The sequence below is a fragment of the Agrobacterium sp. ICMP 6402 genome (assembly GCF_009498615.1).
Taxonomy (GTDB): domain Bacteria; phylum Pseudomonadota; class Alphaproteobacteria; order Rhizobiales; family Rhizobiaceae; genus Agrobacterium; species Agrobacterium burrii.
Window position 1 is genome coordinate 1 of record NZ_QSNV01000002.1, and the last position, 57,671, is coordinate 57,671.

47 protein-coding genes (1 of these 47 running past the window's edge) are annotated in these 57,671 nt (G+C 58.8%); 33 read left to right on the forward strand and 14 right to left on the reverse strand.

What is annotated here, in order from left to right; translation table 11 throughout:
• Positions 1-186 precede the first annotated feature (186 nt).
• Positions 187-912, reverse strand: a complete 726-nt coding sequence (gene hutC / locus DXT96_RS08165) for a histidine utilization repressor (RefSeq protein WP_336510798.1) — start codon at positions 910-912, stop codon at positions 187-189.
• 51 nt (positions 913-963) lie between these two features.
• Positions 964-2,310, reverse strand: a complete 1,347-nt coding sequence (locus DXT96_RS08170; protein WP_153514245.1) for a formimidoylglutamate deiminase — start codon at positions 2,308-2,310, stop codon at positions 964-966.
• Between the two features lie 117 nt (positions 2,311-2,427).
• Here DXT96_RS08170 and hutI point away from each other — a divergent pair, with 117 nt between their 5' ends.
• From hutI to DXT96_RS08200, 6 genes are all read left to right on the forward strand, one after another.
• Positions 2,428-3,687 carry an imidazolonepropionase gene (hutI, locus tag DXT96_RS08175; RefSeq protein WP_153514246.1) on the forward strand — a complete coding sequence of 420 codons (1,260 nt, stop codon included), beginning with the start codon at positions 2,428-2,430 and terminating at the stop codon, positions 3,685-3,687.
• Between the two features lie 2 nt (positions 3,688-3,689).
• The gene (gene hutH / locus DXT96_RS08180) at positions 3,690-5,231 is read left to right on the forward strand and encodes a histidine ammonia-lyase (RefSeq protein WP_371418837.1); all 1,542 of its coding nucleotides are present in this window, start codon (positions 3,690-3,692) and stop codon (positions 5,229-5,231) included.
• A 222-nt stretch (positions 5,232-5,453) separates the two neighbouring features.
• Positions 5,454-6,257, forward strand: a complete 804-nt coding sequence (gene hutG, locus DXT96_RS08185) for an N-formylglutamate deformylase (protein WP_153514248.1) — start codon at positions 5,454-5,456, stop codon at positions 6,255-6,257.
• A gap of 12 nt (positions 6,258-6,269) precedes the next feature.
• Complete coding sequence (gene hutU, locus DXT96_RS08190; protein ID WP_149899697.1) at positions 6,270-7,943, forward strand: urocanate hydratase; 1,674 nt, start codon at positions 6,270-6,272, stop codon at positions 7,941-7,943.
• Between the two features lie 220 nt (positions 7,944-8,163).
• Positions 8,164-9,186, forward strand: a complete 1,023-nt coding sequence (locus DXT96_RS08195) for an alpha/beta fold hydrolase (RefSeq protein WP_371418813.1) — start codon at positions 8,164-8,166, stop codon at positions 9,184-9,186.
• Between the two features lie 47 nt (positions 9,187-9,233).
• Positions 9,234-9,797, forward strand: coding sequence for a HutD family protein (locus tag DXT96_RS08200; protein WP_194287603.1), 564 nt, complete (start codon positions 9,234-9,236; stop codon positions 9,795-9,797).
• A gap of 13 nt (positions 9,798-9,810) precedes the next feature.
• On the opposite strand, the gene DXT96_RS08205 is transcribed toward DXT96_RS08200, so the two are convergent.
• The 4 genes from DXT96_RS08205 to DXT96_RS08220 all read right to left on the reverse strand — a co-directional run bounded on the left by DXT96_RS08205 (position 9,811) and on the right by DXT96_RS08220 (position 14,676).
• On the reverse strand, positions 9,811-11,289 hold the full coding sequence (locus DXT96_RS08205; RefSeq protein ID WP_153514249.1) for a M81 family metallopeptidase: 1,479 nt from the start codon (positions 11,287-11,289) through the stop codon (positions 9,811-9,813).
• Positions 11,290-11,360: 71 nt separating this feature from the next.
• Complete coding sequence (locus DXT96_RS08210; protein WP_153514773.1) at positions 11,361-12,449, reverse strand: D-TA family PLP-dependent enzyme; 1,089 nt, start codon at positions 12,447-12,449, stop codon at positions 11,361-11,363.
• 32 nt (positions 12,450-12,481) lie between these two features.
• Positions 12,482-12,877, reverse strand: a complete 396-nt coding sequence (locus DXT96_RS08215; RefSeq protein WP_046799081.1) for a RidA family protein — start codon at positions 12,875-12,877, stop codon at positions 12,482-12,484.
• A 413-nt stretch (positions 12,878-13,290) separates the two neighbouring features.
• Positions 13,291-14,676 (reverse strand): FAD/NAD(P)-binding protein, encoded by a 1,386-nt coding sequence (locus DXT96_RS08220; protein ID WP_153514250.1) that lies wholly within the window; start codon positions 14,674-14,676, stop codon positions 13,291-13,293.
• Positions 14,677-15,108: 432 nt separating this feature from the next.
• On the opposite strand from DXT96_RS08220, the gene repA reads away from it, so the two are divergent.
• The 6 genes from repA to DXT96_RS08250 all read left to right on the forward strand — a co-directional run bounded on the left by repA (position 15,109) and on the right by DXT96_RS08250 (position 21,079).
• Complete coding sequence (gene repA / locus DXT96_RS08225; protein WP_142841745.1) at positions 15,109-16,323, forward strand: plasmid partitioning protein RepA; 1,215 nt, start codon at positions 15,109-15,111, stop codon at positions 16,321-16,323.
• Positions 16,320-17,333, forward strand: a complete 1,014-nt coding sequence (gene repB, locus DXT96_RS08230) for a plasmid partitioning protein RepB (RefSeq protein ID WP_153514251.1) — start codon at positions 16,320-16,322, stop codon at positions 17,331-17,333. Before repA ends, repB begins: the two co-directional genes overlap by 4 nt.
• 185 nt (positions 17,334-17,518) lie before the next feature.
• Positions 17,519-18,796, forward strand: coding sequence for a plasmid replication protein RepC (gene repC / locus DXT96_RS08235; protein ID WP_153514774.1), 1,278 nt, complete (start codon positions 17,519-17,521; stop codon positions 18,794-18,796).
• 478 nt (positions 18,797-19,274) lie between these two features.
• Positions 19,275-19,487 (forward strand): hypothetical protein, encoded by a 213-nt coding sequence (locus DXT96_RS08240; protein WP_153514252.1) that lies wholly within the window; start codon positions 19,275-19,277, stop codon positions 19,485-19,487.
• Between the two features lie 66 nt (positions 19,488-19,553).
• Positions 19,554-19,838 (forward strand): hypothetical protein, encoded by a 285-nt coding sequence (locus DXT96_RS08245; protein ID WP_153514253.1) that lies wholly within the window; start codon positions 19,554-19,556, stop codon positions 19,836-19,838.
• 41 nt (positions 19,839-19,879) lie between these two features.
• Positions 19,880-21,079 carry a low temperature requirement protein A gene (locus DXT96_RS08250; protein ID WP_153514254.1) on the forward strand — a complete coding sequence of 400 codons (1,200 nt, stop codon included), beginning with the start codon at positions 19,880-19,882 and terminating at the stop codon, positions 21,077-21,079.
• A 19-nt stretch (positions 21,080-21,098) separates the two neighbouring features.
• Here DXT96_RS08250 and DXT96_RS08255 read toward each other — a convergent pair whose 3' ends face one another.
• The gene (locus DXT96_RS08255) at positions 21,099-22,568 is read right to left on the reverse strand and encodes a glycosyl transferase family protein (protein WP_153514255.1); all 1,470 of its coding nucleotides are present in this window, start codon (positions 22,566-22,568) and stop codon (positions 21,099-21,101) included.
• Positions 22,569-22,715: 147 nt separating this feature from the next.
• Here DXT96_RS08255 and DXT96_RS08260 point away from each other — a divergent pair, with 147 nt between their 5' ends.
• A complete protein-coding gene (locus DXT96_RS08260; RefSeq protein WP_153514256.1) occupies positions 22,716-24,824 on the forward strand; it encodes a TonB-dependent siderophore receptor in 2,109 nt (702 codons plus the stop codon).
• 160 nt (positions 24,825-24,984) lie between these two features.
• Positions 24,985-25,440: a redox-sensitive transcriptional activator SoxR gene (gene soxR, locus DXT96_RS08265; protein ID WP_149899686.1), complete on the forward strand. Its 456-nt coding sequence runs from the start codon at positions 24,985-24,987 to the stop codon at positions 25,438-25,440.
• A gap of 24 nt (positions 25,441-25,464) precedes the next feature.
• Here the strand turns inward: soxR and amyA are convergent, their stop codons facing one another.
• From amyA to DXT96_RS08295, 6 genes are all read right to left on the reverse strand, one after another.
• Positions 25,465-26,952 (reverse strand): alpha-amylase, encoded by a 1,488-nt coding sequence (gene amyA, locus DXT96_RS08270; RefSeq protein WP_153514257.1) that lies wholly within the window; start codon positions 26,950-26,952, stop codon positions 25,465-25,467.
• Between the two features lie 111 nt (positions 26,953-27,063).
• Positions 27,064-28,794 carry a biotin carboxylase N-terminal domain-containing protein gene (locus DXT96_RS08275; RefSeq protein WP_153514258.1) on the reverse strand — a complete coding sequence of 577 codons (1,731 nt, stop codon included), beginning with the start codon at positions 28,792-28,794 and terminating at the stop codon, positions 27,064-27,066.
• Between the two features lie 17 nt (positions 28,795-28,811).
• Positions 28,812-30,407 (reverse strand): 5-oxoprolinase/urea amidolyase family protein, encoded by a 1,596-nt coding sequence (locus DXT96_RS08280; RefSeq protein ID WP_153514776.1) that lies wholly within the window; start codon positions 30,405-30,407, stop codon positions 28,812-28,814.
• A gap of 7 nt (positions 30,408-30,414) precedes the next feature.
• Positions 30,415-31,224 carry a putative hydro-lyase gene (locus DXT96_RS08285; protein WP_153514259.1) on the reverse strand — a complete coding sequence of 270 codons (810 nt, stop codon included), beginning with the start codon at positions 31,222-31,224 and terminating at the stop codon, positions 30,415-30,417.
• A gap of 12 nt (positions 31,225-31,236) precedes the next feature.
• Positions 31,237-32,004, reverse strand: a complete 768-nt coding sequence (locus DXT96_RS08290; RefSeq protein WP_153514260.1) for a LamB/YcsF family protein — start codon at positions 32,002-32,004, stop codon at positions 31,237-31,239.
• Positions 32,005-32,023: 19 nt separating this feature from the next.
• Complete coding sequence (locus tag DXT96_RS08295; RefSeq protein ID WP_149899681.1) at positions 32,024-33,265, reverse strand: NRAMP family divalent metal transporter; 1,242 nt, start codon at positions 33,263-33,265, stop codon at positions 32,024-32,026.
• A gap of 265 nt (positions 33,266-33,530) precedes the next feature.
• Here DXT96_RS08295 and DXT96_RS08300 point away from each other — a divergent pair, with 265 nt between their 5' ends.
• The 19 genes from DXT96_RS08300 to glpK all read left to right on the forward strand — a co-directional run bounded on the left by DXT96_RS08300 (position 33,531) and on the right by glpK (position 56,972).
• Positions 33,531-34,196, forward strand: a complete 666-nt coding sequence (locus tag DXT96_RS08300; protein WP_149899680.1) for a GntR family transcriptional regulator — start codon at positions 33,531-33,533, stop codon at positions 34,194-34,196.
• A gap of 100 nt (positions 34,197-34,296) precedes the next feature.
• Positions 34,297-34,884 carry an ANTAR domain-containing response regulator gene (locus tag DXT96_RS08305; protein ID WP_149899679.1) on the forward strand — a complete coding sequence of 196 codons (588 nt, stop codon included), beginning with the start codon at positions 34,297-34,299 and terminating at the stop codon, positions 34,882-34,884.
• 33 nt (positions 34,885-34,917) lie between these two features.
• Positions 34,918-36,204 carry a CmpA/NrtA family ABC transporter substrate-binding protein gene (locus DXT96_RS08310; RefSeq protein ID WP_153514261.1) on the forward strand — a complete coding sequence of 429 codons (1,287 nt, stop codon included), beginning with the start codon at positions 34,918-34,920 and terminating at the stop codon, positions 36,202-36,204.
• A 376-nt stretch (positions 36,205-36,580) separates the two neighbouring features.
• The gene (locus DXT96_RS08315) at positions 36,581-37,873 is read left to right on the forward strand and encodes a CmpA/NrtA family ABC transporter substrate-binding protein (protein ID WP_153514262.1); all 1,293 of its coding nucleotides are present in this window, start codon (positions 36,581-36,583) and stop codon (positions 37,871-37,873) included.
• Between the two features lie 114 nt (positions 37,874-37,987).
• Entirely contained in the window at positions 37,988-38,881 is an 894-nt protein-coding gene (gene ntrB / locus DXT96_RS08320; RefSeq protein ID WP_153514263.1) for a nitrate ABC transporter permease, read from the forward strand.
• Between the two features lie 13 nt (positions 38,882-38,894).
• Entirely contained in the window at positions 38,895-39,692 is a 798-nt protein-coding gene (locus DXT96_RS08325) for an ABC transporter ATP-binding protein (RefSeq protein ID WP_153514264.1), read from the forward strand.
• Positions 39,693-39,697: 5 nt separating this feature from the next.
• Positions 39,698-42,145, forward strand: a complete 2,448-nt coding sequence (gene nirB / locus DXT96_RS08330; RefSeq protein WP_153514265.1) for a nitrite reductase large subunit NirB — start codon at positions 39,698-39,700, stop codon at positions 42,143-42,145.
• 5 nt (positions 42,146-42,150) lie between these two features.
• Positions 42,151-42,486: a nitrite reductase small subunit NirD gene (gene nirD, locus DXT96_RS08335; RefSeq protein WP_003505867.1), complete on the forward strand. Its 336-nt coding sequence runs from the start codon at positions 42,151-42,153 to the stop codon at positions 42,484-42,486.
• Positions 42,487-42,700: 214 nt separating this feature from the next.
• Positions 42,701-45,349 carry a nitrate reductase gene (locus DXT96_RS08340; protein WP_153514266.1) on the forward strand — a complete coding sequence of 883 codons (2,649 nt, stop codon included), beginning with the start codon at positions 42,701-42,703 and terminating at the stop codon, positions 45,347-45,349.
• Positions 45,321-46,790, forward strand: coding sequence for a siroheme synthase CysG (gene cysG, locus DXT96_RS08345; RefSeq protein WP_194287604.1), 1,470 nt, complete (start codon positions 45,321-45,323; stop codon positions 46,788-46,790). The genes DXT96_RS08340 and cysG overlap by 29 nt, the downstream gene beginning before the upstream one ends.
• Before the next feature lie 140 nt (positions 46,791-46,930).
• Positions 46,931-47,704 carry a DeoR/GlpR family DNA-binding transcription regulator gene (locus DXT96_RS08350; protein WP_153514267.1) on the forward strand — a complete coding sequence of 258 codons (774 nt, stop codon included), beginning with the start codon at positions 46,931-46,933 and terminating at the stop codon, positions 47,702-47,704.
• A gap of 107 nt (positions 47,705-47,811) precedes the next feature.
• On the forward strand, positions 47,812-49,335 hold the full coding sequence (gene glpD / locus DXT96_RS08355) for a glycerol-3-phosphate dehydrogenase (protein ID WP_153514268.1): 1,524 nt from the start codon (positions 47,812-47,814) through the stop codon (positions 49,333-49,335).
• A 37-nt stretch (positions 49,336-49,372) separates the two neighbouring features.
• Positions 49,373-50,443 carry an ABC transporter ATP-binding protein gene (locus tag DXT96_RS08360; RefSeq protein WP_153514269.1) on the forward strand — a complete coding sequence of 357 codons (1,071 nt, stop codon included), beginning with the start codon at positions 49,373-49,375 and terminating at the stop codon, positions 50,441-50,443.
• Between the two features lie 12 nt (positions 50,444-50,455).
• Positions 50,456-51,526: an ABC transporter ATP-binding protein gene (locus tag DXT96_RS08365; protein ID WP_153514270.1), complete on the forward strand. Its 1,071-nt coding sequence runs from the start codon at positions 50,456-50,458 to the stop codon at positions 51,524-51,526.
• A gap of 2 nt (positions 51,527-51,528) precedes the next feature.
• On the forward strand, positions 51,529-52,395 hold the full coding sequence (locus DXT96_RS08370) for a carbohydrate ABC transporter permease (protein ID WP_149899667.1): 867 nt from the start codon (positions 51,529-51,531) through the stop codon (positions 52,393-52,395).
• Positions 52,396-52,398: 3 nt separating this feature from the next.
• On the forward strand, positions 52,399-53,310 hold the full coding sequence (locus tag DXT96_RS08375) for a carbohydrate ABC transporter permease (protein ID WP_153514271.1): 912 nt from the start codon (positions 52,399-52,401) through the stop codon (positions 53,308-53,310).
• Positions 53,311-53,312: 2 nt separating this feature from the next.
• Positions 53,313-53,606, forward strand: a complete 294-nt coding sequence (locus DXT96_RS08380; RefSeq protein WP_153514272.1) for a DUF2160 domain-containing protein — start codon at positions 53,313-53,315, stop codon at positions 53,604-53,606.
• A gap of 75 nt (positions 53,607-53,681) precedes the next feature.
• On the forward strand, positions 53,682-55,403 hold the full coding sequence (locus DXT96_RS08385; RefSeq protein WP_153514273.1) for an ABC transporter substrate-binding protein: 1,722 nt from the start codon (positions 53,682-53,684) through the stop codon (positions 55,401-55,403).
• Between the two features lie 69 nt (positions 55,404-55,472).
• Positions 55,473-56,972, forward strand: coding sequence for a glycerol kinase GlpK (gene glpK, locus DXT96_RS08390; RefSeq protein WP_153514274.1), 1,500 nt, complete (start codon positions 55,473-55,475; stop codon positions 56,970-56,972).
• 55 nt (positions 56,973-57,027) lie between these two features.
• Here the strand turns inward: glpK and DXT96_RS08395 are convergent, their stop codons facing one another.
• Positions 57,028-57,671, reverse strand: the 3' portion of a protein-coding gene (locus DXT96_RS08395; protein ID WP_153514275.1) for a LysR family transcriptional regulator. It continues 217 nt past the right edge of the window; only the last 644 of its 861 coding nucleotides appear in the window; its start codon lies beyond the right edge, outside the window; it ends in the stop codon at positions 57,028-57,030.

A 57,671-nucleotide genomic window follows, 5' to 3' on the forward strand; every position in this document is an offset into this window, starting at 1 on the left:
TAAGAGATCACCCGCAAACAAGTCAACACACCAAATCACAAAAAATAAGAAAATCAGGCAAACTATTGAATTTAAAAGATAGTTTGCAAATAATCGCTGAAACTGATGGATTTCCGTGCTTTTCCCATCTAGCGCCCGATGCAGCCGCGCTCTTTCGCTTATAAACGGATCTCGCCTTTGCTGATCTCAGTCGGAGGAAGGGCTGAAACGGGCGACCAAGGCATGCGCGTTACCGGGATAGGAGAAGCGCACATACGTGACGGCGCCGGAGTTGCTCCAGGTTCGCCGCTCCACGACAAGGCAGGCCTGCCTGTCAGAGATACCCAGCAGACGTGCGATCTCCTTCGACGCTATTTCGGCACTGATGCGGTGTTCGGCGTTGCTCCACGGAACATGGCCAAGCAGCCAGGGGCCGGGCGCGATCTCGGTAAAGTCGGCGTCCGCGGCTTCCGACACGGCGGCCAGATTGATGAGACGCTGCTCGACGCAGAATTCCCGTATGCCAGCAAAATGGATGCAGATGATATCGAGCAAGCGTGCGCCGACGGAAATATCGAGACTTGCGCGATCTTCGCTCTTTGCCGCACGCTGCGCGCATTTCAAGATTTTGAAACCGTAATCCAGACCAAGGGATTCGACTTCGGCCCTGATATCGTGAATTTCGAGAATGGCGGACTGGATCTGCGGCTGGCGAACGAAACTGCCGGATTTCTTGCGGCGTTCGATCAAACCCGCCTTGGCAAGCTGGCCCATGACCTTGTTGACGGTCATACGCGAGCAATCATAATGGGTGGCGAGGTCGACCTCGAAAGGCAACCGGTAACCCGGCGGCCATTCCCCCGAAACGATCCGGCCCTCGATCTCGCCGAGGATAAGCTGATGCAGGGTTTGCCCGGCCGATGCTTTCGTCACGTCCGCAATGCCTTTCCGCACCGGCTCGATCTCGTTTCAGTGAAGCCCATATCAGCTATCGAGAAGTTCAGCCATGACCTTGTTGAAGCGGTCCGATATTGCACGGCGGCGGATATGCTGGCCCGCCTGCACCTGTTTTTCACCGCGCACCCACACGGAATCGACGCGGACGCCGCCTGCGAACATCCATTGGTCGAGAATTTGGCGTGCGGGAAGATAGGAAACGGCCGAGATATCCAGTGCGACAAGATCAGCGCTTTTTCCCTTTTCTATCGCATTTTGTGACGCCAGCGCCCTGCCGCCACCTTCCAGCGCTTGCCGAAACAGTTTTTCGCCGGTGGAGCCTCCGGCATCGGCGATGACATTGCGCGCGCGCCGCGACAGGCGCTGCGAATATTCGAGCGTCCGCAATTCCTCCGGCAGGGAGATGAGAATGTTGGAATCGGAGCCGACGCCATAATGCCCACCTTCCGCGATAAAATCCGGAGCGGGGAAGATGCCGTCGCCGAGATTGGCCTCAGTGATCGGGCAAAGGCCGGCAACGGCGCCGCTTTTGGCCATGCGTCGCGTTTCGGCCTGCGTCATATGCGTGGCATGGATAAGGCACCAGCGATCATCGACCGGCGCATTTTCCAGAAGCCACTCCACAGGCCGCGCGCCTGAAAAAGCAAGCGAATCTTCAACTTCCTTTGTCTGTTCCGCCACATGAATGTGGATCGGCCCACCCTTTGCCAGCGGCTCGATGGCCGCCAATTCTTCGCCGGTCACGGCGCGTAGACTGTGCGGTGCTATGCCGAGCACGGCTCCCGGCAGGGATTTGACCACCGCCCGTGCGCCCTGCATCAGCCTTTCGTAACTGTCGAGCGAATGGATGAAACGCTTCTGCCCGTCGATCGGCGGCTGGCCGCCAAAACCGGAATGCGCGTAAAAGACCGGCAGCAATGTCAGGCCAATACCAGTCTGTGCGGCGGCCGCGCCGATGCGTTCAGCCATTTCGGCGATATTGCCGTAATGCGAACCATCCCTGTCATTGTGCAGATAATGAAATTCCCCGACCCGCCCGAAACCGGCCTCGAGCATTTCCATGTAAAGCTGGGCGGCAACCGCCTCGACATGGTCAGGCGTCATGGAGAGCGCGAATTTATACATGACGGTTCGCCAGCTCCAGAAACTGTCATCGGCCGGCCCGCGAATTTCGGCAAGCCCGGCCATGGCCCGCTGAAAGGCGTGGCTATGGAGATTGGGCACGGCCGGAACGATGACGGCGTGGCGCTCATCCTGCGGCTGAGGGGAAACGCCGGTTTCGAGCGATGAAACAGCACCGTCATCGCAGATGATGCGAACGTCCCGTGCCCATCCATCTACCAGAAGTGCTGCGCCCGCGTGAATTGCCGTCATGCCACCCTCTCCTCTTGTTACGACGTCAGGCAAGGCCATTTCAAACGCGAAATTGCGGCTTGCCAAGCTGATTATTATGTATATACATTTAAGCCATAAAGGAAAGGCGAAAAGCAAATGCCAGGGAACAAATCCGTAAAGGGAACGGCAGCGGGAGACGCAACGACATTGTGGCGCAATGCCCGTCTGGCGACCTTCGACCCGTCCATGGAAGGCATCGGTGCTGTCGAAAACGCCGCCATTGCCGTGCGGGGCGGCCGCATCGCCTTTGCCGGTCCGGAAAATGATCTGCCTGCCGATCTGGCAGCAGCCGATGAGATTACCGATTGCGGTGGTCGTTGGATCACCCCTTCCCTGATCGACTGCCATACTCATCTCGTCTTCGGTGGCAATCGGGCCATGGAGTTCGAGATGCGCCTGAATGGCGCGACCTATGAAGAGATCGCCAGGGCGGGCGGCGGCATCGTTTCTTCGGTGCGCGATACGCGCGCAGTCTCCGAAGACACTCTGGTTGCCCAGGCGCTGCCCCGCCTCGACACGCTTCTGGCCGAGGGCATTTCCACCATCGAAATCAAATCCGGTTACGGTCTCGATATAGATACCGAACTGAAAATGCTGCGTGTTGCCCGCAGGCTTGAAACGCTGCGGCCGGTTCGGATCGTCACCAGCTATCTGGCAGCCCATGCAACGCCCGCTGAGTATAAGGGCCGCAATGCCGATTACATTACGGATGTCGTTCTGCCGGGGCTGGAAAAAGCCCATGCCGAAGGGCTGGTGGATGCGGTAGATGGCTTTTGCGAAGGCATCGCCTTCTCCGTCGAGGAAATCACCCGCGTTTTCAAAAAAGCGCGACAGCTCGGCCTTCCCGTCAAACTGCATGCCGAACAGCTTTCCGATCTTGGTGGGGCAAAGCTCGCGGCATCCTATGGCGCGCTTTCCGCTGACCATCTGGAATATCTGGATGAGGCGGGCGCTAACGCTCTGGCAAAAGCGGGAACCGTGGCCGTGCTCTTGCCCGGCGCTTTTTATGCGCTGCGGGAAAAACACGCTCCACCGGTTCAGGCCCTGCGCGAGGCGGGCGCGACAATCGCGCTGGCGACCGATTGCAATCCCGGCACCTCACCGCTCACCTCGCTGCTTTTGACCATGAATATGGGCGCGACGCTTTTCCGCATGACCGTGGAAGAGTGCCTGACGGCAACGACGCGCAATGCCGCCAAGGCGCTCGGGTTGCTTGCGGAAACCGGTACGCTCGAAGCCGGGAAATCCGCCGACTTCACAATTTGGGATATCGAGCGCCCGGCCGAACTTGTCTACCGCATTGGCTTCAACCCGCTCAACGCTCGCATTTTCAAGGGACAGAAGGTTTCCGCATGACCATGATGAAGACCATCACGCTTCACCCCGGCAATGTAGCCCTTGCCGATCTTGCCGCTATTTACTGGAACAACGGCTCAGCAAGGCTCGACCGTTCTTTCGACGCCGGCATTGAAAAGGCGGCGGCCCGTATCGCCGAGATCGCAGCAGGCAATGCCCCGGTCTATGGCATCAATACCGGCTTCGGCAAACTTGCTTCCATCAAGATCGATGCTGCCGATGTAACGACGCTGCAGCGTAACCTCATTCTGTCGCATTGCTGCGGCGTCGGTCAGGCGCTGCCGGAAAATGTCGTGCGGCTGATCATGGCGTTGAAGCTGATTTCGCTCGGCCGTGGTGCATCCGGCGTGCGGCTGGAATTGGTGCGGCTGATCGAGGAGATGCTGGAAAAGGGCGTCATTCCCGTTATTCCCGAAAAGGGCTCGGTCGGTGCCTCCGGCGATCTCGCGCCGCTTGCCCATATGGCCGCCGTGATGATGGGTGAAGGCGAGGCTTTTTATCACGGCGCGCTTTTGCCCGCCGGTGAAGCGCTTGCGAAGGCCGGCCTGACCCCGGTCGTTCTCGCCGCCAAGGAAGGGCTGGCGCTGATCAACGGCACGCAGACCTCGACGGCGCTTGCGCTGGCCGGTCTTTTCCGCGCCCATCGCGCCGCGCAGGCCGCATTGATTACCGGCGCGCTTTCCACCGATGCCGCCATGGGTTCGTCGGCTCCCTTTCACCCCGATATTCACACCCTCCGCGGCCACAAGGGCCAGATCGATGCCGGTGCGGCGTTGCGCAATCTGCTGGAAGGCTCGGAAATCCGCATCAGCCATATAGAGGGCGATGAGCGGGTGCAGGACCCCTATTGTATTCGTTGCCAGCCGCAGGTCGACGGCGCCTGCCTCGATCTTCTGCGGCAGGTGGCCCGCACGCTTGAAATCGAAGCCAATGCGGTGACCGACAATCCATTGGTGTTATCAGATAATTCCGTCGTATCCGGCGGTAATTTCCACGCAGAACCGGTGGCTTTCGCCGCCGACCAGACGGCGCTCGCCATCTGCGAAATCGGCGCGATCGCCCAGCGCCGCGTGGCGTTGCTGGTCGATCCCGCACTTTCCTACGGCCTGCCCGCTTTTCTATCTAAAAAACCGGGTCTGAATTCCGGCCTGATGATCGCCGAAGTGACGTCCGCCGCCCTGATGAGCGAGAACAAGCAGATGGCGCATCCGGCCTCGGTGGATTCCACACCAACTTCAGCCAATCAGGAAGACCACGTGTCCATGGCCTGCCATGGTGCGCGACGCCTGCTGCCGATGACAGAAAATCTCTTCGCCATCCTTGGCATAGAGGCGCTTTCCGCCATTCAGGGCGTGGAACTGCGCGGGCCGCTGAAAACCAGCCCGGAACTGCAAAAGGCTATTGCCGTGCTTCGTGCGTCAATCCCTTCGCTGGAGGAGGATCGTTATATGGCGCCGGATCTGAAGGCGGCGGCGGAGCTGATTGCTACCGGCGCTCTGGTCTCCGTGATTTCGGATGGCATTCTGCCGAAGCTGGAGGTTTGAGATGATGGTGGTAGCACCCCCCTCCATCCTGCGATTAAAGGTCGGCGTACCGGGGTTACCCCCCTCTGCCCTGCCGGGCATCTCCCCCACAAGGAGGGAGATTACACGCCGCAGCCGCTCGTTCCATGGGCAGAGTGCCAGCCGCTTGCCAATCTTCCCCCTTGTGGGGGAGATGCCCGGCAGGGCAGAGGGGGGCAACCCCAGAGTACAGGCGGATGATCGATGAACACGCCTTTCTCTCTCCACCAAGGCACCTCACCAATCATTCTCGGCCTGCCTCACACCGGTACGGATGTGCCGGCGGAGATTTGGGATCGCCTCAACGATAACGGCAAGATTCTTGCCGATACCGACTGGCATATCCACGACCTCTATGCCGGGCTTCTGGAGAACGTGACCACGGTTCGCGCCACCTTCCACCGCTACGTGATCGACGCCAACCGCGATCCCGCGGGGTTAAGCCTTTATCCGGGCCAGAACACGACGGGACTCGTTCCGGAAACCGATTTCGACGGCAAGCCGATCTGGAACGAGGGGCAGGAGCCCGCTGCCGCTGATATCGCCTACCGGCTGGAAACCTTCCACGCGCCCTATCATGCAGCCCTTGCGGCGGAAATCGAGCGGGTGAAGGCCATTCACGGCATCGCAATTCTCTATGATTGCCATTCGATCCGCTCGCATATCCCCTTCCTGTTCGAGGGGAAGCTGCCAGATTTCAACATCGGCACGGATATGGGCAAGACCTGCGATCCGGCCATCGAACGGATTGCCGTGGAAGTGACCGCAGCAGCAGAGGGTTACGACAGCATTCTGAACGGCCGTTTCAAAGGCGGCTGGACGACGCGTCATTACGGAAAACCGGAAGCCGGCGTGCACGCCATCCAGATGGAGCTGGCGCAATCCACTCACCTTCAAAGCGAGGCATCGCCTTTCGCTTACGACGGGCATAAAGCCGAAAAACTTCGCATCCATCTCAAAAACATTCTCACGCGCATGGAAGAATTTGCGCTCGATACGAAACGGTAAGGGGGAAAACCTATGGACAATCCACGCCACAATATTCGCGATGTCCGCGCACCGCAGGGCACCGAACTCAATGCCAAAAGCTGGATGACGGAAGCGCCGTTGCGCATGCTGATGAACAATCTCGATCCTGATGTCGCCGAGCGCCCGCATGATCTGGTGGTTTATGGCGGCATTGGCCGCGCCGCCCGCACCTGGGAGGATTTCGACCGCATCGTTGCGACGCTGAAGGATCTGAACGAGGATGAAACCCTTATCGTGCAGTCCGGCAAGCCGGTTGGCGTGTTCCGCACACACAAGGATGCGCCGCGCGTTTTGATTGCCAACTCCAATCTGGTGCCGCATTGGGCCACCTGGGACCATTTCAACGAGCTGGATAAAAAGGGTCTGGCCATGTACGGCCAGATGACGGCCGGCTCGTGGATTTATATCGGCACCCAGGGCATCGTGCAGGGTACTTACGAAACCTTCGTCGAAGCCGGTCGCCAGCATTACGGCGGCAACCTCAAGGGCAAATGGATATTGACCGGCGGTCTCGGCGGTATGGGCGGCGCGCAGCCGCTGGCCGCCGTTATGGCAGGCGCCTGCTGCCTCGCGGTCGAATGCGATGAAACCCGCGTCGATTTCCGGCTGCGCACCCGTTATGTCGATGCAAAGGCGCACACGCTGGATGAGGCGCTGGGACTCATCGACCAATGGACAAAGGCAGGCGAGGCGAAATCCGTCGGCCTGATCGGCAACGCAGCGGATATCTTCCCCGAACTGTTTCGCCGTGGCGTCCGCCCCGATATGGTCACCGACCAGACCTCGGCGCATGATCCGATCCATGGTTATCTGCCGTCCGGCTGGACCGTCGCCGAATGGCGCGCCAAACAGGAGAGCGACCCGAAGGCGGTTTCCGCTGCCGCCCGCGCCTCGATGAAGGTGCATGTGCAGGCCATGGTCGACTTCTGGAACGCCGGTGTTCCGACGCTGGATTACGGCAATAATATCCGCCAGGTCGCCAAGGACGAAGGTCTGGAAGATGCTTTCGCCTTCCCCGGCTTCGTGCCCGCCTATATCCGCCCGCTGTTTTGCCGCGGTATCGGTCCGTTCCGCTGGGCCGCACTTTCGGGCGACCCGGAAGACATCTACAAGACCGACGCCAAGGTGAAGGAACTGCTGCCTGATAACAAGCACCTGCATAACTGGCTGGACATGGCGCGCGAACGCATCGCGTTTCAGGGCCTGCCGGCGCGCATTTGCTGGGTCGGGCTTGGTGATCGCCATCGTCTTGGCCTCGCCTTCAATGAAATGGTGAAGAACGGTGAGTTGAAAGCGCCTGTTGTCATCGGCCGCGACCATCTCGACAGCGGTTCCGTCGCCTCGCCCAACCGCGAGACAGAAGCCATGAAAGACGGTTCGGATGCCGTATCCGACTGGCCGCTGCTCAACGCATTGCTCAACACCGCCTCCGGCGCGACCTGGGTTTCCCTGCACCACGGTGGCGGCGTCGGCATGGGCTTCTCCCAGCATTCCGGCATGGTCATTTGCGCTGACGGATCCGACGATGCCGCCAGACGGCTTGAGCGTGTGCTGTGGAACGACCCGGCAACCGGCGTCATGCGCCATGCCGATGCCGGTTATGAGATTGCCGTGGACTGCGCCAAGGAGCAGGGCCTGCGCCTGCCTGGCATTCTCGGCAACTGATCAAAAAGACGACCGTGGCGCAGTTTGCGGGCTGCGCCATGGTCTAAAGCTTGCAACCGTTCAATGTGAATTGTGCAAAGTCGAAACGCCGGGCCGACATTTGTACTGGCGGCTATTGGAACTTCCGGCAGGTTTGCGGCTTTGTTCATTGCTCTTTTCAACCGGTCCGCCGTATGCTCGTGAGAGCGCTGCGCCGATCAAAGAGCCGGCCGCAAAGGACATGGTAGATCAAAGAATGGCGCACAAGTTTCTGCCGCTTGCTTTTACACTTCTTCTCGGGGCGTTTCTCCCGGCTTCCGTCACACCCGTCATGGCCTCCGAAAAAGAGCGCGCCGCTCCCGTGCGGATCGATGTGGGTGGTTACAAGCTGAACAGCGTGCTGATCGAACCCGAAAGAAAGCCCGAACTTCCGCCGATCGTGTTCATCCACGGGGCAAGCGCCAGCCTTTACGATCCGATGTTCTCGTTTCTCGAAAAGCTTCGCGGTCGGGCGAGATTGCTGTTTGTCGATCGGCCGGGGCACGGCAACTCGGATATTGGCGGCAAAGACAATATTCTTCCGGACGGGCAAGCCGACGCCATCGCGCAGCTTATGAAAAAGCGTGGCATTCCAAGAGCCATTATCGTCGGGCATTCATTCGGCGGCGCCATCGCAGCGGCATTCGCCGTCCGTCACCCCAATATGGTAACCGGGCTCGTCTTCCTGTCTCCCGCCGTCTATTCCTGGAACGGTGGAATCGCATGGTATTACACGGCGGCAAGCGCACCTTTCAGCGGCCCGCTATTCAGCACCTTCGTTGCGCCGCCCGCTGGCCTTCTGGCGATCGATCAAGCAATACGCGGCGTTTTCGCTCCCAATCCCCGCCCTGCCGGCTATGTGGAGGCCACGCATGCGTTAGCGGCCCTGCGGCCGAGGATTTTTCGACATAACGCTCAGGAGGTCGCCGCTCTCAGCGAATGGGCACGTGGAGCTTCGCCAGGCTATCGGCGCATCAAGGCGCCAACCGTCATCATCACGGGTGATACCGACAACACCGTTTCGCCAGAGGTGCATTCCCGCCAGCTCGCCAGAGATATCAGCGGCTCCACTTTGATCCTTGTGCATAATCTCGGACATAAATCCGATTATGTCGCCAACGATCTCGCCATTGCTGCCATCGAGAAAGTCGCCGGCCACTCATCCGATCTCAAGGCCGCTCAAAAGACGCTCGAACAACGTATTCAGCATGATCGCGGATCGTAAACCGCAATTGCCCGACCCCATTAACAAGCTCCTTCTGGAAAACCACGATGAAAATATTGCGCGCTGCCGATTATAAATCCATGCCATGGAAGAACGGTGGCGGTTTAACGGTCGAAATCGCCGTCCATCCGCCGGGAGCTTCCGTGGATGAATTCGATTGGCGTATCAGCATGGCGACCGTTGCCCAGGACGGACCGTTTTCGATCTTTTCCGGCATCGACCGTACGCTCGCCATCATCGAAGGAAACGGCATGGCGCTCGCTATTGCCGGGCATGATCCGGTGCTGCTGACGACTGGAAGCACGCCCCTGCCCTTTCCGGCGGATGTTCCGGTGGACGCGACATTGATGGATGGTGCGATCGTCGATCTGAACATCATGACCCGTCGCTCATCCCTGAAGCACAACGTGCAGAGGTTGTCCGGCAGCCTTTCGGTGGAAGCGGCGCCGGGCACGAGCCTCGTTCTTGCGCTCGATCCCCTGCAGGTCGCCAACTATAGCGACATTGTCCATCTGAATAGGCTGGACAGCATGATTATCGAAGACGGCTCGCCTTTCACCATCGAGGCCGCCAAAGGCGCGTTCTTTCTGATCTCACTCCTGCCGATCTGAAGCGAGTTCGGCCTTAATCCAAGCCCAGCGGATCGGCCATTCTTGGCCATAGCCCAAGGCTCGCTTTGCGATAGGCGGTTTTGGCCGGATCGGTTGGATAGGAGGTCGGTGCCGCGATATAAACGATCTCGGAGGCGACCGGTGCGAAACCGGCATGAAAGTGATTGGTGGACTTCACCAGCAGCACATCTTTCTTGGCGAAATCGATGCCGAGATTGGAAAAGATATCCGGCTCATAAGTTTGGGTGCGGCTGGTGATGAGAATGATATCGATCTCTGTCCCAACCGGCCGGACGACGGCGGCGCGGCCGAGCGTGACGCGGCTGTTGCGGAAACTCTGCCAGCCGGCCTCGACGGTGCGCATCACTTTTATACGGAAGTCGAGCGGCTCACCGCCCTCGGGGCTGGATTTGCCGCCGATGCGCAGATCGATCTCTGCCCCCTCGCCCGCTGCATGACAGAAAGAGACTGCAATCGGATCCCAGATCGTTGCGACACTGATATTATCCATGCCGCGTTCCACCATGCGCCGCAGGATATGGGTCGCATCACCTGCAACACCGCCACCCGGATTGTCCCATATGTCCGACACGACTACCGGCTTGTCGGGGTTGTCGCTGCGAATGGCAAGAACCCGGTCGAGTCCAAATTCCGTATCCAGCATCGGCATGGCGGTCTGTTTGCGCATGGCATAAAGTTCATGGCCGAGTTTTTCGGCCAGCGCATCGCCCTTCTCCCTGTCGCCATCGGTAACGACGACAATCCGGGTACCCATATCCGGCACATCCCCTGCCATGAAACCGTGGATGACAGAAATGGACAGGATGCCATCCTTGCCTTCCATCGCCTTCAAACGATCCACATAAGATCGCATCGGCTCGCGACTGGTCGGATAAATGGTGATCATACGGCAATCAAACGTTGAAATGACCGGTTTGATCTCACCGCGCAGAGTACGCAGCGTCAGTTCAACGACATGCTCGCCGCGTTCTTCGAAATCAGTATGGGGGAACTCCAGGAACGTCGCCATGAAATCGAGATTTTTAACTCTCAGCGCCGTCAGATGGCTGTGGGGATCGAATTCCGCCGCGATCAACACGCCCGGCCCAACCATTGCGCGCACGCGCGACAGAAAATCCCCTTCCGGATCATCATAACCCTGCGCCACCATTGCGCCATGCAGACCGAGAACGACCGCATCAATCGGTAGCGCTTCCTGGAGCTCCGCGAGGATAGTATCGCGTAGCGTTTCATAGGTCTGGCGCTGGATGAGGCCTGCTGGTTCCGCCCAGCAGGACGTTCCCTCGATCACCGTAAACCCTTCCGCCTTGCCGCGACGGCGTAGGATCGGCACCGGCGAGGAGCAGAGCGTCGGCGTTTCCGGATGTTCGCCCGGCCCGGCATAAAAAGCCGCGCGGAAGGCATCCATATCCGTCGGGACGGGCGAAAACGTGTTGGTTTCGGTGGCGAGCGACGCCGTGAATATGCGCATTTTCCTGATTTCTCGTTGCCCCGACTGCCTTCCGGCAGCGTCTATCTCATTAATTAATTAGCCGGGTAATCTTACCACACGGTACCACGTGCGGCCACGTCTTCAACCCGGGTCACAAGGCCGTTTCGATGAAACACCATCCTGTCGAAAAGGTTGCTGACAACGCAGGTATGATTTGGCACGACCTTGACCACATCACCGATTTCCGGCTTGCCGGAAGTGCAGCCAGATAGATCGACAACTGCATGCTCTTCCGAGAGCGAGATGATTTTTGCACCTTCATAACCTTCGATCAGCCCGTAATCGCTGAAACCAAGAAGATCGGAGGTCAAAGCCTTGGAGCCGCAATCGAGCACGGCCCTATCGGGCGTCGGCCGCGATACCACAGTGGCAAGAACATGCATTGCCAGATCGCCAGCCGCACAATGACCGGCGCGCAGCATGGCGCGGTCATTATAGACATAGGTCCCCGCCCGGTGTTCGGTTGCCGAAGGCACAAGGTGCGCAGCGTAAAAATCCGGTGAACCGCCGCTGGACCGGACAGGGCATTCGATGCCTTTTCCCGCAAGCAGCGCCATTGTCTCGCGAATAAAGCTCTCGACCTTTTCAGCGCCACCCGGTGCCGGATAGGTCAAAATGCCTTTGAAGACGAGGCCCGGCGCCGCATCGATCTTTTCCGCAAGCACCAGGACGGCTTCCGGCGTCTGGACGCCGCAGCGCTTTCCGCCGGTATCGCATTCGACAAGCACGGCAAGCGGCTTTTCCGTATCAAACGTGCCGGCAAGGCCAGCAATCGTCGCTGCGCTGTCGGCAACGACACTCAACCGGCCGATACGCGCATTCAGTGCCTTTAGTCGTGACAATTTCGCCGCGCCGAGAATATTAAAGGTAATCAGGATGTCGTCGAAGCCGGCATCTGCAAAAACCTCCGCTTCGCTGACCTTCTGGCAATTGATGCCGATGGCGCCGGCCTGAAGCTGCTGTCTGGCGATGGCCGGTATCTTGTGCGTCTTGATATGTGGCCGGAAGGCCTTGCCGTGCCCATCGAGATAGGATTGCGCCTTGAGAATATTGGCCGCAAGCCGATCCTCATCGATCACCGGCATCGGCGTCGAAATCGCATTGAGTGGTGTGCCCTCGTCAGGCCAGGGATAGGTCATCATATGCTCTCAAAACCATAAAAATCAAATAGTTAAGCCACCGGCTTATAAGCGATAACGTCCATTTCCACCTTTGCGTCGACCATCAATGGCGACTGCACGGTCGAGCGCGCCGGCGGATGGTCGATGAAATATTTCTGGAAAACGGCATTGAAGCTTGAAAAGTCCCGGGCGTCATCCAGCCAGACATTAACCTTCACCACATCGGCAAGCGTACAATCGGCAAGCGCCAGAACATCCTTGATGTTGGCCACAACCTGCTCGGTTTGGGCCACGATGCCGCCAGTCACCACTTCCCCGTCAATAGTCGGCACCTGCCCGGAAACATAGACAAAATCGCCTGCCCGAACGGCCTTGGCAAATGGCCGACGTTGGCCGCCGGCCTGATTGTCAGCCGTTGCGAACCTCACCAGCTTCTGCTTCTCCATCAAAACCTCGCAAATAATTTTCATCATTATCGTATTTTTTAGGATTTATAGCCCGTTTTACGGCAACATTCCATAAGCGATGTAAATTATTTAGCAAACCAGAGGAAGCGCGCCTGTTGCTACCGTTATCGGCACGAAATCACTAATCCTGAATTATAACAGAGAAGAGCGTTTTTCTCGAGGAATCACCTGTTGCTGCAAGAGCATATCATTGGGTCCCATCCATCTTGCCACGGAAGTAGGTCCGACACGCTCCTCTGGCCCTGGAAGTCACCAACGGTTTATTCGTTGGATATTCGCCAACTGGGAAAGTTTGCCGCGGCTAACATCAAAGATGGGAAATCCGGAGATGACCGGCGCCGAACAAATATGCGTCGACTACGGTCTTGTTTCCGATATTTCACCTCAGCAATTTACCCCTGCGCTGAAACCCTATCGTTCGACGACACCCTGTCCGTGACGTGTTGCGCGATCTTTTGCGCCTGCAAGCGAATATCCGGAACGGCGGTTATTTCCCATAAGTGGCCCGCCGTCAGTGCGCCGGCGGCGAAAAGGCCAGGCCAACTTTGTCCGTCCGCCCGCAACAGCCGAGACCGGTCGTCCACCTCAACGCCGAGACCGAGAGAATCCAGCAGGAGTACACGGTCGTTTCGCATGTTTTCCAAAAGGCGCGAATGGCCAATACCCGCTCGCTCCATACCGGTGCAATTCACAATCCAATCCACCTGCAACTCTTTCAATACCTGCGTATGCCGGCGACGGTAGCGCAGGGTAATGCCTTCATCCTGCTCTTCAACGAAGTTGAGGTAGCCCGCGTGGATTTCCAGAACATCATCCGTAAGCAGTTTCTCAAAAGCCGCATGAACCTCCGGCGCGATGCGATGTCGGTGAATGTTCCACCACGGCAAAGCATGCCGAAGGAACCTGCTTCGTTGAGCAACCGTAAGAGCGCGCCAAAGCGACTGCGTTCGCGGTCGCAACCCATCCATGACGGTCCGCCAGGGCGCGCCCTCCCTCACCTGTTTGCGCAAAGACTGCAACAGGCGGCTAATCTCCGTGGTTTTCTCTGGCAAGATGGGATCGACGGCGGGCAAAGGTGGGCTGATATGCGGATGCGGCACAAGCCCGCGACGAGACAGGACATGAATTGGCCCCGTGTGTCCTTTTCCCCTCAGGGTCAGCACCTGATCAATCATCGTCAACCCGGAGCCGAGAATGCAGATGCGGTCGCCCGTCTTCACCTTCGACAACCATCCTGGCGGCCAGCAGTGACCGATGATCCGCTGCGGTCTGCCCTCATCATTAGCGACAGTTTGCACCGGCAAACTGGCCGCCCCGACGCCCACACACAGAACAACGTTTTGCGCGCGCATGTTCTCACCGTTTTCGAGAATGAAGGTAAATCCGCCCGCATCGTCCGGGCGGCAGGTGGAAGCCTTGGCGCGAATGAAATCCACCCTCGCCCTTTGTTCTCGACTTCTCAACAGAGTTGCCAACCTGTCTCTTAGATAGAGACCATAATCTCCGCGCGATGCGAATAGCAGAGGATCGTCCCCTATCTCGTTTTCCTTCAGCCAGTCGAGGAAATCATCCGGACGGTCAGGAAAGACGCTCATTCGTCCAGCCGGCACATTCAGCCGGTGATAGGGTAGTTCCGTACGGTAAGCCGTTCCACGCCCAAAGTCAGACTCATCGCCAACAATAGCGATCGAAGCCTTTGCTGGCAGCGAAGAGAGAAGATGGGCGGCGGTACAGATGGCAGCGAAGCCGGACCCCACGAGAGCGACATCATAGGACATTTATTCCTCCAACCTGCGACAGTATGAATAGCCACACGGGGAGCGCGCGGCCCAACGATACTCTAGTCAATGAGTAGAGATTAAACGCCTGCGAATGTCCACCCTTGTCTTTTCGTCGATGCGCGGAGCAGCAAGTATCTTTATCTTCACTCTGCGGAGTTAGCCGCGGCTAACTCTGAAGGCTCTCAATCGCTGATAAGAGTACAGCTGGCAATCGTTCCCGCGACCAATATTGAAGAAGTTAGCCGCGGCTAACCGTCAAACTGTCACAAAACCCAAATGTGATTCTTCCACAATGCTTTAGCGGCACTTTCGCAACTGAGAAAAAAGCCTATTGCGCCAAAAAGAGAATCGGCGCTTATATCTCAGTTGCGGAAAAAACCGCCTTTTTCAAAAAAAACCGCCACTGCGATATCGAGCGAAAGAAGACAAATGACACAGAGTGCCGACTCAAGACGTGCTGCAGGGGCACCCGACCTGACGGGCCTTATACAACAGCATTCGGCTGCACTGTCAGCCCAATTGCAGGCGCATAATGCAAATACATTTTCACCTCACACCGAAAAGAGCATGCGACATTTCTCGCCTGCCGAAACTGCACGGTTGATTGGGATCGGCGAGGCTTATCTTCGCCAGATCGCGGCTGAGCGTCCGGAACTTGACGCGGCACAGGCCTCAGGCCGCCGCTCCTATTCCGTTGAAGACATGCACGAGATCAGAAAGCTGCTCGATCAGGGTGCGCGTGGTACACGCCGCTACCTGCCGCACCGTCGTGACGGCGAAGAACTCCAGGTCATCGCCGTCATGAATTTCAAGGGCGGTTCGGGAAAGACCACGACGTCAGCGCATCTTGCGCAATATCTGGCCTTGCGCGGTTATCGGGTTCTCGCAATCGACCTTGACCCACAGGCCAGTCTGTCGGCCCTCTTCGGTCATCAGCCGGAGATCGATGTCGGACCGAATGAAACACTTTACGGCGCTATCCGCTACGATGAAGAGCGTCGTCCGATAGCCGAGATCGTTCGCGGTACCTATATTCCCGGCCTTCACATCGTTCCGGGCAATCTGGAGCTTATGGAGTTCGAACACGACACGCCCCGCGCGCTGATGCGCCGTGCACCGGGCGACACACTGTTTTTTGCCCGTATCGGCCAAGCAATCGCCCAGGCGCAGAACTTCTACGATGTGGTCGTGATCGACTGCCCGCCACAACTCGGGTACCTGACACTTTCGGCATTGACGGCGGCCACCTCGGTTCTCGTCACCGTCCATCCGCAAATGCTGGACGTCATGTCCATGAACCAGTTCCTCGCCATGACCGGCGATCTTCTCGCTGAAATCGGCAGGGCCGGTGCGCGATCCGATTATAACTGGATGCGCTACCTCATCACCCGGTTTGAACCGAGTGACGGCCCGCAAAACCAGATGGTCGCCTTCCTGCGTTCGATCTTCGGTGAAAACGTCCTCAACCATCCGATGCTGAAGAGTACGGCCGTGTCGGACGCCGGATTGACCAACCAGACGCTTTTCGAAGTGGAAAGAACCCAGTTCACCCGCTCGACCTATGATCGCGCGCTGGAAGCCATGAACAATGTAAACGCTGAGGTCGAAGGACTAATCAAAAAAGCGTGGGGTAGGGCAGCATGAGCAGAAAACAGATCTTCGCAAATCTCAGCACACCGGCCACAGATACCAACGACGCAACTCCGGAGCGGGCGCGGCCGCGCGTCAGGCCCATCCTTGGTTCTCCCGACCTGATGACGGATGTTGTGAACTCGCCGGTTGGTATGATCGGCCAGTCGCTGAACGAAGTGTCTGAACGCGCCAAGCGGGCTGAAGAGATCGAAAAGCGGCTCGCCGAGGGTCTGACGATCGTTTCCCTCAATCCTGTCGATATTGATCCTTCGTTCATACCCGATCGTATGCCGGCTTCCGAAGAAGCGGATGCAGGTCTGGTGGAAGCCATTCGCGAGCAGGGACAGCAGGTTCCCATTCTGGTGCGCCCGCATCCCGAGTTTCCGGGCCGCTATCAGGTTGCCTTCGGTCATCGCCGTCTGCGTGCCGTCTCGAGCCTTGGTATTCCGGTCAAGGCCGTCGTTCGCGATCTTAGTGATGAACAGCTGGTCGTAGCGCAGGGACAGGAAAACAACGAGCGTCGCGATCTCACCTATATCGAAAAGGCGCGCTTTGCCCAGAAACTGCAGATGCGGTTTCCCCGTGACACGATCATGGCGGCAATGTCCCTGCACAAGGGCGATCTTTCCAACATGCTGTCAGTCGTCGGCCGCATTCCAGAGGATCTGGTCGATCTCATCGGCCCCGCGCCTAGCGTCGGTCGCCGTAACTGGATGGATCTCGCCGATCAGCTTTCCTCGTCACAGGTCAAGGAAGCTGCCCGTGCCTATGTCAGGGAACCTTCCGTTGCAGCGCTTGTCTCCGAAGACCGATTCAAATCACTTCTGGATTTCCTGAAGCCCAAGGCCCAGGCGAAAAAAGCCGGTGTCTGGTCGTCGGAGACAGGTGGTCGATTGGCGAAAGTAGTCGAGAGCGACCGCAAGCTGGATATCTCGATCGACAAGAACGAAGCTCCGGAATTTGCCGAGTTCGTTCTGGAACATCTTCAGACGCTGTTTGCCGAATACCGGTCAAAACAGTGATTTTTAACTCGAACGACTAACAGGAGACGCATCACAAAAGAAAAAAGCCCCCGAACGTTGCCGCACGGAAGCCTTTCTTTGATCTAAGCAACCAAAGAATCTCATTTCCGCGAATCATAGTCAAGAGTCTTGGCATCGAATTTTTCGGTGAGCGATTTTCTTTTGCCTTGTGAAAGGTGAAAGACATGAACAGCACACATGTAACGACGCCCTTTGGGCGGCGAGCGATGTCGTTTGGCGTTCTCGCAACTCAGTTTGCCGCACAGAAAAACAACAAAACCGAAGCGGTCGATAAATGGAAACTCTATCGTTCTGTCTGTGAAGCAAGACCATTGCTCGGCGTGACCGATCGCTCGCTTGCGGTCTTGAACGCGCTTTTGAGTTTTTATCCAAAGAACGAACTCTCCAGCGAAACCGGCCTGGTCGTCTTTCCGTCCAATACGCAATTGTCGCTGCGAGCCCATGGAATGGCCGAACAGACGTTGCGCCGGCATCTCTCGGCCCTTGTCGAAGCCGGTCTCATTATCCGTAAAGACAGTCCAAACGGAAAGCGTTACGCCCGCAAGCACAGGGGAGGGGAGATCAGCGAAGCCTATGGTTTTTCGCTGGCGCCGCTTCTCGCCCGCAAGGCAGAAATTGAAGACATGGCTGAACGCATCATCTGCGAGCGGCTTGATCTTCAACGGCTTCGCGAAAGCATCAGCCTTTGCCGCCGCGATATCCAGAAACTCTGTGAAATGATTGCGGCCAGCGGCCAGACTGAAACATCCGAAGTCTTTCAGACCCGCTACAATGCCGTTGCCCGCTCGCTTGGCCGCAATTCAAAACCTACTGAACTCAAGGAAATCGCCGGTTTTCTGGCCTCGCTGCGCGCAGAAGTGACCAACTATCTGGAAAATATTGAAAAATCCGAAGATTTAAGCGGCAATGACTGCCAAAATGAGCGCCTCATAAAGAATTCAGAATCCGAATCCATATCTAAACCGCAGGATTTGCGTGAACCGGCAACCGTTCCACCGGTGGTAAACACTGCGGCTCCGCCAGCTTATGCGGCACCTGTCAGTGCAAGTCCTTCGCCACCAACGCTCAGGCCTGTTGTTCATAAGCAATTTTTTGTTCCTGATATTGTTTTGGTTTTGAAGGCTTGCCCGGATATTTCACTCTATGCCCCAGGTGGAGCGGTGACCGGCTGGCGCGATCTGGAGGTGGCAACCTCCGTCATCAGAACCATGTTCAACATCAGCCAGTCGGCTTATCAGGAGGCGCTTACCGCCTTCGGTCGACAGGGGACGGCGGCTATCCTTGCCTGCCTGCTGCAGAAGGCGGAGCAGATCAGCTCGCTGGGTGGATATCTGCGCAATCTGACCCGGAAGTCACAGGAGGGTGGCTTTGATCTTCAAGCCATGCTGCTGGCGCAGCTGCGTGGTCGCACGGACAAGCTGGAGACGAACATGCGAGCCTAAAATCTGAACCGTCGGGAAATGGCGACAGCTTGCGAAAAAGCCGGTCCACAGGTACATTTGCATTGTTTCCAGAACTCCAGAGAGATTCGCGATAAGGCTGCTGTTGCACGCACCAGAATTCAGCCAGCGAGAATTTCTATGGTTAATGCAAGGTAATGAAAGTTAAGTCTCCATTAGCTTTCGTTTGCGCTTTTCCCTGTTTGGTTTCAATTGCTTGAGTCCGGGGTGTTTTGAACGCCCAATTGGAATGAGCGGGTCATGTATGCGTTATTTAGATGCATCAGTTCCCAGCAAAGAAGCAGTGGGAAAACTTTAAACTGGCGTCTTGGACTGTTGGCGAGGATGTTTTGGTTGCGGCGAGAAATGATCCGTTTTGTGGGCGCTTGATGGTCGGGAATACCGGCACAAATCAACCGAATTGAACCTTCGTCATCATTGCGCGTTTCCGTCTGATTGTTGAAAAGGAACGCCCGCGCCCATGATTTTCCCAGACGACATGGAGTTGGCCGTTGCTCTCTATATGGCTGACAACGCCTTGCCCCGGCACGTTGCGATTGAAAAGCTCTTGAAGGCGGCGCTCGAAAGTGCTGGCTATCTGACAGGAGACGCCGGCCGGCCCCCAGAAATTGTCGATGGGCAACCGAGCGCCGACTATGTGCAATATAGCACCTATCTCGACGGAGACGCCTGAAGAGCGCCGGAACAAAAACGGGTGCAGGCTGTTTATTGCGCAAATAATTGTGCCAGGGATAGACAGATGTTGCCCAAGTCCATTTTCCTCGCCGCTGCTTTCACCTGCGTGACGGCGCTGCCGGTAGTTGCCCAGCCCATTGAGGTGAGCACGCTGGAGCATGATAAAGCCCGGGACGTCACATTCTTTGAAACATCTGCCGCACCCGATTACATTACCGATGTCCGAGGCAGGAAAGTGCGACTGGTGGGACCGCGTTTTTATCCGGACAGTGCGCGCGCTCTCGAATTTCCCGGACGAGCCTCAAGCTTTGATACGCCTGGTGTGGACGCCGATCTCTCACAACGGTGAGAGGAGGTGCAGCGACATGATATTTCACGAACAGGAGCAGAATGAGAACTGAAACGGAGACTTCCGGACGCACGCCGGATGCTGAAAGCTGGATAAGGCACGAAGGACAGGACGCGGAAAAGGCGACTTTCCCTGAGTTGTTTTTTGATCTGGTTTTTGTCTTCGCGCTCATCCAGCTCTCGCATGCATTGGCAAAGGATTTCGGGCCAACGGCTGCGCTTGAAGCAGGCATCCTGATATTATCGTTATGGTGGCTGTGGATACACACTACGTGGATCACTAATCTGCTGAATACGGAAAAGGAGCCGGTCCGGATCCTGCTCTTTGTGCTGATGTTCGGTGGGGTTCTGCTGGCCATCGCTCTGCCGGAAGCTTTTGCGGAACAGGGGTTCGTTTTCGCCCTCATCTACAGCAGCATGCAAGTGGGGCGGAGCCTTTTTGCGCTTTATGCCTTCAAGGGGGAAGATCGGCAGTCTTTTCTGGTTTTCGTGCGCGTGACGATCTGGCTCGTCATATCAAGCCTGTTCTGGCTGGCCGGCGGGCTGGTCGATCTGACGGACCGCATTCTCCTATGGGGTGTGGCGCTGGCGATCGAATATGCCGGACCGGCCTGCCGTTATGTGGTGCCGGGTGTGGCATCCAGCGACGAGGACCGGCTGCATCTTTCCGGCGAGCATCTGGCGGAACGTTGTGCACTCTTCGTGATCATCTGTCTTGGCGAAACCATTCTCACCACCGGCCGCACGGCCACCGAATATATGAATTCGACCCTGACATTCATCGTTTTCTGTTCGGCCTTCGTCAGCACCGTGGCGATGTGGTGGATCTATTTCCATCACGGGCAGGAGGAAGCGTCCAGAAAGGCTGAAAATGCCGAAGAGAAAGCGAAGATCGCCCATAATCTCTTCAACTATGGGCACCTGCCTATCGTTGCGGGCATTATCCTGACGGCCGTGGGAGAGGACTTCAGCCTTTCCCATGCCCGGGAGGGCGCAGCGCTGAGGGAGGCCATCGCTATTCTCGGCGGCCCCATCCTTTTCCTGGCCGGCAATATCGGCGTCAAGATTGCCGCCACTTACCAGCGGCCCGTTTCGCATTTTGCCGGTTTGGTGGCGCTCTGCCTGCTTTTGCCGGTGCTGGGCATACCGCTTTACATTCTGCAACTGGCAAGCACGGGCATCCTGCTGCTCGTTGCCGTGTGGGAGTATCTGGCACTAAAAAAATCAGTCGCCAACGCCTGAGCTTTCAGGCACCGAGCTTTCAGACATTGACGAAATTACGCGCCCTGTCGTGCCACAGCCGCAGGCTGCGGCCATAGGCCTCCTCAAATGGCATGGCCATGTCGTTGACCAGCATCAGCGCGATTGCAGCCGTGGAGATGATGGTGGTCTCCGCCCTTTCGTCTCTGGCCGCTCCCGTCCAAACTGCCCGCCAGTATTCGAAGGTGGTGAACATGGTCGGCATTTCGGCCGGGGGCGTTTCGCGGGCTGGAATGACGAATTCAACATCCCTGCCTTTGGAAAGGCCAAAAATCCGGGTGCTGCGAAACGGTGTGAATTGCGCAAAATCCCGCGTATTGCCGAGAATAGCGAGGTTCTCCACCGAAAGCAGTCGTGCAGTATCGCGGTGAAGCTCCTGATAGGAGGGGCGGGCGACACCGATCATGGCGCTTCTGGCGCGAAGCGGGTTGAGAAGATGCACGACCGTGTTGAGCGGCAGGCGCATTTCCAGAATGCCGTGCAGGCCAAGAAGGCTCTGGAACTGCAGAGACAGACCACCAATCGGCAAATAGGCGATCCGTTGTGACGCTGTGGCCTCGGCGGCCTGCGAAAGGGAATGGCAGAGGGGAATTCCACAGGCTTCAGCTGCAAGTTCGAGCTTGCCGCCATTTTCCCCCTGACCCACATGGCCGTGCAACAAAACGCTGTATCCCGCCATGGAAACGAGGCGGGCGGAATGCAGGAACCAGGGTGCGTCACGATGTTTGGGCGACATATAGGCCGGCCAGTCGAGATCAACAACGGCAGGCCGCTGCCGGTCTCTTTCTATATGCTGCCACATGGCTTCGATGAAACCGGCAAGCTCCGCTGCGGTCCCACCGCGATAATGCATGGTTGCAAGCAGCGCCCCGATTTGGATCGGGTCGGCATCGCCGTCGAGAATGATCGCCAGCGCATCCATCGCCTCCTCCTGGCTGAGTGGGCGGCTGTTACCGATGCCCATTGCCGAGGTCGCGATATACTTCGCAAGCCGCTGCTGCGGATCGGCATTGTGGCCGATACGGGCGAGACGGTCGGCAATGTTTTCCGGTGTCGGCTGGCCTTCCAGAACAACGCTCGGGCGAAGTGAAAGCGGCGGCGCCTTCATCAGCACCGGCTGTTCCCAGCCGCTTTTATTGGCAGCAGCGGGTAGTTCCGGTTTCTCCCGTGAATAATCGATCAGGTTATCCGCTTCCGCTGCCAGCGAGCGGATCCGCAACCGCATGTTCTCGGCAAAGGGGGTAGGACGCAGGCCCTGGCCGGTGCGTAAAAACAGCTGGTCTCCGTATTTCTCCCGCAGCTGCTGCAATATGCGGCTCATCGAGGAAACAGGCATTCCCATACCGGCCGCGGCTCGGCTGACACTGCCTTCCCGCAACAACGCGTCGAAAGCGACAAGTAATTTCAGCTGTCCAAGCCTGTCTGGCTTTGTCGGGGAAGCTGATTGTTCTTTTCTCTTGCCGGTTGTCATCTTGCGATTTTTTTACTCCGCCGCTGAGTGGAGGAGCCCTTTTTGCAATTTCTGGAATTTAGAATTGTTCGAAAACAAACGCATTGCGCCCGCACCCCCTCCTAAATAAGTGGGGTTAAATTCTCAAGTTAAATGCGGGGGCGTAACATGGAATTGAAGTACCGCGGCCGAAACAACGCTGCGACAATAATGAAGGCCGGTCTTTCGGCAGCAATGGCTGGAACGGCGCTGGGCTTTGCTCTGCCTGCTTACGCGCAACAGGCATCCGATGGAACAACGATTCTCCAGCAGATCGTTGTCACCGCATCCGGCTTCGAGCAGAATGTGAAGGACGCGCCTGCCAGCATCACGGTGGTAACGCGCGAGGATCTGGAAAAGGGGTCCTATCGCGATCTGACAGATGCTCTGCGTGAAGTGCAGGGTGTATCTGTCACCGGCATCGCCAATGAAAAGGATATTTTCATTCGCGGATTGCCCGGCGCTTACACGCTGGTCCTCGTTGACGGCAAGCGACAAAGCACCCGCGATGCTCGCACTAACGGTAACTCCGGTTTCGAACAGAGCTTCGTGCCGCCGGTTTCGGCGATTGAACGCATCGAGGTCGTGCGTGGGCCGATGTCCTCGCTTTATGGTTCGGATGCGATGGGCGGCGTCATCAACATCATCACCCGCAAGGTCGGCGATGTCTGGTCTGGCTCCGTCACTACCGAGGGTACGGTTCAGCAGCATTCCAAATTCGGCAATAGCGGCCAGGTGTCCTGGTATGCCAATGGGCCGATCCTGAAGGACCAGCTGGGCCTGCAGGTCTGGGGCAGGGGCTTCACACGCGGCGAAGATAGCGTCCTGAACGGCACCACGGGCGCCAAGGAATATGACTTCAACGGCCGTCTGACGTTTACGCCGAATGAAGACCACGACATCTATCTTGAAGGTGGCAAGACGCGGCTTCGCCGCAGCGCTGAACCTGGCGACACGCTGGCGGCGACTGACGCCAACGGCACCTACAACACCAATACGCGTGACCATTGGTCCTTGTCGCATACCGGCCGGTGGGGGCCGACCACATCTGAATTCTCCTTCCAGCAGGAATGGGCCGAGCGCACCAATTTCACCCGAAATATCCGCACGGGGCGTGTGACCGAAAATCCGCGCTCGCCAGAAGTGCGCAACACCGTTCTGGACGGCAAGTTCACCACGCCCTTCGAATTGTACGGAAACCACACGCTGGTGACGGGCGGCCAATATTTTGAGGCGCGTCTTACGGACCAGAACCCCGGACGCCGCACCAATCTCGACGAAACCTTCTCGGCAACCCAATGGGCGCTTTTTGTCGAGGATGAATGGCGCATCGTCGATAATTTCGCGCTGACCGGCGGTCTTCGTCTGGATAACCACGAAAAATACGGCAATCATTTCAGCCCGCGCCTTTATGGCGTCTGGAGTGCGACGGAGGAGCTGACCATCAAGGGCGGCATTTCCACCGGTTTCCGCGCCCCTGAAATCCGCCAGGTCGCACCGGGTTATGCCTATACGACCGGCGGCGGTGGTTGCACCTATGGCCCGAGCGGCACTTGCGGCGTGATTATCGGCGATCCGGGCCTGGAGGCGGAAAAGAGCACGAGCTACGAAGTGGCCGCACTCTGGGACAACGGCGATGTCGCTCTTGGCGCTACCTATTTCTACACCGATTTCAAGGACAAGATTTCCAACGCGCTGGTGCTCAATCCGGATGGGACGCCTGCCCGCTGGAGCGAGGACCGCAATTATCGCCTCTGGTACAACTACAATATCGACGATGCGGTGATTCAGGGTGTGGAGCTGACGGCAACCTGGTACGCGACGCCGGAACTGACGCTGCGTGGTAACTACACCTACACACATTCCGAACAGAAAACCGGCGATTATGAGGGTTTCCCGCTGGCACGGACACCGGAGCATATGGCCAATCTGCGGGGTGACTGGGTGACGCCGATAGATGGTCTCGAAGCCTGGGCCTCGGTCAATTATCACGGATCGGAAATCAATGCCGGACCTCGCATCGGCACCAATGGCACGCCAGTGACGATCAATGGTATGGCTGGGCGCAAATACGAGGCCTACACCACCCTCGATATCGGTGCGAAATATGCTGTTGCCGAAAATGTCGATCTTAACGCGGCCGTCTATAACGTCTTCGACAAGGATGTCGGCACTGACGATTTCAACACCGTCATGGAAGGCCGCCGTTTCTGGATCAGCATGACGGCGAAGTTCTGATACAGCCTGGTTTGCAAGATCTCAGGAGGCGCCCATGTGGCGCCTCTTTTTTTTGACCGTTCGCCTATTGACCTCAACTATAGTTGAGGAATTATACCGGCTGCTCTTCAACGAGTTTCCGCGTTTCCGAGCGGAAATCGTTCCGGAAACAGGAGCCAGAATGGAAAGTACCGTGTTCAAGCACAGCCTGACGGTGGGGGAGGTTGCCCATCGCAGCGGCGTTGCGGTTTCCACCATCCATTTTTACGAAGCAAAGGGCTTGATCGAGGGCTGGCGTACCGCCGGCAATCAGCGCCGTTACCATCGCGCCGTCCTTCGACGTATCGCCATCATCCGCATCGCCCAGCGGGCCGGTATCCAGCTCAGCATCATCAGGGATGCAATGGCGGATTTGCCGCAGGATCGGGTGGCGACGGCGGCTGACTGGCGCAGGTTCTCGCAGTCCTGGCGGGAGATGCTTCAGCTTCGCATCAACAGCCTGGTGATGCTGCGCGATCAGCTCACCGGCTGCATCGGTTGCGGTTGCCTCTCGTTGGACGATTGTCCGTTACGCAATCCGAACGATGTTCTGGCCGATGACGGCGCAGGTCCGCGCCGTCTCGTGCCCGGTGAATGATGGAATATTTCCTGGCGGTAGCCTTCACTCGGCTTCTGCTGGAACCCACACACTGACACTGCCGCCATTGGTGGGAAAGACGCCCTTGCCGCTGTCGTCAAGGGTGACATGTTCCTCGCGGTGCTCGAGAAAGTCGCGCCAGACCGCGCCTGCATGGTCCGGGCCAAGATCGATCTGCTTTTCCGTCGGCTCGCCATTCGACATCACCACCACACAACCCGGCGCATCGGCGGTGCCGTGGCGGATAAAGGCGATGCAGCTTGGATCATCGAGAATATCCGTCTGCGCACCGTTGGCGAAACGGCTGCGTGCCTCGATAAGCTTCGGCAGGCATTCGATTGCCGGCATGTCGATCTTATGTTCGTTGCCGTCATTTCCGGTGTCGGTGTAGCTCGTGCCGAACAGATCGGGATAAAAGACGCAAGGCACACCCTGTTCGCGCAACAGGATGATGGCATAGGCCAGAGGCTTGAACCATGGCTCAACCGGCGCTTCGAGAGACTGCAGCGGCTGCGTGTCATGATTGTCGACCAGCGTAACGGCATGGTCGGGAACCGCCGAGAGCAGCGACCCGTCGAAGATGGTGCGCATGTCGAAATCGCCACCCTGTTTTGCGGCGTCGTGGAAGCGGTGGTGGAGGGCGACGTCGAAAAGCATCAACTGCTTGTCGACCAGTTCGAGATAGCTTTTCAGCGCTTCGATATCGGGATGCCAATATTCCGCCACGACAAAAAGATCGGGATCGACCGTCTCACGCATATGGCCGACCCAGTCACGGAAGAACCACGCCGGAATATGTTTGGCGGCATCCAGACGGAAGCCGTCGACCTGCACCTGCTCGGAGAGCCATCGGGCCCAATATTTGAGTTCTTCGTAAACCGCCCGGTTTCTGAACTCGACGTCAGCGCCCATCAGATAGTCGAAATTGCCGTTTTCCTGGTCGACTTCCTCGTTCCATTCCCCATCGCCATAGTCGTTGACGAGGCGGAAAATACCGTCTTCCGTCGGCTCCTCGATGTGGTCCACACCGCTGAAGCATTTCAGGTCCCAGATAAATTTGGAGTGTTTGCCGTTGCGGCCCGGAAAGGTGAAGCGTGTATAGGCGAGCGCCTGAAAATCTTCATCGTCTATCTCGGTACGGTCTTCTGGATTGACGCGGCGAACCCGGACTTTCTCCTTCTCATCCGCCCCCATCTTGTGGTTGAGAACCACATCATGGATGACACGGATGCCGTTTTCCTTCAGCGTCCGGCCGGCGTGTTCGAGTGCGGTGCGATCGCCATATTTGGTGGCGACGGTGCCCTTCTGATCGAATTCGCCGAGGTCAAAGAGATCATAGGTATCGTAACCCACCGAATAACCACCGGCAGCACCCTTGTAGGCCGGTGGCAGCCAGATATCGGTGATGCCCATTTTGGCAAGGCTTTCGGCCTTTTCGGCCACCTCGCTCCATAATTTCCCTCCGTCCGGATAATACCAATGGAAGAATTGAAGCAAGGTGCGTCCGGCCATATTTCCCTCACGATGGTTAGCAGGTCGCGCCATAAACGGCCCGGTGGCGAAAGAGTTCCGCCGCCGGAGATGCGCGATCTGCAATTGTGAGGCCGGCAGGTCCGGCGTATATTAGCCGGCTACGTCGAGGAGGGCTGCGCCCGCCTGCAGATAGTCGCCTTCCTTGACGATCAGGCGCACTTTGCCGGCCTTGGTGGCGACAATTTGCGTCTCCATCTTCATGGCTTCCATAACGGCCAGAAGATCGCCTTCGGAAACCATATCACCGTCTTTCACCTTGAAAGATTGCAGCGTGCCGGAAACCGGGGCAGTGATTTCGCCCTCATTTTCCTTGGTCGCAGCACCGGGAGCAGCCGTATTCCCGCCGCTGACGGCACCAAGCCCTGATAGCAGCAGGCTCGGCAGGCCGACGGAGACGCGCTTGCCGTCGATTTCCAGAAAGGTGCGGGTGATCGACGGATCATCGGCCGGTGCCGGGCGTTCCATGGCATCCGGCATGGCGGCGAAATCGGTCTCGATCCAGCGGGTATGAACCTTGAATCCATCCGTGCCGATGAAGTCATCAGTCTCGATCGCGGCGCGATGAAACGGCAGAACCGTGGCGATACCCTCGATGCGGAATTCCTTGAGCGCGCGGCGGGCACGACGCAGGACCTGATCGCGATCCACACCGGTGACGATGAGTTTGGCCATCAGCGAGTCAAACACTCCCGGTACGCTGGAGCCGCTGACGACACCGCTATCCATACGAATGCCGGGGCCGGAGGGCGCATCGAAAACGGAGATCGAGCCGGGCGTCGGCAGAAAGCCGCGGCCGGGATCTTCGGCGTTGATACGGAATTCCATCGAATGGCCGCGCGGTTCCGGTGTTTCAAGCACACGGAGCTTATGGCCCTCGGCAATACGGAACTGCTCTATGACGAGATCAATGCCGGTGGTTTCTTCGGTAACGGGGTGTTCTACCTGCAGGCGGGTGTTGACCTCGAGGAAGGAAATCGTGCCATCGACGCCGAGCAGGAATTCGACGGTGCCGGCACCGGAATAACCAGCAGCAGCGCAGATTGCCTTGGCGGCGTCATGGATTTTCTGCCGCTGCTCGTCGGACAGGAAGGGGGCCGGAGCCTCTTCGATCAGTTTCTGGTTCCGTCGCTGCAGTGAGCAGTCGCGGGTGCCGAGCACCAGGACATTGCCGTGCTTGTCAGCGATAACCTGCGCCTCGATATGGCGTGGGCGGTCGAGAAAGCGCTCGAGAAAACACTCACCACGACCAAAAGCGGCCGTTGCCTCGCGAACGGCGGATTCGTAGAGATCGGTGATCTCTTCCATCTTCCACGCAACTTTAATGCCGCGCCCGCCGCCGCCATGCGCCGCCTTGATGGCGACGGGCAGGCCATGCTGTTCAGCGAAGGCGGTAACTTCCGCAGCCGTTGAGACCGGGCCGTCACTGCCGGCAACCAGCGGTGCGCCGACGCCGGTAGCGATGCGCCGTGCTTCGACCTTGTCGCCCAATGCCTTGATAACCTTCGGGTCGGGGCCGATCCAGATCAGTCCGGCATCAAGAACAGCCTGCGCAAATTCGGCGCGCTCGGACAGGAAGCCGTAGCCGGGATGGACGGCATCAGCACCGGCGCGTTTGGCAATTGCGATCAGCTTGGTGATATCGAGATAAGTCTCGGCCGGGCGCACGCCCTCCAGCGCATAGGCCTCATCCGCCAGCCGGACGAAAAGCGCATCCTGATCGGGATCGGCATAAACGGCGACCGATTGCAGGCCGTAGTCGCGACATGCGCGGATGATCCGGACCGCGATCTCGCCGCGATTGGCAATCAGCACTTTTTTCATCGCTCTTCTCCTCGGAATTATGTGTTTTTGGCCGCGATTTCGGCGAAGGGGCCGATCGGGCGGAACTTGATTTTGGCGTTGACGGGGATTTGTCCCGCAAGATCGAGATGATATTCCGCCACCGCGCCGATGACGGGATAACCGCCGGTCAGCGGGTGATCGGCAAGGAAGAGAACCGGCTGGCCGCTATGCGGAATCTGGATCGCCCCGGTCGCCGTGCCCTCGCTCGGCAATTCGGCGCTGTCCTTACGTTCCACTGCCATTTCGCCGGCAAGGCGGATGCCCACCCGGTTTGATTGCGGGGTGACCTGCCAGAGCTGGCTGGTCAGGGTCTCAAGACCCTTCTGTGTGAACCAGTCGGTGCGCGGTCCAAGAACGACATCGAGCGTCACGACATCGCCGGTTGCCGGCGGATCGAAAGCCGGAACCTCGTCAGTCGAAACGCTGGAGAGGCCGGTCTTTTCACCCTTCAGCGGCAGGATTGTGCCGGCGATTACCGGTTCCGGTCCAACCACGGCGAGCGTATCCGTTGCATAGCTGCCGAGCACCGGCGCAACGTCGAAACCGCCGCGCACGGAAAGATAACAGCGCATTCCCTTTGGCGGTTGGCCGAATGTCACCACATCGCCGGGCTCCAGAGAGACGGGGACATGCGGCTGCGCCGTGAAACTGCGATCTGCCGTCTTGATGGTAACCGGGCAGGGTGCGCCGGCCGTACCGATAACGGTGCGGCCTGTGCTCCTGAAGGAAAAGCCACCGAGCGTCAGTTCGAGACAGGCTGTGTTGGCGGGATTGCCGACGATACGGTTCGCCGCATTGAACGCGCCGCGATCCAGCACGCCGGAAGCCGATACGCCCTGCCCGGTCTGGCCGAAGCGGCCAAGATCCTGAAAGATGGCGGGCATGGGTGCGGCGAGTACTTCGAAATGCGGGCCTTCTTTTATTGGCTCTTTTTTGGAGCTGCGCGGTGCCATGGAATGGACATCGACCGTTCTGCCGGCCTTGTCCATGTCGACGAAACGCACGCGATAACCGGGCTGGAAAAGCGCGCCGGGATCGCGGTCGATATCCCACATCTTCACCGGCGTGGTGCCGATGATCTGCCAGCCGCCGGGGCTGTTTTGCGGATAGACGCCGCTGAAAGCGCCGGCCAGCGCCACCGAGCCGGCCGGAATTCGGGTACGCGGGCTTTGCCGGCGCGGCACATGCAGGGCCGGATCGCCGCCGACCAGATAACCGAAACCGGGCGCAAACCCGCAAAAGGCCACGGTGAATTCGCTTTCGGTGTGGCGGCGGATGACCTCTTCGACGCTCATGCCGGTCAGTTCGGCAACGTCTGCGAGATCCTCGCCATTATAATGGACGGGGATTTCCACGAGATCGTCCGAAGGCGCGATTTTTGCCGAGAGATCGCGACTTGCCAGCCGCGCGGCCAGCGCTTCGGCATCGATCTTCTCAGGGCGGAAACGGATCATCAGGGTACGGGCAGCCGGCACTGTCTCTTCAATGCCTTCCACCGGATCGTTCTGAAGCGAGGCGAACAGCGCCAGCGTTTCATCGAGATCGGCAAGTTCGACAAGAATGGTGGTGAGGCTGACAGGGAGAAAACGCATCATGTCCTCACGCGTGATAGGCTGAATCGGGAATATCGGTGATGAACATGTGTCCAGGCGCGTGGGTGATCGCAAACGGCACACCGGACGCCATCACGGCGGCCTGAGGGGTTACGCCGCAGGCCCAGAATACCGGAACTTCGCCCGGTTCGATCCGAACCGCATCGCCGAAATCAGGCTTTGCGAGGTCAGTGATGCCAATTTCTTCCGGCGCGCCGACATGCACGGGTGCGCCATGTACCGCCGGAAAACGTCCGGAAATGGTGGCCGCATCGGCGACGCGCGATGCCGGGATCGGTCGCATGGAAACGACCATGTTGCCCTTCAGCCGCCCAGCCGGACGGCAGGGCCGGTTGGTGAGATACATCGGCACGTTGCTCTTGTTGGTCATGTGGCGGATTTCGATGCCCGCTTCGACCATCGGCGTTTCGAAGGTAAAGCTGCAGCCGATCAGAAAGGCGACGAGATCATCACGCTCCGCCCAGGCGGCCTTTGCATCCGCCGTTTCCTCTACAAGCTTGCCATCCCGCCAGATACGGTAGAGTGGCAGATCAGTCCTGAGATCGGCACCCGGCGCCAGAAGCGTGGTGGGCGAGCCGGGATCGGAGACATCAAGCACCGGGCAGGGTTTGGGATTGCGCTGTGCATACAGCAGAAAATCGAAAGCCCAGTCGCGTGGCAGCACGATCATGTTCGCCTGTGTGAAACCGGGGGCGATGCCGGAGGTGGGGGCGATGAGGCCGTCGCGATATGTGGCGCGAGCCTTTCGCGCCGCTTCCGCGTCGGTGTGGTTGAGATAGGATGTCGGTATCGTCATTGGCCGCTCCTTTCAGCGATCGGATGCGAAGGAGCGGATTGTTATGCCTTCCGCTTCGAAACGGCGGCGGATTTCCTGGGCGATGGCGACCGCGCCGGGGCTGTCGCCATGCACGCAGATGGATTGCGCCTCGATTTTTATGATGCTGCCGTCGATGGCTTCCAGCGTTCCCTCGCGGGCGAGCTGCACCATACGATCGGCGATTTTTGCCGCGTCATGCAGAACGGCACCGGCTTCCCGGCGCGAAACGAGCTGACCCTGAGGTGTATAAGCACGATCCGCGAACGCCTCTGCGACAACAGAAAGGCCAGCCTTGCGGGCAAGATCGAGGATAGGCGCATTGGCAAGGCCCATCAGCACCAGCGAAGGATCGATAGCCTTGATACCGTCAATGACCGCCTGCCCCTGCTTCGCATCATTGGCGATGCGATTGTAAAGCGCCCCATGCGGCTTGACGTAGCGCACCGTGGTTCCGGCGGCGGCGGTGACGCCCTTCAGTGCGCCGATCTGGTAGATGACATCGGCAATCAGTTCTTCCGAGGTCACGTCCAGATCGCGGCGGCCGAAGCCGACGCGGTCCGGATAGGAGACATGGGCGCCGACGACCACGCCTTTTTCGGCAGCGGCCTTGACGGTGCGGTAGATGCCGGCAGGGTCGCCTGCGTGAAATCCGCAGGCAATGTTGGCGCTGGACACGATGGCGAGCATCGCCTCATCGTCTCCCATGCTCCACGCACCGTAACTTTCGCCAAGATCGCTGTTGAGATCGATAGCGGCCATGTTTGCCTCCCTTTGGTGTTTACAGGCCGAGCAGGCCGAAGATGGTGCCGGCGGACTTGTAGCCCATGTACCATGTCAGTGCGCAAGTCAGCACGCCGAGCCCGAGCAGAATGCGCGAGTAGCGATGGCCGCCCATCAGGTCTTCGCGCTTCCATGCGGCAAACAGGAAAATGCTGAGGCCTATGGGCAGGATGAGACCGTTCAGGCCGCCGACGAAGACCAGCATGGCCGCGGGTGGCGTGGTGATCAACAGGTAGCAGACGAGCGAGACGGCGATGAAAACGACCGTCGCCATATTGCGGGCGCGCTCGCTCATATCCTGCTTGAAGACGGGCAGGAACGAGACGGATGTATAGGCTGCGCCGATGACGCTGGTGATGGCCGCTGCCCAGAAGATGATGCCGAAGAGCCGGAAGCCGAGATCGCCCGCGGCGGAGCGGAAGGCCTGCGCGGCGGGGTTGGCGGCCTGGCCCGAGGTATCGATGATGACGCCGCTGGCGACGACGCCGAGAATGGCGAGAAACAGCACGTAACGCATGATGCCGGTGACGGCGATGCCGGTCAGCGCGGCGCGGTTGACGGCGGGCAGGTTTTCAATGCCGACCATGCCCCGGTCCAGCAGGCGGTGTGCGCCGGAATAAGTGATGTAGCCGCCGACGGTGCCGCCGACGATGGTGGTGATGGTCGCGAAGTTGATGGTATCCGGCAGGAAGGTCTGGCGGAAGGCGTCGCCGACGGGTGGCGCGGAAACGAACGCTACATACAGCGTCAGCACGATCATCAGGATACCGGCGAAAATGATGAACCGGTCAACGGCAAGACCCGCGCGCTTGGAAACGAAGATGGCGATGGAGAATATCGCGCTGATAGCACCGCCGATTTTCGGGTCCAGTCCGAAAATGGCGTTCAGACCGAGGCCGGTGCCGCCGATATTGCCGATGTTGAAGAACAGGCCGCCGATAATGACGAGAATGGCGAGCAGGTAACCGGCGCCCGGAATGGCCGCATTGGCGATGTCGGAAGCGCGCATCCGCGTCAGCGTCACGATGCGCCAGATGTTGAGCTGGACGACAAAGTCGATGAGGATGGAGGCAAGAATGCCGAAGGCAAAGGCGGCGCCGAGCTGGTTGGTGAAGGTCGCCGTCTGCGTGATGAAACCGGGACCAATGGCCGATGTCGCCATCAGGAAGATCGCTCCCATCAGGGACGCGCGTTTGGACATTTTTGTGCCGGCAGTCGGGGTGAGCTTTTTCTGCTCCATGGATTTTCTCCGCTCCTGTCGCAATCCGCCCCTCGCGGATGCTTTATGCGGTTGATCTTGTCCGGTTCTGTGAAATTGTCAACTTTGTTGAACAATATAAAGTTATCGTTCTTTCATTTTGTCTATTTGTTGGACGTTATGGCCATGATTTAATCACGTTTTTTTCGTGCTTTGCTAATGCTTTGTGCTATGGGCAATCATGCCGTGTCCGAACATGCCTGTCACGGAATTCCCGATGCTGCATTGCTCTTAAGAAAGGGGCGACATGACGGAAACGATAGAGGCTCTGCCGCTTGCGGATCGATTGGCCAAGGGTATCCGTACCCTGCTGATCTCCGGCGAGCTGATGCCGGGACAGCGCCTTTCAGAGGCAGCCTTCAGTGAGCGTTTCGACGTGTCGCGCAATTCATTGCGTGAAGCCTTCCGGCTTCTGACGAAGGATGGGCTGTTGCGCCACGAGGCCAATCGCGGTGTGTTCGTCGCCGTTCCGACCATGGCTTCGGTGATCGACATTTACCGGGTACGGCGCATGGTGGAATGCGGCGCGTTGCGTCAGGCCTGGCATAAACATCCGGCCATTCGCATCATGCGTGCAGCGGTCGAGGATGCCAAGGTGAAGCGTGAAACGGCTGACTGGCTGGGCGTGGGCAGCGCCAACATGAAGTTTCACGCCGCCGTGGTCGATCTTCTCGACAGCGCCCGCCTCAGCGATTTTTACGAGCGTATCGCCGCTGAACTCAGGCTTTGTTTCGGCTTGTTGAAAGATCCCGAACAGCTTCATTCGCCCTTCGTGGACATGAACAGCAAGATCCTGTCGCTGATGGAAGAGGGCAAAGCGGCCGATGCCGGCAATGAGATGGAAATCTATCTCAATCTCTCCGAGCGTACGGTTTTGAAGGCGCTCGAACGCGCCGTCGAACACGCATCCTGATAGGGCAGGCGGCAGGGGAGAGAAAGTCCCTTGGCGCTCCATCCATTTTTGCATCCGCAGCCGATTGCCAAGTTTGCTGCGCTGCGTCATCAATGCTGACATGACGCTTCGCGACCTCACCATTCTTGTCATAGACGAAAACGCGATCCGCGCCTCCATCATTGAGGAGGGGCTGCGCGAGGCCGGCTATCATCGCGTCACGGTCATCCATGAAGTGATCGGGGTGGCGCGTACTATCGAGACGCTGCAGCCCGATGTCATCTTCATCGATCTTGAAAATCCCAACCGTGACATGATGGAGCATCTGTTCCAGCTTACCCGCACGGTCGGCCGGCCGATTGCCATGTTCGTCGATCGCTCCGACACGGCCTCCATCGAGGCGGCCGTCGAGGCGGGGGTTTCGGCCTATGTCGTCGATGGGCTGAAGAAGGAGCGGGTCAAACCCATTCTCGATATGGCGGTCAGCCGCTTCAACGCTTTCAGCCGCCTGCAACGGGAACTTGCCGAAGCAAAATCGGCGCTGGAGGAGCGCAAGGTCATCGAGCGCGCCAAGGGCATCTTGATGAAGATGCGTGGTCTTTCCGAAGAGGAGGCCTTTGCGCTTTTGCGGCAAACGGCGATGAACGAGAAAAAGAAAATTTCCGAGATCGCGCAAAGCGTGGTCACCGCGGCCGGTTTGTTGATGTGACAAAGGCCAGTCGGACAGTGTGGAGTGTATGATATGGCGGCACCGGGAAAGACGGCGGGATCAGATAGCGTAGCGACTGGTGCGCCAGCCATTTTTGGCAGTGACCGTCAGAAAGTCCTGCGTGCCGGTTTTATCCCGCTTGTCGACGCCTCCGTTCTGATTGCGGCGGCCGAATTCGGTTTTGCCGAGCGTGAAGGCCTGTCACTCGATCTCGTCAAGGATGTGTCCTGGGCGAATGTGCGCGACCGGCTGGCGTTCCGGCAATTCGACATCGCCCATATGCTCTCGCCCATGCCCGTCGCCTCGATGCTCGGGCTTGGTTCCAACCCTTCACCAACGATCACGCCCTTTTCGCTCGGGCGCGGCGGCAATGCGATCACGCTCTCGACCCGGCTGTTTGCACGGATGAAGACATTGACGGGGCTGTCTGAAACGGCGGGCGCACTCGAAAACGCCAAGGCCTTGAAACGGGTGCTCGATGATATGCGGGCGCGCGGCGAAGCGCCGCCGACGCTTGGCATGACCTATCCGTTTTCGTCGCATAATTACGAATTTCGCTATTGGCTCGCGGCCGGCGGTATCCATCCCGATCACGACGTCAAACTGGTGGTGGTGCCGCCGCCTTTGACGTCGGATGCGCTCTCGGCCGGCGCCATCGACGGTTTCTGTGTTGGTGCGCCGTGGAACATTGTCGCCGCCGAGCGTGGTGTTGGCAGGATCGTCGCCGCCAAGCAGGATTTGTGGCCGTCGGCACCGGAAAAGGTGATCGGTATGCGGCCCGAATGGGCGGAAAGCCAGCAGGAAACTGTCGGCCGGTTGCTGACGGCGCTCGATGCCGCCGCGCGCTGGTGCGATCTTGCGGAAAATCACGACGAGCTGAGCAGGGCGCTTGCTGACTCCCGCTACATTGGCGCACCTGAAGGCATCATCCGCCGGGTGCTATCAGGCGAATTCAGCATCGACAGCCAGGGCAACCGCCGGGTGATCGACAACTATTTCATCTTCCACGGCGGCCATGCCAATTATCCGCGCCAGAGCCAGGCATTGTGGATTTACAGCCAGATGATCCGCTGGGGGCAGGCAGAGTTTTCGCAGGCGGACATGGATGCGGCCCTTTCCGCCTATCGGCCGGATATTTATCGGGCGGCGCTGGGAGAGACCAATGCACCTGATGATGCCGACATCCGTATCGAAGGGCGGGAAGAGGGCGACCGTTTCGTGGATGGTTTCGTGTTCGATCCAGCTGACATTGAGGGTTATGTGAGTGGCTTTACCGTGCGGACATCCGCGCCGTTTTCCCCGTCCTCCGGAGAGGCGTGACCGACGCCTGGCCTGCAGGCTGCGCAAATTTCAAGCGCGAAATTTTTTTCTTTGCACAAACTAAAGACAAAATAATCGATGATTAAAATTTAATCACGAATTCTACTCTTAAAATTATTGTTTGTTTTCAATGTTATAATTCTAATTTCATGAACTGGCACGCTGCTTGCTTCTCCTTGTTTGCACCGGTCAACGGCGATCGGTGCAAGCAGGGCGCGGCATAGGCGCTTTCGAAGACATAGACGTCGCAAGGTTTTGCTGCCCGGAACACCTCCCGTTCCGAAGGCGCGAATACCGAGCGGCGTTTTTTTATTTTCAGGATTTTTCGCAAGCGAAAACGTCACCGCACAGGTGGCCCAATAAGGGGAAGATGCGAATGAAAAAGATATTCTCGGGCGATGTCAGTCGCCGCACGATCTTGAGGACGACAGCCACGGCTGCTCTCGTCACCGCCATCCGCACCGCCTTTCCGTCGGGTGCTTTCGCAGCCACCGCTGAGCCGGAAGTGAAAGGTGCCAAAATCGGCTTCATCGCGCTCACCGATGCCGCGCCGCTCATCATCGCAGCGGAAAAGGGGCTGTTCGCCAAGCATGGCATGCCTGACGTCGAGGTTCTCAAACAGGCTTCATGGGGGGCTACGCGCGACAATCTCGTGCTCGGCGGCGCATCGAACGGCATTGATGGCGCGCATATCCTGACCCCGATGCCCTATCTCATGCACACCGGCAAGGTGACCCAGAACAATGTGCCGGTGCCGATGACAATCCTCGCCCGCCTCAACCTCGACAGCCAGGGCATTTCCGTCGCCAGGGAATATGCCGACACCGGCGTCCAGCTCGATGCTTCCAAGCTGAGAGCGGCTTTCGAGAAAAAGAAGGCCGAAGGCAAGGAAATCAAGGCTGCGATGACGTTCCCCGGCGGCACGCATGATCTGTGGATCCGCTACTGGCTGGCTGCCGGCGGCATCGACCCGGACAAGGATGTCTCCACCATCGTCGTTCCGCCGCCGCAGATGGTCGCCAATATGAAGGTCGGCAATATGGACGTTTTCTGCGTGGGTGAACCCTGGAACGAGCAGCTCGTCAATCAGGGCATCGGTTTCACCGCCTGTACCACCGGAGAACTCTGGAAGGGCCATCCGGAAAAGGCGCTCGGCATGCGCGCCGAGTGGGTGGAAAAGAACCCCAACGCCACCAAGGCGCTGCTGATGGCGGTGATGGAAGCGCAGCAATGGTGCGACGAGATGGCGAACAAGGAGGAAATGTCCACCATTCTCGGCAAGCGCCAGTGGTTCAACGTTCCGCCGAAGGATGTTCTTGGCCGCCTCAAGGGCAATATCAATTACGGCAACGGCCGGGTGCTGGAAAATACCGGCCTGCAGATGAAGTTCTGGCAGGACCACGCCTCCTATCCCTTCCACAGCCATGACAGCTGGTTCATCACCGAAAATATCCGCTGGGGCAAATTCGCGCCCGATACCGACGTGAAGGCGCTGGTTACGAAGGTCAACCGCGAGGATATCTGGCGCGAAGCAGCCAAGGATCTCGGCGTTGTCGATCTGCCCGCTTCCACCTCGCGCGGCAAGGAAACCTTCTTCGACGGCAAGGTCTTCGACCCGGAAAACCCATCCGCTTATCTCGAAAGTCTTTCTATCAAGGCGGCCTCCTGAGGAGGAGACCGGGTGTCGCCCCTCATCCGCCAGTTGCCGCCGTTCACCGGCTGAGACTGAAGATCGGGTGAGGGGCGAGACCCCGACCGCAACCGACATCAAAAGGAAACGCCTATGTCCGCATTGGCCCGAAAATTCAACGAAGAGCCGCAGCAGCCGGCAGCGCAAAAGGCAAACGTCGTGGCGCTTACGCCCAAACACCCGTCGCGGATCGATCTGCGCAAATGGGGTGCGGCAGCGGCCCGCAACACCATACCACCGCTTGTCGTCCTCGCTATGCTGCTCGGCGTCTGGCAGCTGTTCTGTTCCGCCCCCGGTTCGTCTTTGCCGCCGCCGAGCCAGGTCTTCGAGGAAAGTTACGATCTCATCGTTTCGCCGTTTTTCCATAATGGTTCACAGGATATTGGTCTGGGCCTGCGTGTGCTGGTTTCGCTGGAACGGGTGGCTTACGGTTTCGGCCTTGCCGCCATTGCCGGCATCATCATGGGCGCGGTGATCGGCCAGTCGGTCTGGGCGATGCGCGGTCTCGACCCGATCTTTCAGGTGCTGCGCACCGTGCCACCGCTTGCCTGGTTACCGCTTTCGCTGGCTGCCTTTCAGGACAGCAATCCATCGGCGATTTTCGTGATCTTCATCACCTCCATCTGGCCAGTCATCATCAATACGGCGGTCGGCGTGCGCAACATTCCGCAGGATTACCGCAATGTCGCGCAAGTGCTGCGGCTGAACCAGATCGAGTTCTTCTTCAAGATCATGCTGCCATCGGCAGCACCTTACATCTTCACCGGTCTGCGCATCGGCGTCGGTCTTTCGTGGCTGGCGATCGTTGCGGCGGAAATGCTGACCGGCGGCGTCGGCATCGGCTTCTTCATCTGGGATGCGTGGAACTCCTCGCGCCTGCCCGACATCATCGTCGCGCTCGCCTACATCGGCGTCGTCGGCTTCATGCTCGACAAGCTGGTGGCGGCGCTTGGCAAGATCATCACCCGCGGCGCTGCGGCAAACTAGGAGGGCGACGATTATGAACGCTTATCTGAAGCTTGATCATATCGACAAATATTTCGACAAGGGTGGCGCGCGCGCCGAGGTGCTGAAAGGCATCAATCTCACCATCGAAAAGGGTGAATTCGTCTCGGTCATCGGCCATTCCGGCTGCGGCAAGTCCACCATGCTCAACCTCATTGCCGGGTTGACGAAGGTTTCCGCCGGTGCCGTTCTTCTTGAAAACCGGGAGGTCAACGAGCCCGGCCCGGAGCGCGCCGTCGTGTTCCAAAACCACAGCCTGCTGCCGTGGCTTTCGGTCTATGAAAACGTCAACCTCGCCGTGGAGAAGGTGTTCAGCAGGACAAAAACACGGGCCGAGCGGCATGACTGGGTCATGCGCAATCTCGATCTCGTGCAGATGGCGCATGCGAAAGACAAGAAACCTTCGGAAATTTCCGGCGGCATGAAACAGCGCGTCGGCATTGCCCGGGCGCTCGCCATGGAGCCGAAAATTCTGCTGCTGGACGAGCCTTTTGGCGCGCTAGATGCGCTGACACGCGCCCATCTTCAGGACGCGGTGATGGAAATCCACGCCCGGCTTGGCAACACCATGGTCATGATCACCCATGATGTCGACGAGGCGGTGCTGCTCTCCGACCGTATCGTGATGATGACCAACGGTCCCGCCGCCCATATTGGCGAAGTGCTCGACGTGCCGCTGGCGCGCCCGCGCCACCGCATCGAGCTTGCATCCGACAAGACCTATCTCAAATGCCGCGAAGCCGTGCTGAAGTTCCTTTACGAACGTCACCGCTTTGTCGAAGCTGCGGAGTAACGACTATGGCGCAAAAACTCGTCATCATCGGTAATGGCATGGCGCCGGGGCGCATGCTGGAAAACCTGTTCGAAACCGCCCCCGGCCTTTACGACGTCACAATCTTCAACGCCGAACCGCGCGTCAATTACGACCGCATCATGCTCTCGCCGGTGCTCTCAGGCGAAAAGAGCTATGAAGACATCGTCATACACAATGACGAATGGTATGCGGCTAATAATGTCACCCTGCACAAGGGCGCTAAGGTCTCCGGCATCGACCGGGATAAAAAGACCGTCACCAGCGAAAACGGCATCACGGCCTCCTATGACAGGCTGGTCATTGCCACCGGTTCGCTGCCCTTCATCATTCCCGTTCCCGGCCATCAATTGCCCGGCGTGCTCGCCTATCGCGATCTCGACGATGTGACGAAGATGCTGGAGATTGCCAAGGGCAAGGGCCGCGCCATCGTCATCGGCGCGGGTCTTCTCGGGCTCGAAGCGGCTTATGGCCTGAAACGTCAGGGCATGGACGTCACCGTCATCCACCTGATGCCGACGATCATGGAACGCCAGCTCGATCCGGCAGCGGCCTATCTCCTTGAAAAGGCGCTCAACGAACGCGGCATCGACATCATCACCAAAGCCAATACCAAATGCATTCTCGGCGAGGAGAAGGTCGAGGGCATCGAGCTGGAAGACGGCCGCGTCATCAAAGGCGACATGGTCGTTATGGCGGTCGGCATTCGTCCGGCCTCGGGTCTGGCGAAAGAAGCGGGCATCGCCGTCAATCGCGGCATCGTCGTGGATGACGGCATGATGACGTCGGACGCTTCGATCTATGCGCTGGGTGAATGCGCCGAACATCGCGGCATGTGTTATGGCCTCGTCGCCCCCCTTTATGAATCGGCGCGCGTGCTGGCAGACAGGCTATGCGGCGGTTCGGCCGAATATCACGGCTCCGTCACCAATACCAAGCTCAAGGTCACCGGCATCAACCTGTTTTCCGCCGGCGATTTCGCAGAAGGTGACGACCGTGAGGAAATCGTGCTGCGCGATGCCACCGCCGGCGTCTACAAGCGCCTGATCCTGCAGGAAAACCGCATCATCGGTGCGGTTCTTTATGGGGAGACGGCGGATGGATCATGGTTCTTCGACCTGATGAAGAAATCGACCGATATTTCCGCCATGCGCGAAACCCTGATCTTCGGCCAGGCCTATCAGGGAGGGTCCCCGCTGGACCCTATGGCGGCCGTTGCAGCCTTGCCGGATGATGCGGAAATCTGCGGCTGCAACGGCGTTTGCAAGGGTAAGATCACCTCGAGTATCACCTCAAAGGGGCTGACGTCTCTGGACGATGTGCGCGCCCACACCAAGGCGTCGGCCTCCTGCGGCAATTGCACCGGCCTTGTCGAGCAGCTGATGACGCTGACGCTGGGCGACAGCTACAATCCCGCCGCCGTACAGCCCATGTGCAAATGCACCGATCTCGGCCATGACGATGTGCGCCGCCTCATCAAGGCCAAGGGCCTGAAGACTATTCCGGCCGTGATGCAGGAGCTGGAATGGAAAACCTCCTGCGGCTGCGCCAAATGCCGGCCGGCGCTCAACTATTACCTCGTCTGCGATTTCCCGGACGAATATGCCGACGATTATCAGTCGCGTTATATCAATGAACGCGTCCACGCCAACATCCAGAAGGACGGCACCTATTCAGTCGTGCCGCGCATGTGGGGCGGGGTTACCTCTTCCTCCGAGCTCAGGGCGATTGCGGATGTGGTCGACAAGTTCGACATCCCGATGGTGAAGGTGACGGGCGGGCAGCGCATCGACCTTCTCGGCATCGAGAAGGAGGATCTGCCGGCGGTCTGGTCCGATCTCGGTAAGGCCGGTTTCATTTCCGGTCAGGCCTATGCCAAGGGGCTGCGCACCGTGAAAACCTGCGTGGGTGAACAATGGTGCCGCTTCGGCACGCAGGATTCCACCGGGCTCGGTATCCGCATCGAAAAATTCATGTGGGGTTCGTGGACACCCGCCAAGCTGAAGCTTGCCGTTTCCGGCTGTCCGCGCAACTGCGCCGAGGCCACCTGCAAGGATATCGGCGTCATCTGCGTCGATTCCGGTTTCGAGATCCATTTCGCCGGTGCGGCCGGTCTCGATATCAAGGGTACGGAAATCCTCGGTCTCGTCCCCACCGCGGATGAGGCGCTGGAGCATATCGTGGCGCTCACACAGATGTACCGCGAACAGGCGCGCTACCTCGAGCGCATCTACAAATGGGCCAAGCGCATCGGTTACGACGAGGTTCGCCGCCAGATCATGGACGATGCCGACAAGCGCCGGGCCTATTTCGACCGCTTCGTCTTCAGCCAGAAATTCGCGCAAGTGGATCCCTGGTCGGAACGTGTGTCCGGCCACGACAAGCACGAATTCAGGCCCATGGCGGCAATCGGTTTCAGTGAGGCAGCGGAGTGAGAGCGATGGACAGCAACTGGATCGATATAGGCGATATCTCCGACATTCCGCTGCGTGGTGCGCGCTGCGTAAAAACGCCGATGGGCAAGATTGCCGTGTTCCGCACGGCGGAAAACCAGGTCTTCGCCATCGAGGATCATTGCCCGCACAAGGGCGGCCCGCTGAGCCAGGGCATCGTGCACGGTGCTTCGGTGACGTGTCCGCTGCACAATTGGGTCATTTCATTGGAAACCGGCAAGGCGCTGGGGGCGGATGAGGGGGAGGTGAAGACCATCCCCGTCCGCAATCTCGATGGCCGGCTTTCCATCGCGCTTGAAACTTTGATGATTGCGGCGGAGTGAATTTCGATGGCGGCGAAGATACCCCCCTCTGTCCTGCCGGACATCTCCCCCACAAGGGGGGAGATCAATTGCTGCACAAACCTCTCTCCACGGTCAGCGTCGCCGACCATAGAGATGGAGCGAGAAGCCTGCAGCTTGTCGATCTCCCCCCTTGTGGGGGAGATGTCCGGCAGGACAGAGGGGGGTAAACGCCTCGCATTGAGAGGGCAAACCCATGCCCGTTGAAACAAAAACCACCTGTCCTTATTGTGGCGTCGGCTGTGGCGTCATCGCCACCGTCAACGACAATGGCGTCGTTTCCGTCAAAGGCGATCCGAACCACCCCGCCAATTTCGGCCGCCTGTGTTCGAAGGGTTCTGCTCTGGCAGAGACCATCGATCTTGACGGTCGCCTTCTCCACCCGGAAATCCACGGAAAACCCGCAACGTGGGACGAAGCCCTCGACCTCGTGGCGTCGCGCTTCTCTGAGACCATCGCCGAACACGGTCCGGACTCGGTTGCCTTCTACGTCTCCGGCCAATTGCTGACGGAGGATTATTATCTCGCCAACAAGCTGATGAAGGGTTTCATCGGTTCGGCCAATATCGATACCAATTCAAGGCTTTGCATGTCGTCTTCGGTCGCCGGCCATCGCCGCGCTTTCGGAGCCGATACGGTGCCGGGCACTTATGAGGATCTGGAGCTCGCCGATCTGGTGATCCTCACCGGTTCCAACCTCGCATGGTGTCATCCGGTCCTCTATCAACGGCTGGCGGCGGCGAAGGCGCTGCGGCCGGACATGAAAGTCGTGGTTATCGATCCGCGCCGGACGATGAGCGCCGATATCGCCGATATGCATCTCGCCATCCGGCCGGATGGAGATGTGGCGCTGTTCACCGGCCTCCTGGCGCATCTTTCCGGCAGCGCCGCGATCGACAATGCTTATGTGCAAAACCACACGGCCGGCTTCGACGACGCCATTCAGAACGCAGGCGAGCATAGCCTGCCGGAGATCGCCGAGGCCACCGGCCTGACAATCGCGGAGCTGATGTCCTTTTACGAATTGTTCGAACGCACGGAAAAAACCGTCACCTGTTACAGCCAGGGCGTCAATCAGTCAGAGAGCGGCACCGACAAGGTCAACGCCATCATCAATTGCCACCTTGCCACCGGCCGCATCGGCAGGCCGGGCATGGGGCCGTTTTCGCTAACCGGCCAGCCCAACGCCATGGGCGGGCGCGAGGTCGGCGGGCTGGCCAACATGCTGGCCGCCCATATGGCTATCGAAAATGCCGAAGATCGCGATCGCGTGCAGCGTTTCTGGGCCTCACCCGCGATTGCGCAAAAGCCCGGCCTGAAGGCGGTGGATATGTTCAGGGCGGTGGCCGGCGGCCGCATCAAGGCGTTGTGGATTATGGCGACCAACCCCGTCGTTTCCATGCCGGATGCAAGCGCCGTTGAAGCCGCGATCAAGGCCTGTCCTTTCATCGTGGTGTCCGATGTCATGGCTGACACCGATACCGCCGGTCACGCCCATGTGCTGTTGCCATCGCTCGGCTGGGGGGAGAAGGACGGCACCGTCACCAACTCCGAACGGCGTATTTCCCGCCAGCGCGGTTTTCTGGACGCGCCCGGTGAAGCGACGGCCGACTGGTGGCAGATGGCGGAAGTGGGCCGGCGGATGGGTTTCGACGCTGCCTTTGCCTACCGGCAAGCGTCGGAGATTTTTGCCGAACACGCCGCTCTTTCCGGCTTCGAGAATGCAGGAAGCCGTGATTTCGATATTAGCGGGATTGGACGGGATTCTTACGATGCGATGACGCCCTTTCAATGGCCGAAAGCCGCACACGGTGGCAACGCCGAGACGCGCTTTTTCGCGGATGGCCGTTTTTACCATCCCGATGGCAAGGCGCGGTTCATCGCCACCACCTTGCCGGAGACCGGCAAAACATCGCCTGATTATCCGCTGACACTGAATACGGGCCGTATCCGCGATCAATGGCACACCATGACCCGCACCGGCAAAAGCGCGCGGCTGACTGCCCACATTGCCGAGCCATTCGCCGAACTTCACCCGCGTGATGCGCAGGTGCTGGGCATCGAAAGCGCTGATCTGGTGGAGCTGGAAAGCCCGTATGGCAAGGTTCTGCTGCGCGCACTGGTCAGCGAAAGACAGGCGCGCGGATCGGTCTTTGCGCCGATGCACTGGAACGACCAGTTCGCATCACGGGCGCGCATCGATGTGGTTGTCGCGCCGGTCACGGATCCGCATTCCGGCCAGCCCGCTTCGAAAAATGTGGCGGTGAAGGCAAGGCTTTTCGAAGCAAAGGCCTATGGCTTCGCCATCTCCCGCACCCGACCCGATGCGCCGGATTCTGCCTATTGGGCGATTGCGAAGGCGGAAGGCGGCTATCGCATGGAGCTTGCCTTCGAGGAAGAGCCGCATGACTGGACGCTCTGGGCGCGGCGGGTTTTCGGCATCAATGTCAGGATCGAGCCGCTCGGTTATAGCGACCGACAGACGGGTGATCTGCGCCTCGCTTTTTTCGATGGTGAGACTCTCTTGGCAGCGCTGTTCATCGCCAATCAGCCGGTGGCCGTCGCCCGCAACTGGGCTATCTCGCAATTGACCGAGCGCCATGAGGATTTGCGCATGCGCTTTGCGCTGGTCGCCGGTCGTCCCGGTGCCGGACGCGCCGATCCGGGTGCGACGGTCTGCTCGTGCTTTAATGTTGGGGTCAATCAAATCACTGCCGCCATCCGCGATGGCTGTCACAGTGTCGAAGCCATCGGCAAAGCGTTGAATGCCGGAACCAATTGCGGCTCCTGCCGCGCCGAAATCAGGGGGATCATCGATGGATGCCTTAAAACCGCAGCGGAATGAACCGGCGCGCATGGAAAAGCTGGCAAAATTGCCGGTCTTCTGGGGGCTGGAGGGTAAACGTGTGGTGCTGGCGGGTGGATCGGATGGGGCCGCCTGGAAGGCGGAACTGCTGCTTGCCTGCGGCGCGAAGGTGCATGTTTATTGTGCCCGAAGCGATTTGTCGGAGACCTTCAACGCACTTGTCACAAAAAGCCCGGCCCTGATTTTTAACGACCACCTGTGGCATCCCGGCATATTCGAAAACGCCGAACTGGCGCTGGCGGATTGCGAAACGTATGTGGAAGCTGAAGCCTTTTATGCCGCCGCGCGGGCGGCCGGTGTTCCCGTCAACGTCATCGACAAGCCGGAATTTTGCCAGTTCCAGTTCGGCTCCATCGTTAATCGCTCGCCGGTGTTGGTGTCGATTTCCACCGATGGTGCGGCCCCCATTCTGGCGCAGGCAATTCGCCGGCGCATCGAGACGTTGCTGCCGCTGGCGCTGAAGGATTGGGGCGCGCTTGCCCAGACGATCCGCGAGCGCGTCAATCTGCGGCTCGCGCCCGGCCCGTCGCGGCGATCTTTCTGGGAAAAATTCGTCGACCGGGCTTTTACCGAAAGGCTGGATGAGAGCAGCGAAGAACGGCTGCTGATGGATATCGGAACGCAGACCGCGCGCACGGGCTCAGGGCGCGGACTTGTGACGCTCGTGGGTGCCGGTCCGGGCGACGCCGAGCTTCTGACGCTGAAAGCAGTTCGCGCCCTGCAGGCCGCCGATGTCATCTTATTCGATGATCTCGTGTCAGCGGAGGTGCTGGAACTGGCGCGGCGGGAGGCGAAGCGGATGCTGGTCGGCAAGCGCGGTGGCCGGGAAAGCTGCAAGCAGGAAGACATCAACGACATGATGATCCGCCTCGCCAAGGCCGGCAAACGGGTGGTGAGGCTGAAATCCGGCGATCCGATGATTTTCGGGCGCGCCGGTGAGGAGATCGCCGCGCTGGAGGCCGAAAATATCCCGGTAGACGTCGTGCCGGGCATTACCGCCGCAAGTGCTATGGCCTCCCGCCTCGGCGTCTCGCTGACGCATCGCGACCATGCCCAGTCTGTCCGCTTCGTCACAGGTCATTCGCGGCAGGGAAAGTTACCGGAGAATATCGATTGGGCATCGCTCTCCAATCCCGCCGTGACCACCGTTTTTTATATGGGCGGCCGAACCGCAGCAGCTATCCAGTCTTCCCTGCTCGCTAGTGGTATGCCCGCCTCGACGCCGGTTGCGGTGATGATTTCCGTCAGCCGGGCGAATGAACAGCGCTGGTGCGGTTCGCTCGCGCAATTGGCTGCGGCAGTCGAGAGACTGGGCGTGAACGAACCCGTGCTGATCGGCATCGGTGATGCGTTCGGCGCCTTGTCTTCGGGATTTTCCGCTATCGATATACAGGGGCGGCTGGTTCAGAAAGCCGGCTAATAAGTTTGCGCGCAACGTCGTTGCGTGTTTCAGGCAAATTCGCTGACAGGTAGAACGCGCTACTACAAACCTTCCCTTGACATTGGTTTTTCGTTCGCTCTTCAATAAAACGAAAAAATTGAAAGAGGAGGGAGGGTGAAATGCTGCTCACACCGCGTCAGGATGAAATCGTTGCGCTGGCGAAAGCGAACGGGCGGGTACTGGTCGACGAGCTGGCGGCGCGCTTTTCGGTGACCCCCCAGACGATCCGCAAGGACCTGAACGATCTCTGCGATACCAGGGTGCTGACGCGCATCCATGGCGGCGCACTTTTTCCAAGCGGCAATGAAAACGTCAAATACGAGGCGCGCCGCGCGATTGCTTCTATCGAAAAACAGGCGATCGGGGCCGCTGCCGCTGCCCTCATCCCCAACAACTCGTCGCTCTTCATCAATATCGGCACAACGACCGAGTCGGTGGGTGAAGCGCTGGCGGATCACCACGAATTGATGGTCATTACCAACAATATCAATGTTGCCAACAGGTTGCGGGTCTTCCCCGGCATCGAGGTGGTGATTGCCGGCGGCGTGGTGCGCGGTTCCGATGGCGGTATCGTCGGTGAGGCGGCGGTGGATTTCATCCGCCAGTTCAAGGTCGATTTCGCCGTCATCGGCGTTTCGGCCATCGATGAGGACGGCGCCTTGCTGGATTTCGACTTCCGCGAGGTCAAGGTCGCGCAGGCGATCATCTCCAATGCCCGCCATGTCATTCTGGTGTCGGATTCGCTCAAATTCGAGCGCACGGCCCCGGTGCGCATCGGTCATCTTTCGCAGGTGCATACCTTTATTACCGATCATTGTCCTGTTGATTCGATCCGTTCCATCTGTGCCGATCATGACGTTCGACTGATTGAAACCGAGGCGCAGAAGTCCTGATCCTGCGCAATTGGAATTTCGTTTGACATTCGTTTTGTCTTCGAATTAGATGATCGTGCTTTCAATATATCGATGAGGAGAGCGTCGATGAAAGCGCGGGAGAATTCATGTCTGACGAGGCAATCCACGATATTTTCGTGATCGGCGGCGGCATCAATGGCTGTGGTATTGCGCGTGATGCCATTGGCAGAGGTTACTCCGTCGCACTTGCGGAAATGAACGATTTTGCCTCCGGCACCTCTTCAGCGGCAACCAAACTCATCCATGGCGGTTTGCGCTATCTTGAACATTACGAGTTTCGTCTGGTGCGCGAGGCGCTGATGGAGCGTGAGGTGCTGTGGGCCATGGCGCCGCACATTATCTGGCCCATGCGTTTCGTTCTGCCATTCCAGAAGGGCGGCGTGCGTCCGGCCTGGCTCGTGCGTCTCGGACTTTTTCTCTATGATCACCTCGGCGGCCGTAAGCTTCTGCCCGCGACCCGTTCGCTCGATCTGCGCCGCGATCCCGCCGGAAAACCGCTGAAGCCGATTTTCGCCCGCGCTTTCGAATATTCCGATGGCTGGGTGGACGATGCCCGGCTTGTGGTGCTGAACGCCCGCGATGCCGCCGATCGTGGCGCTTTGATCCTCAACCGCACACAGGTGGTTTCGGCGCGACGCGAAGGCGCATTCTGGCGGGTCGAAACCAAGGGTGCTGCCGGCGAAACCGCGACCTACCGGGCGCGCATGCTGGTAAATGCCGCCGGGCCATGGGTGGACAAGGTTCTGGCTTCAACATTCGGGAAAAACAACGTTCACAATGTCCGCCTCGTGCAGGGCAGCCATATCATCGTGCGCAAGAAGTTTGCCGATCCGCGCGCCTATTTTTTCCAGAATCCGGACGGGCGCATCATCTTCGCCATCCCTTACGAGCAGGATTTTACGCTGATTGGTACGACGGATCGCGACTATACCGCCGACCCCCGCGCTGTTAAGATCACCGCGGAGGAAATCAGCTATCTTTGCAGCGCGGCCAGCGAATATTTCGCCGAGCCGGTGACGCAGGACGATATCGTCTGGACCTATTCCGGCGTGCGGCCGCTGTTTGACGACGGCGCGTCGAAAGCGCAGGAAGCGACCCGCGATTATGTGCTGAAAACTGATGGAGCGGAGGGGGAAGCACCTTTGCTCAATATTTTCGGCGGCAAGCTCACCACCTATCGGCGGCTTGCCGAACATGCTCTTGAAAAAATCGGCGATGCGCTGGGTGAAAAGGGCGCGCCCTGGACGGCGGGTTCGCATTTGCCGGGCGGAAACTTCGGTGCCGAAGCTTACAGCGCAGAGGTTTCGGCCCTGCGGTTACGATATCCTTTCCTTGATGAGCGTCACGCCAAGCGGCTCGTCCGCTGCTACGGAACGGATGCCGCGGCGATGATCGGTTCTGCCACGGAGGCGGCAGCACTGGGCCGTCATTTCGGCGGCACGCTTTATGAGGCCGAGGTCCGCTGGCTGATGGCGCGGGAATGGGCGCTGACGGCGGAGGATATTCTGTGGCGCCGCACCAAGCAGGGGCTTTTTTTCATCCCTGAAGAGGTGCGCGGGCTGGAGGATTATATCGAAGACATTGCAGGGGAACGCTTGAAGGCAATCTGACGATCCGATCGAAAAGCGGAGGAGGCTTTGGATCACCATGCTTGAATTGCGAAACGTCTCGAAGATGGCCGGCAGTGAATATCATATTCACCCGACCGATCTGACGTTGCAGCGCGGAAGCCTGAACGTCCTGCTTGGACCGACACTTTCGGGCAAGACGACGCTGATGCGGCTGATGGCCGGGCTGGACAAGCCGAGCGGTGGCTCGATCCTTTTCAACGGTGAGGACGTGACGGGCTGGCCGGTGCAGAAGCGCAACGTCGCCATGGTCTATCAGCAGTTCATCAATTATCCCGCACTCAGCGTTTACGAAAACATCGCCTCGCCGATGCGGGTCGCCGGCAAGGATCAGGCGACGATCGACAGGGAGGTCAGGAAAGCCGCTGAGCTTTTGAGGCTGACGCCCTTTCTTGACCGCACACCGCTCAATCTTTCCGGTGGCCAGCAGCAGCGCACGGCGCTTGCCCGCGCCATCGTCAAGAATGCCAATCTGGTGCTGCTCGATGAGCCGCTGGCCAATCTCGATTACAAGCTGCGCGAGGAACTGCGCGAGGAGTTGCCGCGCATCTTTGCGGAATCCGGCGCGATCTTCGTTTATGCCACCACTGAACCTTCCGAGGCGCTGCTGCTGGGCGGCAATACCGCGACGCTCAACGAAGGGCGGATAACGCAGTTCAGCCGCACGATCGATGTTTACCGGCATCCGGTGGATATCGTGACGGCGGAAATTTTTGCCGATCCGCCGCTGAACACCATCGAGGTCGTCAAGACGGGCGGCGCTTTCACCCGCGCCGATCATGCCGTGGTGGTAGTTCCAGCGCATCTCGCCGCCATGCCGGACGGTCCTGTGACCATCGCCTTCCAGCCGCACCATCTTTTCCCCTATGCGAAGGGAGAGGCGCGGCAATCCATCCGGGCGCGGACGCTGATTTCGGAAATCGCCGGATCGGAGAGCTTCGTGCATGTGGAATTTTCGGGCCGGCGCTGGGTCATGCTGGCGCATGGCATTCACGATATCGAACCGGACAGGGACATCGAGCTGTTTCTCGATACGCGGCATCTGATGGCCTTTGACGCGAATGGTCGCGCCATTGGCAAAGCGGCTTGAGGGAGATCGGTCATGGCACGCATCACGCTCGATCACATTCGCCACGCCTATAACGCCAAGGCGCAGGCTGCCGGCGACTATGCCCTGAAAGAAGTGCATCACGAATGGCAGGATGGCGGCGCTTATGCGCTGCTCGGACCTTCCGGTTGCGGCAAGACCACGCTGCTCAACATTATTTCCGGGTTGTTGCGTCCGTCCGAAGGCCGGATCGCTTTCGACGGCACAGATGTTACCGATCTTGCCACCGAAGATCGCAATATCGCTCAGGTGTTCCAGTTTCCGGTCGTCTACGACACGATGACGGTCTACGACAATCTGGCTTTCCCATTGCGCAACCGGAATGTGCCGGAAGCCGAGGTGGACCGGCGGGTGCGGGACATCCTTGAGATGACCGATCTTTCCGGCATGGCCAAACGCCACGCGCGCGGGCTGACGGCGGACCAGAAGCAGAAGATTTCACTGGCGCGTGGGCTCGTGCGTTCCGACGTCAATGCGATCCTGTTCGACGAGCCGCTGACGGTGATCGACCCGCATATGAAATGGGTGCTGCGCTCGCAGCTGAAGCGCCTGCACCGGCAATCCGGTTTCACCATGGTCTATGTTACCCACGACCAGACCGAAGCGTTGACCTTCGCCGACAAGGTGGTGGTCATGTATGACGGGCAGATCGTCCAGATCGGTACGCCCGCCGAGCTTTTCGAGCGGCCGGGGCATACATTCGTCGGTTATTTCATCGGCTCGCCCGGAATGAATGTGTTGCCCGCCAAGATAGACGGCGCAACCGCTATGGTCGGCGGCCTCGGCGTGCCGCTTGCCGGCGTGCCGAAGGTTGATGGCGCACAGCGCATCGAGATCGGCGTCCGCCCGGAGTTTATCCGGCTGGAACGGGGTGGAATGCCCATCACGGTCGATAAGGTCGAGGATATCGGCCGGCAGAAGATCGTGCGCGCCCGGTTCGCCGGCCAGAAGCTGGCGATCGTCGTTGCCGAAGATGAGGAAATTCCGACGGAAGCGGGTGTGCGTTTCGATCCGGCCGCTATCGGCGTCTTCGCCGATTCCTGGCGTGTGAAGATGGGGGCCTGACCATGCAAAAAAGCTGGAACAACAAAGCGTGGTTCATGGTGCTGCCGGTTCTGGTGCTGGTCGCCTTTTCCGCCGTCATTCCGCTAATGACCGTCGTGAATTATTCGGTGCAGGACACCTTCGGAAACAATCAGTTCTTCTGGGCGGGAACGCAATGGTTCCAGGAAATTCTTAGCTCCGATCGCTTCTGGAATGCTCTCGGGCGTAACCTGGTATTTTCCGGAATCATTCTGGCGATTGAAATTCCGCTTGGCATCTTCATAGCGCTCAAAATGCCGAAATCCGGTATCGGCGTGCCGGTCTGCCTCGTAACGATGGCGTTGCCGCTTCTGGTGCCGTGGAATGTCGTCGGCACCATCTGGCAGGTGTTCGGTCGCAGCGATATCGGGCTGCTCGGTTATTATGCCAATCAGCTTGGGCTGGACTATAACTACGTCAACGATCCGGTCGACGCATGGATCACGGTCGTCATCATGGATGTGTGGCACTGGACAAGCCTTGTCGTGCTGTTGTGTTATGCCAGCCTCGTTTCCATTCCGGATGCCTATTACCAGGCAGCGCGGATCGATGGTGCATCGCGTTTTGCGGTCTTTCGGTTCATCCAGCTGCCGAAGATGAAGCGGGTGCTGCTCATCGCCTTCCTGCTGCGCTTCATGGACAGTTTCATGATCTATACCGAGCCCTTCGTCGTCACCGGCGGCGGCCCGGGCAATTCCACCACCTTCCTGTCCATCGATCTCGTGAAGATGGCGCTCGGCCAGTTCGATCTGGGGCCGGCGGCGGCCATGTCGCTGATCTACTTCCTCATCATCCTGCTGCTGTCCTGGGTGTTCTACACCGTCATGACCAGCCACGACGCGGAGACTTGAGACATGAGCGCCTCTGATGTCACGGCAAGCGTGGAACGGATGGGAAATTCGCCTGTAAAAGCTGCTTCGGCGGGATTATCAGGTGTTGCCGCACGCTCGCGCCGCCGCCACGGACCATCACGCTTTTCCTGGCTGGTGCCGACAATCTACATCATCCTTCTGCTGGTGCCGATCTATTGGCTCGTCAATATGAGTTTCAAGACGAATGCGGAAATCGTCTCGTCCATGACGCTTTATCCGCACCAGCCGACGCTGCAGAACTACCGGACGATCTTTACGGATTCCTCCTGGTATTCGGGTTACATCAACTCGATCATCTACGTCGTCATGAACATGGTGATCTCGGTAGCGGCAGCACTTCCGGCGGCCTATGCCTTCTCGCGTTACCGTTTTCTCGGTGACAAGCACCTGTTCTTCTGGCTTTTGACCAACCGCATGGCGCCGCCCGCCGTCTTTGCGTTGCCCTTCTTCCAGCTGTATTCGGCGTTCGGGCTGATCGACACGCATATCGCGGTCGCACTGGCGCATTGCCTGTTCAACGTACCGTTGGCGGTGTGGATCCTCGAAGGCTTCATGTCCGGCGTGCCGAAGGAAATCGACGAAACCGCTTATATTGACGGCTATTCTTTCCCGAAATTCTTCGTGAAGATTTTCATGCCGCTCATCGCCTCCGGCATCGGTGTGGCCTGCTTCTTCAGCTTCATGTTCTCGTGGGTCGAGCTTCTGATCGCCCGCACGCTGACGACGACCGACGCCAAGCCGATCGCCGCGACGATGACGCGAACCGTGTCCGCCGCCGGTATGGACTGGGGCCTGCTTGCCGCCGCCGGCGTGCTGACACTGATACCCGGTGCGCTAGTGATCTGGTTCGTGCGTAATTACATCGCCAAGGGCTTTGCGTTGGGGAGGGTTTGACCATGACGAAGATGCCCGATTTTACCTGGATGGCGTGGACTTGGGCGACGGCCGCATTTTTCTGCGCCATCGCCGTGCTGCTCGTCGGCATGTGGTTCTGGGAATATTTCTCGCCCGGCGGCAATCCCCGCTTCGGTCTCTTGCGCTTTGAGACCACGCGCGGCGACCGGCTGTTCATTTCGCTGCTTGGCAGCGCTTTCATTCATCTCGCATGGCTCGGGCTGGTCGGCCCGAACCTGTGGTGGGCTCTCGCTCTGTCCGTGGTCTACGCCATCGGCGTTTTCCGTTTCGTCTAGAGCAGAAAGAATGGTGCGGCGGAGGAAAACCGCACTGGAGGACTTCATGCAATCGCAACCCCTGGGAGGACTGATATGCGACGGCATCTGATGACGACGACGGCAGCCATGCTGCTGGCAATGACGGGTTCCGCTTTCGCCGGAATGGAGGAGGCAAAACAGTTTCTGGACAAGGAAATCGGCGATATGTCGTCGCTTTCCCGTGCAGATCAGGAGAAGGAACTGCAATGGTTTGTCGATGCGGCGAAACCTTTCGCCGGCATGGACATCAAGGTCGTTTCCGAATCCCTGACCACGCACGAATATGAATCCAAGGTTCTGGCACCGGCCTTTACCGCCATTACCGGCATCAAGGTTACGCACGACATCATTCAGGAAGGTGACGTCGTCGAAAAAATCCAGACCCAGATGCAGACCGGCCAGAACCTTTATGACGGCTGGGTCAATGACAGCGATCTCATCGGCACGCATTGGCGCTACCAGCAGGTGCGCAACCTGACGGATTTCATGGCCAATGAAGGTAAGGATGTCACCAATCCCGGCCTCGACCTCAAGGACTTCATCGGCAGCGCCTTTACGACGGCGCCGGACAAGAAGCTCTACCAGCTTCCGGACCAGCAGTTCGCCAACCTCTACTGGTTCCGTTACGACTGGTTCAACGACGACAAGAACAAAGCCGACTTCAAGGCCAAATACGGCTATGATCTCGGCGTGCCGGTCAACTGGTCGGCCTATGAGGATATTGCCGAATTCTTCACTGGCCGCGATGTCGGCGGCAAGAAGGTCTTCGGCCATATGGACTATGGCAAGAAGGACCCGTCGCTTGGCTGGCGCTTCACCGATGCCTGGCTTTCGATGGCCGGCAACGGCGACAAGGGCCTGCCGAACGGCCTGCCGGTCGATGAATGGGGCATCAAGGTCAACGACAAGTCGCAGCCGGTCGGCTCCTGCGTGGCGCGCGGCGGCGATACCAACGGTCCCGCTTCGGTCTATTCCATCGAGAAATATCTCGAATGGCTGAAGAAATATGCGCCGCCGGAAGCGCAGGGCATGACCTTCTCCGAATCCGGTCCGGTGCCGGCGCAGGGCAATATCGCCCAGCAGATCTTCTGGTACACGGCCTTCACCGCAGATATGGCCAAGCCAGGCCTGCCTGTTGTGAACGAGGACGGTTCGCCGAAATGGCGTGTCGCGCCCTCGCCGCATGGCGTCTACTGGAAAGACGGCATGAAGCTCGGTTATCAGGATGTGGGTTCGTGGACACTGATGAAGTCCACTCCCGACGACCGTGCCAAGGCCGCATGGCTCTATGCGCAGTTCGTGACCTCCAAGACCGTGGATGTGAAGAAGAGCCATGTGGGTCTCACCTTCATTCGTGACAGCACCATCCATCACCAGAGCTTCACGGACCGGGCTTCCAAGCTTGGTGGTCTCATCGAGTTCTACCGCTCGCCGGCCCGCGTGCAATGGTCGCCCACCGGCACCAACGTTCCTGATTATCCGAAGCTGGCACAGCTCTGGTGGCAGGCAATCGGCGATGCATCCTCGGGTGCGAAAACCGCACAGGCCGCCATGGACTCGCTCTGCGCCGAGCAGGAAAAGGTCATGGCTCGCATCGAGCGCGCCGGTGTGCAGGGCGATATCGGCCCGAAACTGGCGGAAGAACATGATATCGACTACTGGAACAAGGACGCCGTTTCGAAGGGCAATCTGGCGCCACAGCTGAAGATTGCTACCGAAAAGGAAAAGCCGGTCACCGTCAATTACGACGAACTGGTCAAAAGCTGGCAGAAGTAATGTCTGCGTGAAATCTTAAATCGGGGCGGCTTTGCCGCCCCGTCATTGCGTTTGAAAGGGAGTGACATAATGGGCGGTTATATTCTGGCTATCGATCAGGGGACGACATCGACACGGTCGATGGTCTTTGATCGCGACATGCGGGTGATCGGTGTCGGACAGCGAGAATTTCCGCAGCATTTCCCGGCTTCCGGCTGGGTCGAGCACGATGCAGAGGATATCTGGAAAAGCGTACTTGAAACAATCCGGCTGGCGCTTGCCGACGCCGGCATCGCCGCTTCCGATATCGAGGCGATCGGCATCACCAACCAACGCGAAACGACCGTGCTATGGGATCGCACCACTGGCGAGGCCGTGCACCGGGCCGTAGTCTGGCAGGATCGCCGTGCTGCGCCCATTTGCGAAGATTTGAAACGCCGGGGGCTGGAGCCGCTATTTTCGAAAAAGACCGGGCTGCTGCTTGACCCCTATTTTTCTGGCACCAAACTGAAATGGCTTCTGGATAGCGTCAGCGGCCTTCGCGAAAAGGCGGAAAAGGGAGACATCTGCTTCGGCACAGTCGATAGTTTCCTGATCTATCGTCTTACCGGCGGTCGTCGCCACGTGACCGACGCCACCAACGCCTCGCGAACGCTGATCTACAATATCGAAGACAATGCCTGGGATGACGAGTTGCTGTCTCTCCTCGACATTCCCCGCGCCATGCTGCCGGAGGTGCTGGATTGCGCCGCAGATTTCGGCGTGACGGACAAGGCGCTTCTGGGCGCGGAAATCCCGATCCTTGGCGTCGCGGGCGATCAGCAGGCGGCGGTGATCGGCAATGCCTGCTTCGAACCCGGCATGATGAAATCGACCTACGGCACCGGTTGTTTCGCGCTTCTCAACACCGGCACGGATCGCGTCGCTTCCACCAACCGGCTGTTGACGACGATTGCTTACCGTCTGGACGGTGTGACGACCTATGCGCTTGAAGGCTCGATCTTCATTGCCGGTGCGGCGGTGCAATGGCTGCGGGATGAACTCGGTTTCATCTCGGTCGCCTCCGAAGTTAGCGCGCTTGCCGAAAAGGCCGATCCCAATCAGCGTGTCTATCTGGTGCCGGCCTTTACCGGGCTTGGTGCGCCCTATTGGGATGCGGAGGCGCGCGGAGCGATCTTCGGCCTGACGCGCGGCACGGGACCTGCGGAATTTGCGCGCGCAGCGCTGGAAAGCGTTGCCTATCAGACTTTCGATCTGCTGGACGCCATGCGCAAGGACTGGGCAGGCGACAATGGCAAGACGGTGCTGAGGGTCGATGGCGGTATGGTTGCCTCCGATTGGACCATGCAGCGGCTGGCCGATGTTCTCGCCGCACCGGTAGACCGGCCGGTCTTTCTGGAGACGACTATCCTGGGTGCCGCCTGGCTTGCGGCTTCCCGTGCCGGTATCTGGCCGGATCGCGAAGCCTTTGCCGCCCACTGGAAACGTGACCAGCGTTTTGCTCCCAATATGGACGAAACGGAACGGAAAAACGCCATTGCCGGCTGGCGGGACAGTGTTGGCCGCTGCCTGTCGCGGCGGGGAAACTAGAGCATTTCCAGCAAAAGTGTGAAGCGGTTTTGCGTCCGGAAATGCGTCAGGAAAGCTATACGAAGCTGCCCGGCGCGATGCTCTTGCTGGAAACCAGATCGGAAAGGGCGCGCACCAGTTTCGTATCCGTGCCCTTGCTTGGCTGAAGCACAAATTCCACGTCTTCGAGTGTTGGCAGTACGTCCGCCTCAATCTCCTTGAGTCCGGCGGGCGCCATGCTGCGTGGCTGCACCAGAATGCCCATGCCCGCTCTTGCTGCGGCAGTCAGTCCGCTGAGGCTGCCGCAGGTGCAGACGATCCGCCAGGCGAGACCGGCACGGTCGAGCGCTTCCTGCGCCGCTTTTCTGGTAATGCTCGGCGGTGGAAAGGCGATCAGCGGCAGGGCGTCGGGCTGGCTCAGCATCCGCTCCGGGTCACGAGCCAACCACACCAGCGGTTCGCGGTAAAGAAAATGCCCGAGCTTGTCGCCAAGACGGCGTTTGGCGAGAACGACATCCAGTTCGCCATTATCCTGCATCTGGTAAAGCACGCCGCTCAGCGAAACCGTCAGTTCCAGATCCACCAAGGGATAAAGGCGGATAAATTCTTCCAGAATGGCCGTCAGCCGGCTGGCGACGAAATCCTCGGAAACACCCAGCCTCAACCGCCCGCGCAAACGGGTTTCGCTGAACAGGGATGAAACCTTGCTGTCAATTTCAA

Excerpts from the sequence above, each read along its gene's own strand:
- amyA (WP_153514257.1), bottom strand. The coding sequence starts at position 26,952 with ATGGCCGGACGCACCTTGCTTCAATTCTTCCATTGGTATTATCCGGAC.
- DXT96_RS08205 (WP_153514249.1), bottom strand. The coding sequence starts at position 11,289 with ATGCGCATATTCACGGCGTCGCTCGCCACCGAAACCAACACGTTTTCG.
- repA (WP_142841745.1), top strand. The coding sequence starts at position 15,109 with ATGACACAGAGTGCCGACTCAAGACGTGCTGCAGGGGCACCCGACCTG.
- DXT96_RS08275 (WP_153514258.1), bottom strand. The coding sequence starts at position 28,794 with ATGAAAAAAGTGCTGATTGCCAATCGCGGCGAGATCGCGGTCCGGATC.
- hutH (WP_371418837.1), top strand. The coding sequence starts at position 3,690 with ATGATGAAGACCATCACGCTTCACCCCGGCAATGTAGCCCTTGCCGAT.
- DXT96_RS08315 (WP_153514262.1), top strand. The coding sequence starts at position 36,581 with ATGAAAAAGATATTCTCGGGCGATGTCAGTCGCCGCACGATCTTGAGG.
- repC (WP_153514774.1), top strand. The coding sequence starts at position 17,519 with ATGAACAGCACACATGTAACGACGCCCTTTGGGCGGCGAGCGATGTCG.
- DXT96_RS08285 (WP_153514259.1), bottom strand. The coding sequence starts at position 31,224 with ATGACGATACCGACATCCTATCTCAACCACACCGACGCGGAAGCGGCG.
- DXT96_RS08215 (WP_046799081.1), bottom strand. The coding sequence starts at position 12,877 with ATGGAGAAGCAGAAGCTGGTGAGGTTCGCAACGGCTGACAATCAGGCC.
- DXT96_RS08305 (WP_149899679.1), top strand. The coding sequence starts at position 34,297 with ATGACGCTTCGCGACCTCACCATTCTTGTCATAGACGAAAACGCGATC.
- DXT96_RS08385 (WP_153514273.1), top strand. The coding sequence starts at position 53,682 with ATGCGACGGCATCTGATGACGACGACGGCAGCCATGCTGCTGGCAATG.
- DXT96_RS08170 (WP_153514245.1), bottom strand. The coding sequence starts at position 2,310 with ATGACGGCAATTCACGCGGGCGCAGCACTTCTGGTAGATGGATGGGCA.
- DXT96_RS08210 (WP_153514773.1), bottom strand. The coding sequence starts at position 12,449 with ATGACCTATCCCTGGCCTGACGAGGGCACACCACTCAATGCGATTTCG.
- DXT96_RS08200 (WP_194287603.1), top strand. The coding sequence starts at position 9,234 with ATGAAAATATTGCGCGCTGCCGATTATAAATCCATGCCATGGAAGAAC.
- hutU (WP_149899697.1), top strand. The coding sequence starts at position 6,270 with ATGGACAATCCACGCCACAATATTCGCGATGTCCGCGCACCGCAGGGC.
- DXT96_RS08375 (WP_153514271.1), top strand. The coding sequence starts at position 52,399 with ATGAGCGCCTCTGATGTCACGGCAAGCGTGGAACGGATGGGAAATTCG.
- DXT96_RS08300 (WP_149899680.1), top strand. The coding sequence starts at position 33,531 with ATGACGGAAACGATAGAGGCTCTGCCGCTTGCGGATCGATTGGCCAAG.
- glpK (WP_153514274.1), top strand. The coding sequence starts at position 55,473 with ATGGGCGGTTATATTCTGGCTATCGATCAGGGGACGACATCGACACGG.
- repB (WP_153514251.1), top strand. The coding sequence starts at position 16,320 with ATGAGCAGAAAACAGATCTTCGCAAATCTCAGCACACCGGCCACAGAT.
- DXT96_RS08340 (WP_153514266.1), top strand. The coding sequence starts at position 42,701 with ATGCCCGTTGAAACAAAAACCACCTGTCCTTATTGTGGCGTCGGCTGT.
- hutI (WP_153514246.1), top strand. The coding sequence starts at position 2,428 with ATGCCAGGGAACAAATCCGTAAAGGGAACGGCAGCGGGAGACGCAACG.
- hutG (WP_153514248.1), top strand. The coding sequence starts at position 5,454 with ATGAACACGCCTTTCTCTCTCCACCAAGGCACCTCACCAATCATTCTC.
- DXT96_RS08350 (WP_153514267.1), top strand. The coding sequence starts at position 46,931 with ATGCTGCTCACACCGCGTCAGGATGAAATCGTTGCGCTGGCGAAAGCG.
- DXT96_RS08250 (WP_153514254.1), top strand. The coding sequence starts at position 19,880 with ATGAGAACTGAAACGGAGACTTCCGGACGCACGCCGGATGCTGAAAGC.
- ntrB (WP_153514263.1), top strand. The coding sequence starts at position 37,988 with ATGTCCGCATTGGCCCGAAAATTCAACGAAGAGCCGCAGCAGCCGGCA.
- DXT96_RS08360 (WP_153514269.1), top strand. The coding sequence starts at position 49,373 with ATGCTTGAATTGCGAAACGTCTCGAAGATGGCCGGCAGTGAATATCAT.
- cysG (WP_194287604.1), top strand. The coding sequence starts at position 45,321 with ATGGATGCCTTAAAACCGCAGCGGAATGAACCGGCGCGCATGGAAAAG.
- DXT96_RS08220 (WP_153514250.1), bottom strand. The coding sequence starts at position 14,676 with ATGTCCTATGATGTCGCTCTCGTGGGGTCCGGCTTCGCTGCCATCTGT.
- nirD (WP_003505867.1), top strand. The coding sequence starts at position 42,151 with ATGGACAGCAACTGGATCGATATAGGCGATATCTCCGACATTCCGCTG.
- DXT96_RS08240 (WP_153514252.1), top strand. The coding sequence starts at position 19,275 with ATGATTTTCCCAGACGACATGGAGTTGGCCGTTGCTCTCTATATGGCT.
- DXT96_RS08370 (WP_149899667.1), top strand. The coding sequence starts at position 51,529 with ATGCAAAAAAGCTGGAACAACAAAGCGTGGTTCATGGTGCTGCCGGTT.
- DXT96_RS08365 (WP_153514270.1), top strand. The coding sequence starts at position 50,456 with ATGGCACGCATCACGCTCGATCACATTCGCCACGCCTATAACGCCAAG.
- soxR (WP_149899686.1), top strand. The coding sequence starts at position 24,985 with ATGGAAAGTACCGTGTTCAAGCACAGCCTGACGGTGGGGGAGGTTGCC.
- DXT96_RS08195 (WP_371418813.1), top strand. The coding sequence starts at position 8,164 with ATGGTAGATCAAAGAATGGCGCACAAGTTTCTGCCGCTTGCTTTTACA.
- DXT96_RS08290 (WP_153514260.1), bottom strand. The coding sequence starts at position 32,004 with ATGGCCGCTATCGATCTCAACAGCGATCTTGGCGAAAGTTACGGTGCG.
- DXT96_RS08295 (WP_149899681.1), bottom strand. The coding sequence starts at position 33,265 with ATGGAGCAGAAAAAGCTCACCCCGACTGCCGGCACAAAAATGTCCAAA.
- DXT96_RS08380 (WP_153514272.1), top strand. The coding sequence starts at position 53,313 with ATGACGAAGATGCCCGATTTTACCTGGATGGCGTGGACTTGGGCGACG.
- DXT96_RS08255 (WP_153514255.1), bottom strand. The coding sequence starts at position 22,568 with ATGACAACCGGCAAGAGAAAAGAACAATCAGCTTCCCCGACAAAGCCA.
- glpD (WP_153514268.1), top strand. The coding sequence starts at position 47,812 with ATGTCTGACGAGGCAATCCACGATATTTTCGTGATCGGCGGCGGCATC.
- DXT96_RS08280 (WP_153514776.1), bottom strand. The coding sequence starts at position 30,407 with ATGCGTTTTCTCCCTGTCAGCCTCACCACCATTCTTGTCGAACTTGCC.
- DXT96_RS08325 (WP_153514264.1), top strand. The coding sequence starts at position 38,895 with ATGAACGCTTATCTGAAGCTTGATCATATCGACAAATATTTCGACAAG.
- nirB (WP_153514265.1), top strand. The coding sequence starts at position 39,698 with ATGGCGCAAAAACTCGTCATCATCGGTAATGGCATGGCGCCGGGGCGC.
- DXT96_RS08260 (WP_153514256.1), top strand. The coding sequence starts at position 22,716 with ATGGAATTGAAGTACCGCGGCCGAAACAACGCTGCGACAATAATGAAG.
- DXT96_RS08245 (WP_153514253.1), top strand. The coding sequence starts at position 19,554 with ATGTTGCCCAAGTCCATTTTCCTCGCCGCTGCTTTCACCTGCGTGACG.
- DXT96_RS08310 (WP_153514261.1), top strand. The coding sequence starts at position 34,918 with ATGGCGGCACCGGGAAAGACGGCGGGATCAGATAGCGTAGCGACTGGT.